This is a genomic window from Streptomyces sp. TOM-9 (assembly GCF_056858595.1).
In genome coordinates this window covers 5,230,750-5,284,698 of the sequence record NZ_JBXEQB010000001.1, presented here as the reverse complement: position 1 = coordinate 5,284,698, position 53,949 = coordinate 5,230,750, and the positions used below count along the sequence as shown (strand labels likewise).

The window sequence follows — 53,949 nt, the reverse complement described above, 5'->3', positions numbered from 1 at the left end:
CGGGCTTGCTGTCCTTGATGACGTGTGCGGTGGCCGCCCGCTATGCCTGTGTGGCCGCAAGAAATCAGCGGGTGGCCCTCACCGGGATCCGGACGCCGACGGCGGATCCGGGACCCGGACTCCGCGCTCACGGTCCTGCCGCTTCGGTGATGCTGCGTGGTTGCTGCTCCTACGCTGCGCCCATGAGGACCGTGTTCATGTTCCCCGCCCGTGATCGCGCCGACACCGTGGCCTCCCTTGACCGGCATCTGGTGGGGGTCGACGGGTCGTGGACGTTCGCCGAACGCGTCTACCTCGTGATCGATGACGAGGAAACGGGCTGCTTGTTCCGAGACTGGGAGCCTGACGAGGTGGCCCTTCTTGAGGCAGCCCTGGGGTATCGCCCGACGTGGGCGGTGCGCGCTGACGTGTCGGGACGCATCGATGGAACTGCTGAGGTGCGCCACCTTGCCACCCTGTTGTTGCGGCAAGGTGGTGTCGCGTTCGATGACTACTCCGAGCACGCCTGGACATTGGGGGAGATCGAGTCCGGGACTGCGATTGAGGGTCTCCGCTTCTTCGACTTCCGCGCTTACCACGAACGCCACCGTCAACAGACGGAGTGAGTTCGGCGAAGCGGCTTCGGGCGGGAGCAGGAGCGTCGACCCTAGACTCCGGGCCGCGCGCCGCCGCGCCGCTCTGCGCGACGGGATCGGCGGCGCGCAGACGGTCCGCTGAAGTTCCTTGTCGCACGCAGCAACGAAGACGCCGTGCCGCCGGGCCCGGCGCACATCGGCCGTCCGGCTAGCGGCCGGTCTCTCCCGGCCCGCCCCCGGAATGAACCAGCGCCCCGCCGGGAACGGGCTCCCGCGGCGCCGCCATGGTCGTCGCCTGTTCGGGGACCCCGGCCGTACGGGTCGCACGCGCCTCCGCGGTGAACAACCACGCCAGCTTGGGCTGGATCAGCGGCCTGGTCAGCCAGCGCACGGGCTTGGACGCCAGCAGTGCCGCCGCCAGCACGGCCATCACGACGAGGGCCAGTTGCTCGTGCCAGGGGCCGACCCAGTCCGTCCCGATGCTGCGGCGCATGGCCCGGATCAAAAGGGGATGGAAGAGGTAGATGTACAGGCCGCCCGATCCGAGGTAGGAGACCACCGGGATCCTCCCCCGGCACGAGCCGGATGAGACTGAGCCCGATGACCATGGCGGCCAGCAGGACCGCGGCGCGGACCGCCCAGCCCCACATCAGGTCGACCGGCAGGTCGTTCTGCGCGTAGGGGACCGCCATCCCGAGCCAGCCCCTCGCGACCTTGTCCCGGAGCCCCCAGCCCGCCCCGAAGGTGAGGACCAGCACCGCGACCGCGGCCCACCGGCTCCAGCGCGCGTCCAGGACGTCCCGGAGGAAGCCCTGCCGGATCATCCACCCCAGGATGAAGAAGGGGAAGTAGGTCACCGTCCGGGAGGCGGAGTAGTCCTGACCGAAGTCCGCGACGTAGCCCACCAGCAGCGCCATCACACAGGCCAGGAGCAACGGGTGACGCAGGATCACCACGTAGGGCAGCACCAGCCGCCAGAAGATGAGCGACAGCAGGAACCACATCGCCCAGGCCGGCTGGAGCAGCCAGATGTGCACGTCGCCGTGCATGTACCACGTCTGAAGTGTGTGCAGCAGGCTGACGGCCACGTAGGGCACCACGATGGACTCCGTCAGCCGCCGCAGTTCACGCGGGGTCACCGGCCCACCGCTGGCGAAGTATCCGGCGACCATGACGAAGACGGGCACGCGCAGGGCCCAGGTGGCCAGCCACAGCCACCGCAGGCCGTCCGTGTGCACGGTCTCGCTCGCGTGCCCCGATGACCACCAGCGTGCCGGAGAAGTAGCGGATGTTGTCCCACCACGGCATTCGGCCCACCTGGGCGCCGGCCCGCTGTCTTCGACCGGTGTACCCACTCTGCACGTCGAGTCTCCATCACGCCGTGGAACAAAACCAGGCGAGGCTAGCCGGACACACGTTCGCCCCGGAGGCTCGTGAGGTGACGGCTCGGCCAACAGTTGCCGTACCTACGCCTACCTGGCGGCCACCATCGGCCACGCGTCGCGTTCCCGGCAGGTTTTGCCAGGGAAAGCCCCCGTCGCCGCACCTCCGGGTGTATACCGGAAGTAACCGAACATAAGCCCTAAAACGGTCGCGTCGCTGCGCCTCTGAGGAGCCCGACATGCCCTACGGAGCCAGCCCCGCCGTCCGCCCTTCCTCTCGCCCCGATGCCACTCCGGCCCGCAGCTGCGAGGTGTGCCTCGGCTGGGGAACCGTGGTCACCGACCAGGGGCGGTACGAACTCTGCCCGGCCTGCCAGTGCCGGGCTTTCCAAGTGGGGCGCGCGCAGTAATGATCTGCCCCACGATGACGAGGCCCCCACCGCGGCAACTGCGGTGGGGGCCTCGTCTCCGTCCGTCGGCTCCCGGCATCACGACGGACGTCCGCGCGCACGTGACTTCCGACACACGGCGTGAGCCCATCGGCGCCATCGACCGTCTGCCCAGGCGCCGCCCCGACCGCGAGTGACCGCCCCGGTCGATGCCACCCGTGGACGTCGAACGCCCCGGACCGATCATGGTCCGGGGCGTCGTCGCTGGTCCCAACTGGAGCCGCCTGTCGGGTTCGAACCGACGACCTTCGCTTTACAAGAGCGGTGCTCTACCAGCTGAGCTAAGGCGGCACGGCACCGTCCCCGCTCCGGGGTGCCCGGGAGACGGGTGGGGCCACGAGAAGTGTACCCAGGCGGGGAGGGGGGAGGGTCCGGGAATTGGCCGCCGGGAGGGTACTGACAAAGCGGGGCGGGCCAGGTAGCGTCACGGAAGGTCCACATCCTGTGGACTAGACCTCATTCCTTTACTCGGATCGTCCGGCACGTTCCTGCCGGTGAAGGGACCACTGCACCATGGCTACTGTCACTTTTGACAAGGCGACCCGGATCTACCCCGGGACCGAGCGCCCCGCCGTCGACGCGCTGCAGATCGACATCGCGGACGGCGAGTTCCTCGTCCTCGTCGGCCCCTCGGGCTGCGGAAAGTCGACCTCGCTCCGCATGCTGGCCGGCCTGGAGGACGTCAACGCCGGCGCCATCCGGATCGGTGACCGGGACGTCACCCACCTGCCGCCCAAGGACCGGGACATCGCCATGGTGTTCCAGAACTACGCGCTCTACCCGCACATGACCGTCGCGGACAACATGGGCTTCGCCCTGAAGATCGCGGGCGTCAACAAGGCCGACATCCGCAAGCGGGTCGAGGAAGCCGCCAAGATCCTGGACCTCACCGAGTACCTGGGCCGCAAGCCCAAGGCGCTCTCCGGTGGTCAGCGCCAGCGTGTGGCGATGGGCCGCGCGATCGTCCGTGAGCCGCAGGTCTTCCTCATGGACGAGCCGCTGTCCAACCTGGACGCCAAGCTCCGTGTCCAGACCCGTACGCAGATCGCCTCGCTGCAGCGCCGCCTCGGCACCACCACGGTCTACGTCACCCACGACCAGACCGAGGCCATGACCATGGGCGACCGCGTGGCGGTCCTCAAGGACGGTCTGCTGCAGCAGGTCGACACCCCGCGCCACATGTACGACCGGCCGGCCAACCTCTTCGTCGCGGGCTTCATCGGCTCCCCGGCGATGAACCTGGTCGAGGTGCCGATCACCGACGGCGGCGTGAAGTTCGGCAACTCCGTGGTGCCCGTCGAGCGCGACGCGGTGCAGGCCGCGGCGGACAAGGGCGACCGCACGGTCACCGTCGGCGTCCGCCCGGAGCACTTCGACATCGTCGACGGCGACGGTTCGGGCCTGTCGAAGGACGAGCCGGCCGGTCTGGCCGTCACGGTGAACGTCGTCGAGGAGCTGGGCGCGGACGGTTTCGTCTACGGCTCGGCCGAGGTCGGCGGCGAGCACAAGGACCTGGTCATCCGCGTCGGCGGCCGCCAGGTGCCGGAGAAGGGCTCCGTGCTGCGCGTCGTGCCGCGCGCCGGCGAGAGCCACGTCTTCTCCACCTCCACCGGTGAGCGACTGAGCGACTGAGCCACTGAGCGACCGAGCGGGCGGGCGACCGGGCATCCGGTCCCCGACCGCCCGCGGACACACCCGGCCCGGCCCCCGCGCAAGGGGGGCCGGGCCGCGGCCGTTCCAGGGGCCGAATCACCCCCCATTTCCGGTCATACAATGGCGTTTCGACCATGTTCGTCAATGCGCCCGTAGTCGATCAAGGGGCATTCATCACTCATCAGAGTGGCTAAATGTCGCCAAATCATCACTCCTCGCTACCATCACTGCCGTGAACCAGGTAGCCCGCCGCATCGGCAAGTCACTCGCCCTCGTCCTCCCGGTCGTCCTCGTGCTCTCCGGCACCCTCGCCGTCACCCGCGTCCCGTGGGCGACTTCGGCGTCCGACGCCCAAGTCCTCACCGCCTCGCACCAGAAGGAGGCGGCGTCCCAGCGGTCGGCCCCGCAGGAGGTGCTCCGCCGCAAGCTGCTGGGCGAGCTGCAGGAGAAGAACCCCGGCATCGCCCTGACGCACCTGCAGCGCGAGATGAACGAGCGGCCTTCGCTGGCGCAGTACTGCGGTTCGATCGCCCGGTCCCTGGGCCGCGCCGCGGTCGCCAAGTACGGCTCGGTGCACCGCGCCCAGGCCTGGTCGCGGCCGGTCTGCGACACCGCCTTCGCGACGGGCGTGGCCTCGCTCGGATGACCCGGCGCGCGGGTCGCGTAGGGTGCGCCCATGACCGGCACGCCCGCGACCTCCCCGGCGGTGACCCAGGCCGTCCTCCTCGCCGGAGGACAGGGCTCCCGCTTGAGGCCCTACACCGACACCCGCCCCAAGCCGATGATCGAGATCCCCGGAACCGGGATCCCGATCATCGGCCATCAACTTGCCTGGCTGGCCGCCGAGGGCGTCACCGACGCCGTGATCTCGTGCGGCCATCTCGCTGAGGTCCTCCAGGAGTGGCTCGCCGGCGCGGCGGCCGACCTGCCGCTGCGGGTGACCACGGTCGTCGAGCGCGAACCGCTCGGCCGCGGCGGCGGCCTGAAGCACGCCGCGGCCTCCCTGCCCCGGCCCCAGGAGCCCTGGTACGCCACCAACGGCGACATCTGGACGCGCTTCTCGCTGCGGGAGATGGCCGCCTTCCACGTCGAGCGGGCCGCGGTCGCCACGCTGGCGCTGGCCCGTCCGCGCATCCCGTGGGGCGCCGTGGAGACCGACGAGTTCGGCCACGTCCTGGACTTCATCGAGGCCCCGCCCTCGCCGTTCCTCATCAACGCGGGCGTCTACGTCTTCTCCCCCGAGTTCACCGGGCTGCTCCCGGAACGCGGTGACCACGAGCGCACCACCTTCCCCCAACTCGCCCGGGAACGGCGGCTCGCGGGCTTCCCGCTGCCCCAGGGCGCGTACTGGCGGGCCATCGACACCGCCAAGGACCTGGCCGAGGCCGCGAAGGAACTCGCCTCGCAGCCCTGAGCGCACCGACCGCGGCACAGCCCGCGCCACGGGCGGCGCCGCAGGCAGCGCCGCAGGCAGCGGCAGGGAACGACGAAGAGGCGGCCGGAGGGTGGAACCTCCGGCCGCCTCTTCCCGTGTGCCGTACGGGCGTTACGCGACCTTGCCCGAGCCGTGCCGGGCCGGGGCCCCGAGCAGCCAGCCCGAGGTCTCGCCGCTGCCCAGCAGCCCGCCGAGCGCGCCGCCGCTGTCGGAGGAACCGCCGCCGGTGCCGCCGGTGCCGTTGCCGCCGCCCTGCGTGGGCGGGTTGCTGGGCACCGTGGGGCGGGACGGGACGGACGGCGCGGTCTGCGCGGGCCCGCCGCCGGTGCCGCCGCCACTGCCGGTGTTGGCCGAGGACGACCCGGGACGCGACTGCGTGGCGTTCGGGGCCGAGGACGCCGCCCCCCGCGCCGACGGCGAGGCGGACGGGGAGGACGAGGGACCGCCGGAGCGGCCCGCCGAGGGGGCCGTGGAGGGCCGGGACGACTTCTCCCCGGGTACCTCGGGCAGCGGGGAGCCCTCGAGGTTGTTGGTCGGGACGTCGGTCGGGGCGGGGAGCTGCGAGCGCGGGCTGGTGGACCGTACGGCGGTGCCGAGGGTGGCACCGACCACGAGCGAGATCCCGACCAGCACCGTGGCCAGCACCGCGCCGCGCCGCAGCACCCGGCTCCGCAACTCCCCCAGCGGGGCGCGCGGGCCGAGCTTGCGCCAGGCCTCGCTCGCCAGCCGGCCGTCGGCGGAGTAGACCGGCGCCCCAGCGATGACCAGCGGGCTCCAGGCGGCGAGCAGGATGATGTCGGGCGTGTCGTACGCCGGGACGGTCCGCCAGCTCACCGTCACCAGCAGCGCCGCCGACAGCAGGGCGCCGATCGACGCCGCGAACCGCTGCCAGAGCCCGAAGACCGTGAGCACACCGGCGATCACCTGCAGGAAGGCCACCGTGAGTCCGGCGCCGATGGGGTGCGCGAGGGCGAGGTCGCGCAGCGGCTCGGCCAGCCCCCACGGGTGGAGCGAGCCGAGCCAGGTCACCATCGAGCCGCGCTTGCCGCCGTCGAAGTACACGGGGTCGCAGAGCTTGCCCATGCCGGCGTAGATGGAGATGAAGCCCAGGAAGATGCGCAGCGGCAGCAGCACGATGCCGAGGTTCATCCGGCGGCCGGGGTAGTAGGCGTGCCGGATGGGTTCGGCGCGTTCGCGGTTGCGGGCGCGGCCGTACTCCTCGTCGGGATCCGCGTACGGATCGAAGTCGGGGTCCTCGTCGACGGGGCCGGCGGGCGGCGCGGCGTACGCGAACTCGCTGGTGTCCTCGGGGTCGAGGTAGTCGTCGTAGGCGCCGCGCGCGGGGCGGATGCCGCCGAGCATCTCGCCGGGCGCCGGCGGCCGGCGCGGCGGGCCGACGACGGGCTGCGGCGGCTCCTCGATCCGCGGCAGCACCTGCGTCGCGGCGCCGAGGTCGGGGCCGTCCACCTGACCGTGGCGCACCGCGGCGAGCAGGTGGCCGGCAGCGGCGTCGCCGGGTTCGCTGCGCCCGGACCACACCAGGGGCGCACCGCGCCGCTGTGCGGCCGCGGAGGGGCGGACGGAGGTCGGAATGACGGGGACGCGCTGGGTCCTCGTCAGGGCACGGCCCGACGCCGTGCCGAGCTGCACGCGGAAGCTCGCGTGATTGACGATGACCTGGGCCGGGTCGGAGGAGACCTTATGCATGTTGAGCACAGGCTCGTCGGTGACCGCCGACGACCGTCCCCCCGGAGGAGTGCGGGGTGTTCTGGTGTCCACACTCATCTAACCGAGTGACACCCGATAAGGACACTGTGTGACGGGCCCCGTTGTGTCCGAGGCCCGTCAATCAGGGGTTGTCGCCGGGGCGCGCACGGGGGCGCGTCCGGGTTCAGGCCCGGCGGCGCGCCGCCTCGTAGAGCACGATGCCCGCGGCGACGCCCGCGTTCAGCGACTCGGCGCCACCCGGCATCGGGATGCGCACCCGCAGGTCGCAGGTCTCCCCGACGAGCCGCGACAGGCCCTTGCCCTCCGAACCCGCGACGACGACGACCGGCCCGGCCAGCGCCTCGAGGTCCTGCAACTCGGTCTCGCCGTCGGCGGTCAGGCCGACGACCGTGAGACCCGCCTTCTGGTAGGCCTCGAGCGTGCGGGTGAGGTTGGTGGCGCGGGCGACCGAGACGCGCGCGGCGGTGCCGGCCGAGGTCTTCCAGGCGCCCGCGGTCATCCCGGCGGCGCGGCGCTCGGGCACGACGACCCCGTGGCCGCCGAAGGCGGCGACGGAGCGGACGACGGCGCCGAGGTTGCGCGGGTCGGTGACCCCGTCCAGCGCGACGATCAGCGGGTCCTCGCCCGCGTCGAAAGCCTCGGCGGCGAGGTCCTCGGGGTGGGCGTACTCGTACGGCGGGATCTGCAGGACCAGGCCCTGGTGGTTGAGCCCGTTGGTGATGCGGTCGAGCTCCGGGCGCGGCGCCTCCATCAGCGGGATGCCCCGGTCGGTGGCGAGCTTGATCGCCTCGCGCACGCGCTCGTCGTTGTCGATGAACTGCTGGACGTAGACCGCCGAGGCCGGGATGTCGGCGCGCAGCGCCTCCACCACCGGGTTGCGCCCGGCCACCAGCTCCGAGGTGGACTTGGAGCCCCGGCCGGACGGGCGGCGCGACTGCGTGGACGCGGCGCGCTTCACCTTGGCGTTCGCGGCACGCTGCTTGGCGTGCCCCTTGCGCGCCTCCGCGGGCGGGGTGGGGCCCTTGCCCTCCAGACCCCTGCGCCGCTGCCCGCCGCTACCGACCGTGGCGCCCTTCTTGTTGGACGTGCGGCGGTTCCTGCGCTGGCTGTTGCCGGCCATGGGTCACCTGTTTCCTGCTGCTGTTGCTGCTACTGCGTGAACGTACGTACGTGTCAATGATGACGCGGACGCCCGGCTACCGGGAGCCGAGCGTCCAGCGCGGCCCGGAGGGGGTGTCCTCGATCTCCAGCCCGGACTGCTGGAGCCGGTCGCGGATGGCGTCGGCGGTCGCGTAGTCCTTGCGCCCGCGGGCCGACTCCCGCTGCTCCAGCACCAGCCGGACGAGGGAGTCCACGACCCCGTGCAGGTCCTCCCCGCGGCCGTCGCCGGACCAGTGCGCGTCCAGCGGGTCCAGGCCCAGGACGCCGAGCATCGCGCGCACCTCGGCGAGGCGGGCGACGGCGCTCTCCTTGTCGTCCGCGGTGAGCGCCGAGTTGCCCTGCCGGACGGTGGTGTGGACGATCGCCAGCGCCTGCGGGACGCCCATGTCGTCGTCCATCGCCTCGGCGAAGGCCGGCGGCACCTCGGCGGCCGGCTCGACCGGGCCCGCCATCTCGACGACCCGCTGCACGAAGCCCTCGATCCGCGCGAACGCCGACTCGGCCTCGCGCAGCGACTCCTCGCTGTACTCGATCATCGAGCGGTAGTGCGGGGTGCCGAGGTAGTAGCGCAGCACGATGGGCCGCCAGCGCTTGGTCATCTCGCTCACGAGCACCGAGTTGCCGAGCGACTTGCTCATCTTCTCGCCGCTCATCGTGACCCAGGCGTTGTGCACCCAGTACTGCGCGAAGTCGTCGCCGTAGGCCTTGGCCTGGGCGATCTCGTTCTCGTGGTGCGGGAAGATCAGGTCGATGCCGCCGCCGTGGATGTCGAAGGCGGTGCCCAGGTACTTGTGGGCCATCGCGGAGCACTCCAGGTGCCAGCCGGGACGGCCACGGCCCCACGGGGTCTCCCAGGACGGCTCGCCGGGCTTGACGGCCTTCCACATCGCGAAGTCGCGGGCGTCCCGCTTGCCGGTCTCGCCCTCGCTCTCCGGCTGGCGCAGGTTGTCGAGCTCCTGGTTGGACAGCTCCAGGTAGTCCGGGAAGGAGCGGACGTCGAAGTAGACGTTGCCCTCGGACTCGTAGGCGTGGCCGCGCTCGATGAGACCGCGCATCATCTCGATCATCTCGGGCACGTGGCCGGTCGCGCGCGGCTCGTACGTGGGCGGCAGGCAGCCGAGCGCGTCGTAACCGTCGTTGAAGGCCCGCTCGTTCTCGTAACCGATCGCCCACCAGGGGCGGCCCTGCTCGCCGGACTTGGCGATGATCTTGTCGTCGATGTCGGTGACGTTGCGGACGAACGTGACGTCGTAGCCGCGGTAGGCGAACCAGCGGCGCATGATGTCGAAGTTCAGTCCGGACCGGATGTGCCCGATGTGCGGGGCTGCCTGCACGGTCGCGCCGCACAGGTAGATCGAGACGCAGCCCGGCCGGAGCGGGGTGAAGTCACGGACCTGGCGCGCGTCGGTGTCGTACAGGCGAATAGTCACGCATCAAGGGTAGTGGTCCCGGGTGCGTGCGCCGTCCGATCCACGGGAGCTTCATGGTGTTGTGACGCTCGCGGCGGCCGTCGCACCGGCCGCAGGAGCGTTCGGCTGGCGGGCGCTTCACCCGTACGGCGGACGGCACGGCCCTGCGGGCGCCGGGTCAACTCCCTCGTACCGCCGGTTACTTCGCGCGGCGGACCACCAGCGCGGTCGCCACGGCCGCCAGCCCCTCACCGCGCCCGGTGAAGCCCAGACCGTCGGTCGTCGCGCCGGAGACCGCCACGGGGGCGCCCACCGCCGCGGACAGGATCTTCTGGGCCTCGTCGCGGCGCTTGCCGATCTTGGGGCGGGGACCGATGACCTGGACGGCCACGTTGCCGATGTCGTAGCCCGCCTCGCGGACGATCCGGGCGGCCTCCGTGAGCAAGGTCACACCGGGTGCGCCCGACCACTCAGGGCGCCCGGTGCCGAAGTGCGCGCCCAGGTCGCCCATGCCGGCGGCGGAGAACAGCGCGTTGCAGGCGGCGTGCGCGACGACGTCGGCGTCGGAGTGCCCGGCCAGGCCGTCCCCCTCGCCCTCCCACAGCAGACCGGCGACCCACAGTTCGCGGCCCGCCTCGAAGGCGTGGATGTCGGTGCCGATGCCCACCTGGGGCAGCACGGGGACGTGGGGGGCCGGGGCGGTGCCCGTCGGCTCAGTAGTCATCGGTGGCCCTCCTGCGGGCGAGGACGGCCTCGGCGAGGACCAGGTCCAGCGGGCGGGTGACCTTGAAGGCCTCCTCGTGCCCCGGCACGACCAGCACCGGGACGCCGAGCCGCTCGACCATGCTCGCGTCGTCCGTGACCGGCCCGGTGACCGTGGTGTGCGCCTTGAGCAGCGTCGCCCGGTCGAAGCCCTGGGGGGTCTGGACGGCGCGCAGCAGCGAGCGGTCCGGGGTGCCGACGACGGCGTCGGTCGCCGGGTCGATCTCCTTGACCGTGTCGGCCAGCGGCAGCCCCGGCACGACGGCCGAGGCACCGTCCCGCACGGCGGCGGCGACGGCGTCGACCATGTCGACCGGCACCAGCGGGCGGGCGGCGTCGTGGACGAGCACCACCTCGACCTCGTCCGGCAGCGCGGCCAGGCCCAGCCGTACCGAGTCCTGCCGGCTCTCGCCGCCGGCGACGACCCTTATGTCCTTGGCCTCGGGCAGGCCGTTGCTGTCGAGCAGCGCCCTGACCTCGGCGACCCCGTCCGGGGGCGCCACGACGACGACCAGTGACACCGCGCGGGCGCGGGTCATGGCACGCACGGCGTGCACGAGGATGGGGACGCCGCCCAGGGTGCGCAGCGCCTTGGGCGCACCGGGGCCGAGCCGGACTCCACGTCCGGCGGCGGGAATGACTGCCGCGGTAGTCAGGTTTGTGTCCTTGGCCGAAATGGGTATCGCCTCAACGTGCCGGGCGCGAAGCCCCTGTCGGACCCTTCCGTGACACCGACAGGGCCAGCTGCCCGGGCCCGGCACCCAGTATGCAGGGGGAAGCGACGCGCGAACGAAGACGAGGGGGATCCTCGGCGTCGTCGAAGTGCCAGGCCACCGTGAGGGCACCCCGGCATGCCGCAGTGCCCGGCGTAGGGAACGCACCGGGCACCACGGCGGAAATCCGCGTCAGGACGCGAGGACCTCGTCGAGGAGGGTCTCGGCCTTGTCCTCGTTGGTGTTCTCCGCGAGCGCGAGCTCACTGACCAGGATCTGGCGGGCCTTGGCGAGCATGCGCTTCTCGCCGGCCGACAGCCCGCGCTCCCGCTCGCGACGCCACAGGTCACGCACGACTTCCGCGACCTTGATGACATCGCCGGAGGCGAGTTTCTCCAGATTCGCCTTGTACCGGCGGGACCAGTTGGTGGGCTCCTCGGTGTACGGTGCGCGCAGCACCTCGAAGACCCGGTCCAGCCCTTCCTGACCGACCACGTCGCGCACGCCGACGAACTCCGCATTGTCCGCGGGCACGCGTACCGTCAAGTCGCCCTGGGCGACCTTGAGCACCAAGTAGGTCTTGTCCACGCCTTTGATCTGGCGAGTTTCGATGGCCTCGATCAGCGCGGCCCCGTGATGGGGATAGACCACGGTGTCGCCAACCTTGAACGTCATGTGACAGGTACCCCTTCCGTGGCTATCCAGGGTAACACGGGAACGGCTGGTTCTGAATGGCGTTTTCGCAGGTCAGGGCATATCTCGGGGCTTGACAAGTGCGCCCGGAACGTGCTGCGGGAGGGGAGCGGAAGGCGGAATTCGCAGGTCGGAGTGGGTGTCGAGGGGCCCAGAAACGCTGCCGTTACACCCTTCCGGGGGCCAGGACAAGGGGAGGAACATCCCGATTTGTCGCTCTCTTGCGGGGGGTCTCTCGCTACTCCGTTCGGCCGCCCCGGGCTTCGTGTGATCCATTTTCGCACCACGCCGGATTTCCGTCCGGCGGATGAACGGTAAATGGATCTTGCCGGTGTGGCGGGAATCGTTCGGCGGAATCCCGTAATGGATTCCGCCGCGCCCGCGCCGTTCCGCCCGGGCCCCCGTGGAAGGCCCCCGACGGCCCCCTGGAACGTCTCCCGGACACCCGGGTGGGTGAAGCCCCGGCCCGCCGGGGGGTGGCCCGGTGCGGGCGCACGAGACAGGCTCGGTAACCTAATCCAGCACCAGGTAACCCGTAAGTCCCGTACGTCCGTACCTCCGTACCCCGCCCAAGGAGATGCCGCCGCCGTGAGCAGCAGCCTTCGACGCGGCGCTCTCGCCGCCGCCCTTGCACTCTCGCTCTTCCCGCTCGCCGCCTGCGCTGCCGGGAACAGCGCGGAGACGCTGCGCGTCAGGCCGGACAACGCCGCGACCAGCGTCGGCGACATCGAGGTCCAGAACGTCGTCGTGCTCACCCAGGCCACCTCCGACGGTTCCTCCTCGGTGACGGCCAAGATCTTCAACAACGGCGACGAGTCGCAGACCCTGGACTCCGTGAAGGTCGGCTCCCTGGACGCCGATCTGTCCGGCCCCATCACCCTGCCCGGCCACAGCGCCGTGCTGCTCGGCGGTGACGGCAACCCGTCCGCCCTGTTCAAGGGCGGCTCCGCGAGCAAGACCGACGGCGACTTCAAGGACGTCGTCTTCGACTTCAGCAAGACCGGCGAGGTCTCCCTGCAGAGCCTCGCGCTGCCCGCCGCCGGCTACTACGCCTCCTTCGGGCCGAGCGGGAAGCCCTCGCCCACGGAGTCCGCGAGCCCGGGCGAGTCGCCCGCCGAGGGCGCCACGGCCTCGCCGACCGAGACCGAGACGATCACCGAGTCGCCCGCCGGCTGAGCACGCCCCGGCACGCGAAGGGGCCCCGGGAGCACATCGCCCCCGGGGCCCCTTCCTGCCCGGTCACCGGTTTACGGCTCGAACTTGTAGCCCAGGCCGCGGACCGTCACCAGGTAGCGCGGCGCGCCCGGGTCCGGTTCGAACCCGATCCCGCGTGCGCTCCTCGCACCGCCCGGCCCCAGGGGGCCTGACGGGCTTCGCAGCGCTGTGCCGGACCCCGTCCGGCGTCCCGGGCCGCGGCCGGTTTACGGCTCGAACTTGTAGCCCAGGCCGCGGACCGTCACCAGGTAGCGCGGCGCACCCCGGTCCGGCTCGAACCCGATCCCGCGTGCGCTCCTCGCACCGCCCGGCCCCAGGGGGCCTGACGGGCTTCGCAGCGCTGTGCCGGACCCCGTCCGGCGTCCCGGGCCGCGGCCGGTTTACGGCTCGAACTTGTAGCCCAGGCCGCGGACCGTCACCAGGTAGCGCGGCGCGCCCGGGTCCGGTTCGATCTTGGCGCGGAGGCGCTTGACGTGGACGTCGAGGGTCTTGGTGTCGCCGACGTAGTCGGCGCCCCAGACCCGGTCGATGAGCTGCATGCGGGTGAGGACGCGGCCCGCGTTGCGCAGCAGCATCTCCAGGAGGTCGAACTCCTTGAGCGGCAGGTCGACCTTGCCGCCGCCCACTGTCACGACGTGCCGGTCGACGTCCATGCGGACCGGGCCGGCCTCCAGCGCGGACGGCGAGATCTCCTCGGGCTCGCCGCGACGGCGCAGCACCGCCCGGATCCGGGCGACCAGCTCGCGGGAGGAGAAGGGCTTGGTGACGTAGTCGTCCGCTCCTATTTCGAGACCGACAACCTTGTCGATCTCGCTGTCCTTCGCGGTGACCATGATCACCGGGACGTTGGACTTCAGCCGCAGCTGGCGGCAGACCTCCGTGCCGGGCAGGCCCGGCAGCATCAGGTCGAGCAGGACCAGGTCGGCGCCGTTGCGCTCGAACTCGTCCAGCCCGTCGGGCCCGGTCGCGGCGATGGCGACCTCGAAGCCTTCCTTGCGGAGCATGTACGACAGGGCATCACTGAAGGACTCTTCGTCCTCGACGACGAGTACTCGGGTCACGGGAGGACCTCCGGGGCGGGGATGTGATCGGGGAACGTCTCGTAGAGGGCGGAAGAGGACCCGGAGCCGGGCCCGCCGTCCTCCACCGCCACGGCGGTGGAGCGGTCCCGGCCGTCCCGGGACGCCGCGGCTTCGGGCAGCCGCAGGGTGAAGGTGGAGCCCTGGCCTTCGGCACTCCACACCGTGACCTCCCCGCCGTGGGAGGCGGCCACGTGCTTGACGATGGACAGACCGAGTCCGGTGCCGCCCGTGGCGCGCGAGCGCGCCGGGTCGACCCGGTAGAACCGCTCGAAGACGCGGTCCCGGTCCTTTTCGGAGATGCCGATCCCCTGGTCGGTCACGGAGATCTCGATCAGGTCGCCACTGGGTGCGGCAACCCTGCGGCCCGCGATGCCCACACGGGTGCGGACCGGGCTGTAGTTGACCGCGTTCTCGACGAGGTTGCCGAGCGCGGCCGCGAGTTGGCCACGGTTGCCCCAGATGTACAGCTCGGGGGCGCCGCCGGTGGCCATGGTGATCTGCTTGGCGTTCGCCGGGTGGCGGCAGCGGTCGACCGCCTCGGCGACGAGGTCGTCGACGGCGACCGGCTCGGCGTCGTCGAGGGGGTTGTCGTCCTGGACCCGGGAGAGGTCGATGATCTCCTGGACCAGGCTGGTCAGCCGGGCGGCCTCGATCTGCATCCGGCCCGCGAAGCGCTCGACGGCCTCGGGGTCGTCGCTGGCGTCCATCACCGCTTCGGAGAGCAGGGACAGCGCGCCGACCGGGGTCTTGAGCTCATGGCTCACGTTGGCGACGAAGTCGCGCCGGACCGCCTCGATGCGCCGGGCGTCGGTCAGGTCCTCGACCAGGAGCAGCACCAGGCGCGAGCCCAGTGGTGCCACCCGGGCGGAGACCGCGAGGCCCTCGCCCCGGCCGGCGCCCCGGCGCGGCAGGTCCAGTTCCACCTGCCGTATCTCGCCGTCCCGCCGGGTCTCCCGGGCCATCTGCAGCATCTGGTCGACGGCGAGCCTTCCGCCACGAACCAGCCCGAGGGCGTACGCCGCCGAGCTTGCCTTGACCACCGTGTCGCCCTCGTCGAGGACGACGGCCGACGAGCGCAGCACGGACAGCACCGTGTCCACGCCCGGCGGTAGTACGGCTGCGGCGTCGGGCCGCAGGGATGTGCGCGTCGGGCGGGCCTGTTCCCGCTCGCTCCAGCGGAACGCGAGCACAGCGATCACACCGGTGCAGAGCCCGGCGATCGCACTGGCTGCGGCGACTGCCGCGTTCACGTCCATACCCCCAGGTTAGGGGGACGGAATGAGTGACCCACAGCGGTCGGAGCGTCTTCTCGAACGCGCGTTGCCAAGAGTTCACCGTGGTGTCAGCACCGGTTCATTCCCGATGCTCGAGCGGTACGCGTGTGCGCGCGAGGTTGGGGAGCGTGTCAGCGTGGGAGGACAATCCTCTTTTCGAACGGCTCAAGCGGCAACGGAAGGATCGCGATGCGCGACGCATATCACGAGGAACTCGACTCGATCGGTGACGGCCTGGTCGACATGGCCCGGCTGGTCGGCTCCGCGATCGGGCGGGCCACCACGGCGCTGCTCGACGCGGACCTCAAGCTCGCGGAGAGCGTGATCGCCGCCGACGAGAAGGTGGACGACCTGCAGCGCGAGCTGGAGAACCGGGCCATCACCCTGCTCGCCCGCCAGCAGCCCGTCGCGACCGACCTGCGGATCGTCGTCACCAGCCTGCGCATGAGCGCGGACCTGGAGCGCTCCGGCGACCTCGCCCGCCATGTGGCGAAGCTCGCACGGCTGCGGTTCCCCAACACCGCCGTCCCGAGCGACCTGCACGCCACGATCCTGGAGATGGGCCAGCTGGCGCAGCGCCTGATGGCCAAGGCCGCCGAGGTGATCATCAGCAAGGACGTCGACGACGCCCTGCAGCTGGAGGCGGACGACGACCGCATGGACGAGCTGCACCGCACGCTCTTCCAGCACCTGCTCGACGACCGCTGGAAGCACGGCATCGAGACGGCCGTGGACGTCACTCTCGTCGGCCGCTACTACGAGCGCTTCGCCGACCACGCGGTATCGGTCGCCAAGCGCGTCGTCTACCTCGTCACGGGCGAGCACGCGGACGAGCTGTCCCCGCCTCCCACCCCGATGCCGGCGGACTAGCGGCCGCAACGGCCGTACGGCGCGGGACGACGCGGCGCGCGGGGCGGGTGCGCCCCCGGGGCGGAACGCTTCCGCGCGCCGTTGATGCGCCGGTGGGCTATGCCGTTCACTGGTGGCAGGCATGCAGGCAGCCGTCACCAACGGCATAGGAGGGTAACCATGCCCGAGTCCCCCACGTCGCCCACCGCCCGCGACCAGCCGTCCCCCGAGGGGACCCCGCAGTCCCCCGGCATCCGTGAGCTGCCGCTGCTCGGAGCATGCGGCTGCGGTTCGGGCTGCGGATGCGGCTGCCAGTCCGGAGCGCCCTGCCGCTGCGGCGGCAGCTGCTGACTCCACCGAGCCACGCCACCCGCGTTCCTCACGCTCGGGGGCCCGTCCGGTCGCTCCGGACGGGCCCCCGACGCCGTGTCCCCCGGGTCACCCGCCGTCGTACGCGCGCCGCAGCGCGGCGAGGTCCATCTTCTTCATGGACAGCATCGCCTCCGTGGCCCGCCTGGCCTTCTCCGGGTCGGCGTCCCCGACCATCTCCAGCAGCACCTCGGGGAACACCTGCCAGGACACCCCGTACCGGTCCTTCAGCCACCCGCAGGGGCCCTCCTCACCGCCGTCGGTGAGCTTCTCCCAGTAGTAGTCGACCTCGGCCTGGTCGGCGCAGCGGATCTGGAACGAGACCGCCTCGTTGAAGGTGAAGTGCGGACCGCCGTTCAGCGCCACGAACTTCTGCCCGTTGGCCGTGAACTCCACCGCCAGCACGGACCCCGCGGGGCCGGGCCCGGCCTCGGTGTAGCGGCCGATCGTGCCGATCGCGGAGTTCTTGAAGATCGAGACGTAGTGGTTCGCCGCCTCCTCGGCCTTCCCGTCGAACCACAGGCACGTGGTGAATCCGTCGGTGGTCATCGCTGCCTCCTCCTGACGCATGGGCGCGTACGTCGTAAGGACGGTCCCGGCGCCGGAAACTCATCGGCGTACGGCCATGTGCCGGCTCGCCGTCCCGGGGCCCCCGACGGGCGTGGCGGAGGCGTCCCCTAGCCTGTGCCGATCACCACGGTGTGCGGTGATCAGTTGGGAGGAGATCGTCATGGTTGCTGCCCCGGCACTGGCGGAGCTGCGCGAGGTCTGCCAGCCGCAGGCGAAGCTGCGGAGCCGCAACGGCGAGCACTGGGCGGGCCGCCTGTACATGCGGCGCGTTTCGCTCCGCATGACCCGGCAACTGGTGCGGACCCGGATCTCCCCCGACATGCTGACGTGGACGATGGTCGTGTGCGGTGTCGGCGCGGGCGCCGCCCTTCTCATCCCGGGGCTCACCGGGGCCGTGCTGGCCGCCGTGCTCTTCCAGCTCTTCCTGCTCTTCGACTGCGTGGACGGCGAGGTCGCCCGCTGGAAGGGGCAGAACAGCGCGACCGGCATCTACGTCGACCGTCTCGGCGCCTACCTGGCCGACGCGGCACTGCTGACCGGGGCCGGCTTCCGGGTGGCCCACGACGGGTCCGCGTACTGGGCCTCGGTCGGCCTCGCGACGGCCCTGGGCGTCGTGCTGCTGAAGGCGTCCACCGACCTCGTCGACGTCGCCCGCGCCCGCCGGGGCCTGGCCGTCGCCGACGACGAGGCGGCCCGGCCCCGTTCCGAGGGCGTCGCCACCGTCCGCCGGCTCGCCTCCGCCCTCAAGATCCACCGCCTCACCAACGGCATCGAGGCCTCCCTCGTCCTCCTCGCCGCGGCCGTCGCGGACACCCTGACCGGCAGTCCCGCCCCCACCGCTTGGACGCTCGCCGCGCTGGCGGTGATCACATGGCTGATGGTGGTGGCCCACCTGGCATCGATCCTGTCGTCCTCGCGGCTGCGCTGACGCCGGGTTCGGTCGGCCGGGCCCTGGTCATCAGCAGGTGGCCCCTGCGGAAGCGCTCGTCCGGTCCGGGCTCCCGGAGCATGCGGCCGGTTTCGGTGAAGCCGGCGGCCGCCGCCAGGGCGGCGAGGTCGTCGATCGGCCACCGGTAGGCCGTCGTCACCTTGTGGTCGAACGCCTCGAGAGGGCCGCCGCCGGATTCGAAGAAACCCAGCAGGAGATGGCCGCCCGGGGCCAGGGCCCGGGCGAACTCGTCAAAGTACGGGGGCAGTTCGCCCGGCGGCGTGTGAATGACGGAGTACCAGGACACGATGCCGTCCAGCTCGCCGTCGGCGACGTCGTCCAGGGCGTCCATCGAGCCGACGTCGAAGCGCAGTTCCGGATGGGTCTCGCGGGCGAGGCCGATCATCACCGGCGACAGGTCGACGCCGAAGGCCTCCAGCCCCAGGTCCCGCAGGTGCGCGGTGAGGTACCCCGGGCCGCAGCCGAGGTCGGCGACGGTCCTCCCGCCGGCCGCCCGCACGCAGTCGGCGAAGGCCGCGATCAGCGCGCGGTCCAGCGGGAGCGAGCCGAGCGAGTCGCGGAACAGTTCCGCGTAGAGGACGGCGACGGCGTCGTACGCGCCGGCCGTCGTGACGGCGTGGGGGGAGGGGTCCCCAGGATCGGCGAACCAGGCTCCGATCGACTCCCACTGGAAGGCGTCCCGCCAGGCGGCCCCGCCCGCCGTCCAGCCCTGAAGGGCGGCGACGACCTTCTCCGCGGACACCGTTCGCGTCCGGTAGTGCTCGGCGGGGGCGCGGTCCCGGTACTCGAGCTGGTACGTGCCGTCGGGGCGGTGCCACACCTGGGCGTAACACTGCTCGTCCGCGGCGCACTCCATGACCAGGTGCCCGTCACGCGGGAGGTTCAGCACCGCCTTCTCCAGCTCGGCGCCGCGGGGGCTGCCGTCATCGGGGCGGTGACCGGGGTGCGCGAGGGGGTCGGTGTCCACGGGATCCTCTCCTTCCGGTTGGACGGGTGGCAGTCCACAGGCGTCGATCAGTTCGAAGAACAGGTCCTCCACGAACGGGTCCGCCCGTTTGGCGAGCACCTCGCGCAGCGAGTCACGGTCCGCGGTGAACCCGGCCTCGGCGGCCCAGCCGGCGATCTCCTCCGCGATCCCCGGCACCTCCGCGAGCATCCAGCGGACGTTCCGCTCCTTCCCGCTCTCCCCCGGGGGCGCGTCGTCCACGGCCGGCGGCGACCCGGCGATCTCGTAGTCGGCGGCCATCTCCGGGTCGAGGAAGGTGGACCAGACCGCCCCGGAGGGCGTGCGGCCGCGTACAAAGCAGACGTCGCTGTCGAAGACGCTCGCGATCAGGACGGGCGAACCGGTCGCGGCCACCAGCCTCTCCAGCCATCGGTCGTCGTCGTTGTCCGGAAGCGACCGGCCGAACTGCAGCGTCTGCCAGCCCCCGGGGCGCGGCAGGCACACGTCCAGGTCGTCGGCGAACTCCTCGAACCCGCGCATCCGCTCCAACGGCGCGTCACTGCGCGCCAGTACGAAATCGCCGGTGTACCCCATGGCTCCCTCCCCGAAGGCTGCCGCCGATGCTAGCGACGGCCACCGACACCGCTCGGTGCGAACGCCCTACCCTGCTGCGGGGACAGCGACTTTCGGGGGGGACCGTGACCGCACTGCCGGCGAGCGTGGACCGCGACATCCTCGATCACCGGATCATGTTCGCGGTGCGGACCATCCGGGAGACCCTGGGCTGCTCGATCCACGAGGCCATCGACCTGGTCGCCGTCCGGCACGAGGAACTGCGCCGGGAGCGCCCAGACGACTTCGGCTTCGGGCCCGAGGAGTTCGGCCGGGGCTTCCACTCCTGATACTCCTGAGCGGCGGTGCGCGTACCGAGGCCGGCTATTCGTCCAGCAGCGCCCGCAGCCGTGCCTTCCGCCGGTCGGCGGCCGCAGCGGAAGGGGGCGGGGCCGCACGCTTCCCCCCGTCCGAGGGCCCGGCCTGCCGGCCGCGCCGGGCCGCGTTCAGCAGGGCCCGGGCTTCCGCCAGACCGGAGACCACGGCGACCGGTTGCCATGCATAGCCGTCCCATTGCGAGATGAGACGTGGGGCGTCCGGATCCACGTGAGCGCCCCGCGGCGGCCCCGAAGCAAGGGTGCCGGCACGGAGCCGGCCCTTCCTGCGTGCCTGCCGTTCCTCACGGCGCTCCACCCACTGCTCCAGGGGCTCGTCCTCCATGCGCACAGCATGTCCCGGCAGGCCCCGGGACACCACAGCCGCGCGGAAACGAACCCCGGGCGTTCGGCCTCCCCTAACCGCGCGGAGCGGGAACCTGCTTCCAGCCCTCGACGGACCGGGTCACGAAGAACACCCGGTAGACGTCGCGCGTCCACACGCTCGCGCCGTCCCCGTACTCGTGAAGCTCCCCGAAGGCCTCTTCCTCGGAGTCGTAGCTGTACTTCCGCCCCTTCGCGTCCCGGATCATCCACTCTCTGCCGGGCAACCCGGCAAGCCCCATCGCCATGGTGACGTCCCTCCCTCGATGCGACCAAGATCGTAACCACCTCTCGTCGGCCCCGGATAAGCAACAAGCCCCCTCCCCGCGGAGAAACCGCAGGCAGGGGGCTTGATCGCGTCGGGTTACTTCTTCTTGCCCTGGGTCTTGCCGGGGATCTTGGCGACCTGCGTTTTCGCTGTTCAGGAGGGGTGGGGTCGTGCGCTTGGTGGTCGTCGTTGGTCGACGTTGGCCACTGTCGAGCGACCTCGGACGGCCCAGATACGGCCCAGCGACGAGGGAGCCGCCCCTTGCCACGCCGGGCTATCGTGCCGCCGTGACAAGCACGATGGAGCGCCCCCTTCTCTTCCTTGACGTCGACGGCCCACTCATCCCGTTCGGATCGTCATCCGGTCACCCACAGACAGCTGCCGCCGACTCCTCTACGTCTCCCAATCAGGGGAACCCATTGCTGGAGCGGCTCTCGCCTGGGCTCGGATCGCGTCTCACGGCCCTGGGCTGCTGTCTCGTATGGGCAACGACCTGGATGGATGAGGCGAACGAGGTCGTCTCCCCACGCATCGGACTACCGAGGCTGCCCGTGGTGGAGTGGCCCCCCAGCGCCGACGAAGGCCCGCGCGGCCTCCACTGGAAGACCCGCCCCCTCGTCGAGTGGGCCGACGGCCGGCCGTTCATCTGGGTCGACGACGAGATCAGCGCCATGGACCGCCTGTGGGTCGACGCCAGCCACCCTGGCCCGTCACTGCTTCATCGCGTCAACCCGGCCAAGGGACTCGTGGACGCTGACTTCTCCACGCTCGCCGCTTGGCTCCGTTCCGTCACCCCGGGATGAGCACCGCATTAGGAGCGAGGTGGGGCGATCCCTGACCTGTGGATTCCCCGCCTCGGCTGGAGTGGCTGACGGGTCCCGCTGTGCACTGCGGTTCCCCCTGGCTCCCCGCTGGATCTGGCACGTTTGTGGCACGAGCGTCAGTCGCCTGCGAACCACAGGTAACTGCCTGGCGTGGCTGCGCATTGCTCCAGCATCGTCGCGAGATCGTCCAGCGCTGCGAGCTGACGCTCATCACCGCATCGTTGCCGCAGATCGTGGAACTCGCGGAGGGCGGCGGCAGACTCCTGCTCGTTCATCAACGTATCCCCGTACGGATCGACGGCAGTGAGCCTCCCGGTTACTCCCAGGAGCTGGAGCGAGCCGAGTGCATCGGCCAACGCGTCACCATGTCCGTGAGAGCTCCGCAGGAGTGTTGCGCGGGACTTGCGCCAGTTACGCGGCGGCCGCGATGCGTGCAGCTCCAGATCGATTCCCATACGCCATGATGCGCAAAGTTCTTCTGGTTCTGGTTCCGATGCAGACCAGGGGCCTTCGGGTAACCGGAAACCTCTGGACTTCCTCTACTTCCGTCCGGGGGATGGCACCTGCGACGGTGTTCGGAGCACCACCCCTGAGCAGGGGAGGAGGCGTCGGCGCCTGTCGTCATCTGTTGTCGTTGGCTACCGTCGGACGGCCCAGAGACGGCCCGGCCGTCCCTCCTGCGCGCTCTGGCTTCCTTGCTGCTCGTACAGCCAGCCAGCAGCACACGCCTGCTGCGATTAGTGGAAGGACGCTGAACAGCAGACGCGTGGCCCATGCCAGGGCGCCGTCCTCGATCGGAAGCCATGAACCCCACGGCGCTTTGACGACGTCCGCCGTTTGGCCTGGCCTGTTGTCGAAACGCACGGTCACCTGGGTCACGTCCGCGGGCGTCTTCTGTGCCAGATCTCCAGTGCACTCGACATAGGGGCCGCCCCGGCCCCCGTCCTTCTCTTGGCAGGCCGCGATCCGAATCTTCTCCGTTTCCCCGACCAAGCCCAGCTCCAGGCTGCCAAGCAACACCGCATACCCCGTGGTGCCCAAGAAAAGGAGCGCAATCACACCCCACGACATAGAAGCAACAGACCGCCCCAACACGCCCCCCGCCCTTCTGCCTCACACCGTCGGTGCCAATCAAGGCTGAGGCTATCTGTGAACGCAGGCGCAGATACCCGCGCGACCGTCATGGACCGGTTTTGGGTGGAGCCCCAGTTTGGAAGAGTGAGGCTGCGGAATCTGCCTCACCTGGGCGAGCGCTGACCTGCAGCAAAGCGACGCCGTCACCGCTGTTCCCCGTGGGTCCCCGTTCGGCACCGCCTCACCTGGCACGGCTGTGGCACGCCCGATCCCTCGATGCGAACTATGGGCGCGACGGTCCTGAGGTCTACCCGGAACGCCGCCAGTCGTCTGGGGTGGTGACGGTTGGTCGTGGGTGCGGAGGTTGCTGTACTTCGCTGCTGTACAGCGCCGATTTGCGGTGACGCGTGCATCCTGGACGCTGAGCTGCGAGGGCATTGAGCTGAGCTTCCCGCCGGATCTGGCGGCAGTCAGTCGGAATCAGAGAGCCAGGATCGGGCGTCCTCAAGTGCAGCTTCCGTGAGGGCGGGAGACAGTTCTGTGGACGCCCAGACCTCTAGTTGGTCATCGGGTGCTTCGAATGGGCGCGACACAGCAATCTCTAGATCGCCACCCAGCTCCGTGTACTCCATGGTCCAGCAGTCATCGATGATGTTGGTGAATCGAGTCACGGCAAAGCGTTTTCCGGCCAGCGTCACGTCACCCATGGTCGTTCATCTCCTCGCCGCAACGGTCAGTTCTTCTGGAAGGTCACCTCGGACGGCCCGGAGACGGCCCACGTTCAATCGGACTCGTGTACCTCTTGATCGTCGTCATCCTCGACTGAAGCTGTGACGAGGCGCCGACGGGCTTGCTCAAGGCGACCAACGTAGTCCGGCATGAAGATCTCTGGCAGCGTGGTTTCTAGGGTGCCCGAGATCGCGTACACAGCAGACCAGACCGCCTTGTCTGGCACGATCGCGCTTAGCTGGTCGGACTTCATCATCACTTCGTACAGCCAGTCCGACAGCACGAACGCTTGATCGCGGGTGAGCTTTATGATCACCGGTTCCTCGTCCACCCGGGCACCGTACCTCGCGGTCGGTGTGGAGAGGCTTTGGGCTGGAGCTGCCATGGGGCGAGAGATCGGGGCCCGTAAGCTTGCGGCGACTCGGGCGGTCTGTGGACCTGCCCGCTAAGGCCCGATGTGGGCCCCGATCTTCGAGGCTCGCCCCATGGTGGCTGCCTAAAGCATCGGAACGCCGGCCGCCCTAGCCACCGCGGTTCTCACCTCATGCCCTCGGCCTATCCAGCGGGCGCGCGGTGGCGGACGGCGCGCCGAGCGGGGCGAAGACTGGAGCGTGGGCGCGGCCGGACGTCGGCCGCGCGCCCGGCGGAGCGTGAGCGACGCCGGGTGCCTTGATGAGGTAGGGAAATCCGTAACAGCGCAGCTCAGTCGGTTGTCGGATGGTCTTCGTCGGTGACTCGGAACTCGTAGCTCAGTGAGTAGCGGTCGCCGGGGATGATGATGTCGGCGATCTCGACTGGGCGTTCGTCGGTGCTGAATGTGCGCTGGATGCAGAAGACGTGGACGCCGGGCTCGATGTTCAGGGCCTCGACTTCGGCGGCGCGGGGCGGCCTGACCGTGACGTCCTCGGACACGCGGGTGACGTGGACGCCGATCGTGTCCAAGCGGGTGATGACGCCGGTGTTCGCGAAGCGTCCTTCTTCGGGGTACTCGACCTCGGTTCCGCCGGTGACGTCGAGTGGCTCGTAGGAGATGGACGACTGGATGGGCTGGCCGTCCGCGAGGAACAGGTAGTCGGTCCTCATCACGGGAGCTCCCGGCTCGACGGCCAGGCGCTCGGCGACCTTCGGTGTGGCAGCGACCTGGACGCTGGTCGCCTGCACGTTGGGGTCCCGGCCGGCGGCCAAAGCGTCGGTGGCGAACTCGCCCAACTGCTTGTGGCGGCGGTAGCGGCGGGGCTTGCGAATGAGCCTGCGTTCCTCGCGGACGAACGTGCCGGAACCGCGGACCTTGGTGATCAGCCCGGCCTTCGCCAGTTCCTCAAGAGCCTTGCGGGCGGTCTCTCTGGCCACGCCGTAGTACTCCATGAGCGTGTTCTCGCCCGGGACGCGTTCCCCGGCGACCATCTCCCCCGACTCGATGGCGTGTTGGAGAACGGCCCCGATCTGCACGTACAGGGGCCGCTCGTCGTCGGGCGGTAGGGCGGGGAGCTGGTGCATGCGTCCATAGTCCTGGATGTTCTCCGGAGAACCAAGCTCGAACGCCGTTGACTTCTCCGGAGAACTTCCTCATGCTGGTTCCAAGTTCTCCGGAGAACTCCCTTCGGAGGCATGGGAAAGGCGCGGTGTCCGCCTGCCAGCAAGTCACCGCGCCTCCGGGTTCCCCGAAGGGAAGTTCCATCATGCCTGTGATGCCTGCCCGTGCGGAGGTCAGTGCCTTAACTCCGCGCCCGGCTCCGGTGGTGACGGTCCGTTCGTCGCGTTCCTGCGTGGTCTGTGGCGACCGCCGGTGCCGGGACGCCGCTGCGTGTGCCGCGACTTCGAGGCCCGGTCCTGGATGGACTGCCCGGAGTGCGAAGGCACCGGCTACGACTCGACCGGGTTCCAGATCTGGTGCCACATGTGCGAGGGCGGCCGTCTGGTCGAGGCCGGTATCGGTGACACGGCCGGTGTGCGACCCGGCACCGAGTGGACCACGGTTCCGATGGCGGTGGTCGCGTGACCTTGACGCCTGTTGCCCCGGCGGTCGTGGTTGATGCTGCGGCCGCCTGCGGCACCGACCCCCGCACGCTCCTCGACGCCCTGCGGCTGGCCAATGATTCGGGCTTCGATCGGTGGCGGGAGCAGGTCCAGCGAACTGGGGGCTGCGCCGATCCGATCCACCTGCAAGGGCTCACGGTCACCCGGGACGCGGCCACCGGTCAGGTCCTCTACTCGTACTCCACCGAGGGTGAGCCGGGGGGCCTGTTACGGGTGGCCTGCGGCAACCGCCGTGCGTCGCGCTGCCCGTCCTGCGCCTGGACCTACGCCGGGGACACCTTCCACCTCATCCGCGCGGGCCTGACCGGGGATGCGCGCAAGGACGTTCCGGTCTCGGTCCGCACGCACCCGAAGGTGTTCGCCACGCTGACCGCGCCGTCGTTCGGGCCGGTCCACAACCGCCCCGACACCGGCCGCTGCCGCTGCGGCACCGCCCACACCGAACACGACCCCGATATCGGCACCCCGCTCGATCCCGACCGGTACGACTACTCGGGCACGGTGCTGTGGAACAACCACGCAGGCGACCTGTGGCGGCGCTTCACCATCTACCTGCGGCGGGAGATCGCCGCCCGCGCCGGACTCTCCCAGTCGGCCATGCGGGAGGTGTGCCGGGTCTCCTTCGGGAAGGTCGCCGAGTACCAAAAGCGCGGCGCCGTCCACTTCCACGCCATCGTCCGCCTCGACGGCCCCGGCGGCCCGGAGGACGTCCCGCCGTCCTGGGCGAGCGTGGCGCTGCTGGATGCCGCAATCCATGCCGCTGCTGCTCGGGTCTCGGTTCCGGTCCCGGCCGCCGGCACCCTGCCCGCGCGGGAGCTGCGCTGGGGCCAGCAGGTCGATGTCCGCCCGATCGGCATCGATGACGGCCAGGAGCTGACCGAACAGGCCGTCGCCGCCTACGTGGCCAAGTACGCCACCAAAGCAGCCGAGACCACCGGCACCGTCGACCGCCGGGTCGGCAACCGCGAAGCCCTCGACCTGTTCGACCTCCCCGCCCACACCCGGCGCCTGATCGAAGCCTGCTTCGACCTCGACCCCCACTACCCCGACCGCAAGCTCCGCGCCTGGGCCCACATGCTCGGCTTCCGCGGCCACTTCTCCACCAAATCCCGCCGCTACTCCACCACCCTGACCGCGCTGCGCCAGGTCCGCGCCGACTACCGCGCCCGCCAGGAACGCCGTGAGCGCGGGCTCCCCGATCCCGACGACACCTTGGAGGGCTCCACGCTCGTGCTCGCCCACTGGACCTACGCCGGACACGGACACACCCCCGGCGAATCGTGGCTCGCCGCCACCATCGCCCGCGAGATCCGCACCAACCGCGAAACCGCCCGCGATGCACTCGCCGACCTGCCCGACGCGGAAGAGGGGTGGTGACCGTGGCCCGACCGCTCCCCGCACGGTTCCTCACCCCCGTCGACCTGGCTGACCTCCTGGGCGTGCCGCTGGAGACCGTCTACCAGTGGCGACGCAAGCGCATCGGTCCCCGCGGCTTCCGGGTTGGCCGGCACCTGCGCTACGACCCCGAAGACGTCCGCGCCTGGGTCGCCAGCCTCCTGGAAGACGAGGCCGCCTGATGGCCGGACACATCCAAGACCGCTGGTACCGGACCGAGACCGGCCCGGACGGCAAGACCCGCAAGGTCAAGACCGACCGCCACGGCTCCGGCCTGCGCTACCGCGCCCGCTACGTCGGCCCGGACGGCACCGAGAAGTCCAAGAGCTTCCCCGACCGACAGAAGCGGCTCGCTGATCAGTGGCTCGCACACATCGAAGCCGACATGGCACGCGGGCAGTACATCGACCCCAGAGCAGCCCGGATCACTTTCCAGCAGTACGCCGAGCCCTGGGTGAGCACGCAGGGGGCCGACCCGAACACTCAAGCCTCGATGGAGTCGCAGCTCCGGTTACATGCCTTCCCGTATCTCGGCGCGCGCCCGCTCGGTTCCTTCCAGCCCGCGCACATCCGGGACTGGGTTCGGCAGCTCCAGGAGAACGGCGTCCGCGGCTCGTACGCGCGGACGATCTACTCCAACGTGCGCGCTGCCTTGAGTGCGGCCGTGGATGACGGGCACCTCCCCCGCAATCCTTGCGCCGCTCGCTCGGTCCGCCCGCCGACCGTCGATGCCAAGCGCGTAGTGCCCTGGACGCCGGAACGGGTCTTCTCCGTACGTGCGGCCATGCCCGATCGGTACCAAGCGATGATCGACCTCGGGGGCGGCTGCGGGCTTCGGCAAGGTGAGATCTTGGGGGTCGCCGCGGACGCGGTTGACTTCGAGTCCGACACCCTCCACGTGGTCCAGCAGCTCAAGTTGAGCCGGAGCAAGGCCGTGTTCGCGCCACCCAAGGGAGGCAAGCTCCGGGACGTGCCGCTCCCCGGCCCGGTCGCCGACACGCTGCGAGCGCACATGACACGGTTCCCGCCGATCGAGATCACGTTGCCGTGGAAGGTGGCGGACGGGCCTCCGGTGACCAAGCGCCTGATCTTCACCGGGCCCCGCGGCGGTCACGTCTGGCGCACCTCGCTCAACGACGAAGCATGGAAACCAGCGCTCGCCGCTGCCGGAGTGATCCCGGTGCCTGAGCGGGGCAAGCCCTACGCCGAGTCGCGCGAGAACGGCATGCACGCGCTCCGGCACTTCTACGCCTCGGTGCTTCTGGACGCAGGAGAGAACGTCAAGGCGCTGGCCGAGTACCTCGGGCACGCGGACCCAGGCCTAACCCTCCGCGTGTACGCGCATCTGATGCCATCAAGCCAGGAACGCACTCGCAGGGCAGTCGCGGCAACCTTCAACCGGGGATGACAGCCACAATCGTTGCCTTGGTGCCGTCCCCCGCGCGCTGAGGACCGCCGCTGGCTAACCCGGTCGCACGCCTTATACCCAACCCGCAATTTACCTTTAGCGCGTAAACCGGAGTTTACCCCTGACCCGTAAACCCGAAGTTGACATTTATCGCGTAAACCTGCGGTTGCCTTTTAGGTCGTAAACCGGCGGTTTACATTTAGCCCGCAAACTTGCGGTCCAGCCCTACCGGTGCTCCTGCCGAACAGCGAGCCTTCCCCTTGAACTGCAGCCTCAGCGTTACCGGTTGACGTTTACCGGTTCCCTTCCCTCGGGCGGCCGGCTCGACGAAGGAGCCACCAACTGGGAGTCGCGCGAAGACGTCCCTGCATTCATCCAAGAATTTCACGCGAGGCGCCACCTCCGTGTAATGTCCTCAGGCAGAGCAGATGAAGGCCGCCCGGGCTAGGGGCGGCCTTCGGCCTCCATCTGCGCGCACAGAAACCATCAAGTGGAATACACACCTACGGAGAAGTCCATGGTCCCACGTCTCGGCCTGGCTATCTACATCGCCCCCCGCGAGCTGCCGTTCGGCGTCATCGGCGCTGGCGGTGGCGCGCTGGGCATATGGGTTGGAGCCCCGACGCTCCCTGTCATCCTGGCTGCTCTCCTAGTCTCCACCCGGGTGAGTTTCCGGCGCTGGCACAGCTAGCGCTAGACGGCCCAGAGACGGCCCCAGAACGACAACAAGCCCCCTCCCCGCGGAGAAACCGCAGGCAGGGGGCTTGATCGGTAAGGGCTACTTCTTCTTGCCCTGGTTCTTCACGGCCTCGATCGCCGCCGCGGCCGCCTCGGGGTCGAGGTAGCGGCCGCCCGGGGTGACGGGGCGGAAGTCGGCGTCGAGCTCGTAGGCGAGCGGGATGCCGGTGGGGATGTTCAGGCCCGCGATGTCGGCGTCGGAGATGCCGTCGAGGTGCTTGACGAGGGCGCGCAGGCTGTTGCCGTGGGCGGCGACCAGGACGGTGCGGCCGGTGAGGAGGTCGGGGACGATGCCGTCGTACCAGTACGGCAGCATGCGGTCGACGACGTCCTTCAGGCACTCGGTGCGCGGGCGCAGCTCCGGCGGGATGGAGGCGTAGCGCGGGTCGTCGCTCTGGGAGAACTCGCTGCCGTCCTCGATCGGCGGCGGCGGGGTCTCGTAGGAACGGCGCCAGAGCATGAACTGCTCCTCGCCGAACTCGGCGAGGGTCTGCGCCTTGTCCTTGCCCTGGAGGGCGCCGTAGTGGCGCTCGTTGAGGCGCCAGCTGCGGTGGACGGGGATCCAGTGCCGGTCGGCGGCCTCGAGGGCCAGCTGCGCGGTGCGGATCGCGCGCTTCTGGAGGGAGGTGTGGACGACGTCGGGGAGGAGTCCGGCGTCCTTCAGCAGCTCGCCGCCCCGGACCGCCTCCTTCTCGCCCTTTTCGTTCAGGTTGACGTCAACCCAGCCAGTGAAGAGGTTCTTAGCGTTCCACTCGCTCTCGCCGTGGCGGAGGAGGATCAGCTTGTACGGAGCTTCAGCCATGGCAAGGAGTCTAAGAGAAAACCCCTTGGTGCCCTCCGGAGGGCCGATGTAAGCTGCGCTGGCCGTCCTGGCCCATTACGCCTACGACGCCCCGACGCCGCGAGGAGCAGCCTGCCGTGCCCGATGTCAGACGTGCCGTACGGGAGACCGTCTCGGGACTCCCCCGGACCTTCTGGTGGCTGTGGACCAGCACACTGGTCAACCGGCTCGGCGGCTTCGTCGTCACCTTCCTCGCGCTCTACCTCACCCTCGACCGGGGCTACTCCGCCACCTACGCCGGTCTCGTCGCGTCCCTGTACGGCCTCGGCGGCGCCGTCGGCGCGGTCGTCGGCGGGGTGCTGACCGACCGGCTGGGGCGGCGCTCGACGATGCTGCTGGCGCAGGTCGCGGCCGCGGCCGGCACGGCGACGCTGGCCTTCGTGGACGGGCAGGCGGAGATCGCCGGGGTGGCCACCGTGATCGGCGTGGCGAGCAGCGCCTCGCGGCCCGCGGTGCAGGCGATGATGGCGGACGTGGTGCCCGCCACGGACCGGGTGCGGGCGTTCTCGCTCAACTACTGGGCGATCAACATCGGCTTCGCCGTCTCCTCGGCGGCGGCCGGCCTCATCGCCTCGCAGGGCTACCTCTGGCTCTTCCTCGGCGACGCGTTCATGACGGTGCTCTGCGCGCTGGTGATCTACGCCAAGGTGCCGGAGTCCATGCCGGGCCGGGAGCCCGCGACCCCGGGGCGGTCCTCCGGGGCGGCCGGAGCGGGCGGGGGCGGGGAGTCGCGGGTCGGCCTCGGGGTGGTCCTGCGCGACCAGCGCTTCATGTGGTTCGTCGCGCTGACGTTCCTGCTGGGCACGGTCACCCAGCAGGGTTCGACGACCCTCTCGGTCGACATGGGCCGCCAGGGCTTCTCCGCGAGCCAGTACGGCCTGATCATCGGGCTCAACGGCCTGCTGATCGTGCTCCTGCAGATCCCGCTCACCCGGCTCGTCGAGCGGCGGAGCGTGGCTGCGCTGCTCACCGCCGGCACGCTGCTGATGGGCTGGGGCTTCGGGCTCACCGCCTTCGCCGGTTCGGTCCCCTTCTACGCGCTGACGGTGGCGGTGTGGACGGTCGGCGAGATCCTGCACGCGCCGGCCTCGATGTCGCTGGTCGCCGACCTGGCGCCGGCCCACGCCCGGGGGCGCTACCAGGGCATGTACTCGCTCGCCTGGCCCGCGGCGTCCTTCGCCGGGCCCCTGCTGGGCGGCGTGGCGCTGGACCGGTGGGGCGGCGGCGTGGTGTGGGGCGCCTGCGCCGTGGTCGGCACGGTCGCCGGCGCCGGCTACTGGCTGCTGCTGCGGGAGCGCGGGGCGCAGGCCGAGCCGGTGGAGGCGGTGCCGCCGGCCCCGGTGCGGATACCGGAGCCGGAGCCGACGGCGGACTGCTAGCGCAGGAGGCGCAGGGCGCGCTGCACCTCGCGCAGCGCGCCCCGTACAGCGGTCCCGCCGGCGCGTCGCCGACGCAGGAGCCGTCGTCGAAGACCCTGGTGACGCTCAGGCGGCGGGGACGCTACTCGGCACGCTTGCCGGCCTTGCCGATCAGATGTGCGAACGCGTCGAGGTTGCGCGTGGACTCGCCGCGCGCGGTCCGCCATGCGTGCTCCTTGCGGATCGCGTCGGCGAAGCCCAGTTCCAGCAGCGTGTTGAAGCTGCCGTCCGCGTTCTCGAGGACGGCGCCCAGCAGCCGGTCGACCTCCTCGGGCGTCACCGCGACCAGCGGCAGCCGGCCGGAGAGGTAGACGTCGCCGAGCGCGTCGATGGCGTAGGCCACGCCGTACAGCCGGGTGTTGCGCTCCAGGAGCCAGCGGTAGAACGCCTCGTGGTTCTCGTCGGGGCGGCGAACGACGAAGGCGTTGACCGTCAGGGTGTGCCGTCCCACGGCCAGGGCGACGGTGGTGGACAGCTTGCGCGTGCCGGGGAGCTTGACGACGTACTCGCCCCCGGCGCCGGTCTCCCAGCCGAGTTCCGCGTCCTCCAGTGCCCGCTCGACCGCCCCGCGCGCCGCCGTCTGCTCCCGCTCACCCATGCGGCGATCGTAGGCGACGCCGCCGCTCGGCCATCGCACCCGCGTACACCTCGGCGGTCCTGGTGGCCGCCGCGTCCCAGCCGAAGCACCCCGCGTGCCGGGCGGCGGCCCCGCCCATGGCGGGCACCAGCTCCGGGTGCTCGACAAAGCGGCGCAGGGCGCGTGCGTAGTCGGCCGGGTCGTGGCCCGCGACGAGGAAGCCGGTCTCGCCGTCCTTCACGGCCACCGGCAGCCCGCCGACCGAGGCCGCCACCACCGGCGTGCCGCAGGCCTGCGCCTCGATGGCGACCAGCCCGAACGACTCGCTGTACGAGGGCATGACCAGCACCGACGCGGCCCGGTACCAGTCCGCGAGCCGGTCCTGGGCGACCGGCGGCTGGAAGCGCACGAGGTCGGAGATGCCGAGCCGGGCGGCGAGCTTCTGCAGGCGCTCGGGCTTGGCCAGGCCGCTGCCGCTCGGCCCGCCGACGACGGGGACGACGAGGCGGTCGCGCAGCGACGGGTCCTCCGCCAGCAGGATCGCCGCGGCGCGCAGCAGGATGTCCGGCGCCTTGAGGGGCTGTATCCGGCCGGCGAAGAGCGGGATCACCGCGTCCTGCGGCAGGCCGAGGCGCGCGCGGGCCCCGGCGCGGCCGCCGTGGGCGTCCGGCCGGAAGCGGTCCAGGTTCACCCCGGGGTGGACGACGGCGACCTTGCCGGGGTCGGCCTCGTAGTGCCGGATCAGTTCGTCCGACTCCTCGGCGGTGTTGGCGATCAGCCGGTCGGCGGCGTTGACGATCTGCGTCTCGCCGATGACCCGGGCCGCGGGCTCGGGGGTGTCGCCCTCGGCGAGCGCCGCGTTCTTGACCTTGGCCATGGTGTGCATGGCGTGGACGAGCGGGACGCCCCAGCGCTCGGCGGCGAGCCAGCCGACGTGGCCGGAGAGCCAGTAGTGCGAGTGCACCAGGTCGTAGTGGCCCTGCCGGTGGCTGGCCTCGGCGTGCATCACGCCGTGAGTGAAGGCGCACAGCTGCGCGGGAAGGTCCTCCTTGGCCAGGCCTTCGTACGGGCCGGCGTCCACGTGCCGCACCAGGACCCCGGGGGCCAGCTCGACCGTGGGCGGCAGGGCCGCCGTGGTGGCGCGGGTGAAGATCTCGACCTCCACGCCGGGGCCCTCCGCGAGCCGCTTGGCCAGCTCGACGATGTAGACGTTCATACCGCCCGCGTCCCCGGTGCCGGGCTGGTGGAGGGGCGAGGTGTGCACGCTGAGCATGGCCACGCGCCGCGGACGGCGTCCACCGACGCCATGGCGGCGCAACCGGCGATGGGCACCACCGGCCAGGACCTTCGCCACGTACTGGCTCACGTCGCCTCCTCCACTTCTCCGGCGGGCGGCCGAGCGGAGGCCACCCCTGAACGGTGACAACCAGCGGAAGGCCTAGATCCATTTCCGCTTTGCCAAAGCGTGACCGTCGACACGGCCCGGATCCGGCGCCCGCGGGCTCGCATAGGCTCGGCGCATGCGCGCGACACGGCCGGTCGGAGAGGTGACCCGGGGGACGACCAACCCCAACCGGCTGCGCCGCATGGACCGCTGGATCGCGGCGCAGCACGGACCCGCGTTGCGCCGCAGCGACGATCCGCTCGCCGTGGACCTGGGCTACGGCGCCGCTCCCTGGACGGCCCTGGAGCTGCTGGGAAGGCTGCGCACCGCGCGCCCCGACGCCGAGGTCGTCGGCATCGAGATCGACCCGGCCCGGGTGGCCGCCGCCCGGCCGTACGCCCGTGAGGGGCTCTCCTTCGCGCACGGCGGATTCGAGGTGCCCCTCCCGGACGGCCGCAGACCGGCCCTGATCCGGGCGGCGAACGTGCTGCGCCAGTACGACGAGGAGCGCGTCGCCGAGGTGTGGACCCGCCTGCGGTCCCGGCTCGCGCCGGACGGGCTGCTGGTGGAGGGCACCTGCGACGAGATCGGCCGCCGCCACGTGTGGGTGGCGCTCGGCCCCGAGGGCCCGCGCACGGTGACCTTCGCCACCCGGCTCGGCTCGCTGGAGCGTCCCTCCGAACTGGCGGAGCGGCTGCCCAAGGCGCTGATCCACCGCAATGTGCCGGGCGAGCCCGTGCACGCGTTCCTCACCGACTTCGACCGCGCGTGGGCCGCCGCCGCGCCCTTCGCCTCCCTGGGCGCACGGCAGCGCTGGATCCGCACGGTGCGCAGCCTGGCGGGCCCGGGCGGCTGGCCCGTCACCGACACCCCGTCCCGCTGGCGCCAGGGCGAGGTGACCGTCCGCTGGGAGGCCCTGGCCCCGGCAGCGGACTGATCCCCGCGACCGCGGTCGCCACGCCGCCCGGACGATGCGCGGGACCCGTCTCGGATCCGTACCCGACGACGCAGGCCCCCCGCCGCACCGGGCCGATCCCGCCCGCCGACGGCAGCCGCCGGCAGTCGTCGGCAGTCGTCCACGGCCACCGAACACCTCGCGGGCCGGGCCGACATGGCGCCGGAGGGCGATGCACCGGCCCACGGCTCTGGCCGATTGGCGTCTTCCGTGGCACCATCCACAGCCATGTGACGAACCGTCAGATACGTTGCGGAGGTGCCCGCATGAGGCGTACGGCCTGCCTGGCCTGTGCCGCGCTGCTGCTCCTCGCCGCCCCCGTGCCGGTCGCGCACGCCGATCCGCCCCGCCCGGCCCGTACGCTCCAGGACGTACGGGCCGAGGTCGGCACCCTCTACCGGCAGGCCGAACGCGCCACGGACACCTACAACGCCGCACATGAACGGGTCCTCGCCCAGCAGAAGGAGATCGTCGCGCTCGCCCGCGTCATCGACCGGGAGCAGATCCGGCTGCGCACGCTGACCGCCGAGGCGGGCGCGCTCGCCCGCGCCCAGTACCGCGGCGGCGGCATCGGCCCCGGGCTCGACCTGCTGCTCAGCGACGACCCGGACGCCTTCCTGGACGGGCTCACCCTCGCCGACCGGGGCGCCCAGGCCGCCGGCACCACGATCGAGCAGCTGCGCACCACCACGGCGGAGCTGGGCGCCTACGGCCGCTCCGCCACCGTCGCCTGGGAGCGCCTCGTGGCCGACCAGAAGGAGGCGGCCGACGCCGAGCGGGAGGTCACCGCACGTCTGACCCGGGCGAAACGCCTGCTCGCCGGCCTGGAGGCCCGGGAGCGGGCACAGCTGGAACGGCTGGAGGACGAGGCCGCCTACCGCTCCCAGGTCGCCTGGCTGCGCACCGACGCCGCCACCCACCTGCGCCGCAACGCCGCCGGCGCCACACGGCAGGGCGCCGCGGCGGTCGCCTTCGCCGCGGCGCAGATCGGCAAGCCCTACGAATGGGGGGCGGACGGCCCGGCCGCGTACGACTGCTCCGCGCTGACCCGGGCCGCCTGGCGCGCCGCGGGGGTCGGCATCCCGCGCACCTCGCAGGAGCAGTGGCGGCTCCTGCCGCACGTCCCCGTGGCGGCGATGCGCCCGGGCGACCTGGTCGTCTACTTCGACGACGCCGGCCACGTCGGCATCTACGTGGGCGACGGCGCCATCGTCCACGCGCCGCGCCCCGGGCGGCGGATCACGATGGCGGGGGCCGGGTCGATGCCCGTCCTCGGCGTCGTGCGCCCCGGATGACCGCACGCGGCCGTGCCGGGCGGCCGCGTGGGCTGCCGCCGCGCTGTGACCTGCGTCCTGTGACCCCGGCCGCGTGACCCGTACCACCCCGTCTCCGAGCAAACGTGACGTTGGTCATGCCCGCTTCGTCCCTCCGCGGCCGAAATCCGCAGCTCAGAACCGCATATGACACGGGCGGTTTACCAACAGGGCCTCCCCCGCCGCCGGGCGCTACCGCTATGGTCGCCCTTCAGTGTTCTCGGAGCTGAGCAACCGATCCGACCGATCCGACCGCTCCGGGACGTTGCCCTCGGGGGGAGGGAAGGAATTGTCCGATGTCGCCGATGTCCGCGACCGAGCGGCGCACCGACCAGTACGCCGCCGTGCCGGGGCCGCGCCAGGAAACCACCCTGGCCGACGGCCGGACCTCCCCTGCCCTGACCCTGCTCGTCATCGGTGAGGACCCGGTCGGCGCCTTCACCGTCCCGGACCTGCTGGACGTCTCCGGCACACGGGTCCGCATCCGCCGCGCCCGCAACCTGACCGAGGCCGAGCGGCTGCTCAGGGACGACGTCAACTGCATCCTGCTGGAGCTGTCCGCCCCCGCCGCCGAGGGCGTCTCCGACGGGCTGGACAGCCTGCGGCAGCTGCTGCGCCTCGCCCCGCGCACCGCCGTGCTGGTGCTGACCGCCGGCACGGACACCGACGCCGAGCGCGCCGCCGAGGCCGTCCGCGTCGGCGCCCAGGACCATCTGACCCCGGCCGACCTGGACCCGTCCCACCTGACCCGGGCCATCCGCTACGCCGTGGAGCGCAAGCGCGCCGACGTCGCACAGCGCCAGCTGACCGAGACCCGGCTGCTCGCCCAGGAGAACTCGCGGCTGGAACGCGGGCTGCTCCCCACGCCGCTGCTCCACGACGCCGACCTGCGCTTCGCCGCCCGCTACCGGCCCGGCCGCAGCCGGGCCCTGCTCGGCGGCGACTTCTACGACACCGTCCGCACCCCGGACGGCACCGTGCACGCGATGATCGGCGACGTCTGCGGCCACGGCCCGGACGAGGCCGCCCTCGGCGTCGAGCTGCGCATCGCCTGGCGCGCGCTGACCCTGGCCGGACTGTGCGGGGCCGCCCTGCTGGGCACCCTGCAGGAGGTCCTGGAGCACGAGCGGTCCGACGACGAGATCTTCGCGACCCTCTGCCAGGTCGACATCAGCCCGGACGGCCGCGCCGCCGACCTCTGGCTGGCCGGTCACCCGGCGCCGCTGGTGTCGCTGTCCGGGATGGCACCGCAGCTGCTGCCGTACGAGCACGGCGGCCCGGCGCTCGGGCTGCTGCCCCAGAGGGACTGCTGGGAGGGCGCGCGCTTCGAGCTGGGCGAGGCGTGGAGCCTGATGCTCTACACCGACGGGCTCATCGAGGGCCGGATCGGCCTGGGCGCGCAGCGGCTGGGCCAGGACGGCATGGTCGAGCTGGTCGGGCGGCAGCTGTCCGCCGGACTCGCCGGCGAGGAGCTGCTGGACGCGGCCATGACGGAGGTACGGGAGCTCAACGGCGGGGAGCTGACGGACGACGTCGCCCTCATGCTCCTGGAGTCGGGCGCCTGATCCGTGGGCCCGGCCGGTCCGCCGGCCGGGGGGAACTCCGCCTCAGCGGTTGAAGGGGCCGTACGGGCCGTCGCTGCTGCTGCCGCCGCCGCGCCGCCGCGGACCGGACACCTGCTTGAGGGCGGGACGCACGTCCACCGTGTAGACGATCACCGCGATCAGGCCGATGACCGGCAGGAACGACATGATCGGCAGGATCGCGATCAGCGCCGCCGCCACGGCGAGGATGATCAGCCAGAAGGCCTTGGTCTTCTTGTCCGCCGCCCGGTAGGCGTCCTCACGCCGGATGGCCGCGTCGACCAGCGCGAACAGCGCGAAGACCAGCAGGGCGATGGAGATCCAGCCCAGCAAGTTGTAGAAGCCCTGCACCAGCATTGCCGTCCACCTCCGTCATCGGCTCCCACCGTACCGGCACAACGAGCCGGGCACGCCACGCGTGCCCGGCCCGTGATGTTCCGGCCTCTCAGGAAGCGGGCTTGCCCGGCGTCGCGGGCTTCTTGGCCGCGGGGGCCTTCTTGACCGGGGCCTTCTTCGCCTGGCCGTCCTGCACCGGGGCGGGGGCGGGGGCCGGAGAAGGAGCCGGGGCGGGCTTGATGTCCGCGACCGGCGCCTGACGCGCGGCCGGGACGGGCTCGGGCTCGATCGCGACCGCGATGTCCTCGACCTGGTCGGCGGCCTCGCCGCGCCAGGTCGCGACCGCGTCCTTGCCGCGCTCGGCCAGGCCGTCGTAGGCCTCCTTGGCGCGGACCGCGTACTCGGCGGCACGGCCCACCTGCTGCAGCGCGAAGTCCTGCGCGGAGTCACGCAGCTTGCGCAGGTCGCCGTCGATGGTGCCCAGGAGCTCGTTGACCTTGGCCTGCGCCTTGGTCTGGGCGTCCTTGGCCTGCGCGGTCACCTTCTCCTGCACGGCCTTGGGGTCGGTGCCGCGGATCTTCTCGATCCGCTCGGGGGCCTCGGCGCGGATCTTCTCGATCAGCGGCGGGACCTCCTTGAGCTTCTCGGCCGCGAGGTCCGCGGTCCCGGCCAGCGCGTACAGCGGGGTCGGGTCCTTGAGGGTCTTGACGATGTCTTCGGTGATCGCCATGAGGGTTTCTCCCGTTTGAGGATGGTGGCGTGTACGTCTGTTCAGTCGCCCGTTCCGCGCGACCGGGCGCAGCCGGTCACCCGGCGGCCGCGGCGTCGTCGCCGCTGCCCGGTCCGGCCGGTCCGGACGCGTTCGGCTTCAGCACGGCGACAGCCTTCTTCGCCGCCTTCTTCGCCACGTGCTCGCGCGGCGCGGCGGGCTGCTCGTCAAGAGCTTCCTCCACTGCGGCGTTCTCCTTGCGGAACGACTCGTAGATCTGCAGGAGGACTTGCTTCTGCTTCTCGTTGATCGCCGTGTCGGCCAGGATGGCGGTCCGCACCTCCATCCCCTCGCCCTGGTCCCGCTCGTCGAGGATCCCCGCCTGCACGTACAGGGTCTCGGCGGAGATGCGCAGCGCCCTGGCGAGCTGCTGCAGGATCTCTGCACTGGGCTTGCGCAGCCCGCGCTCGATCTGGCTGAGGTAGGGGTTGGACACCCCCGCGGCGTCGGCGAGCTGACGCAGGGACAGCTGCGCGTTGCGGCGCTGCTCCCGCAGGTACTCGCCGAGGGTGCCGACGTTCAGTGAAGCCATGCCTCCGAGGATGGCGCGCGGTGCTAACTTTTGCAAGCAAGGTGCTTGCAAAAGTCTCGTTAAGGGGATGTGACATCCCCCGCACGGCCCAGCCGGCCGCCCCAGCGGCGAACCCACGGCGCCGCCCCGGCACGCTGTCGGCCCCGGCGCGCACAATGCCGCCGTGGACCTGCGCGCCGAACTGCTCCCGCCGCCCGTCAGCCCGGAACGACTGGCGGAGGTCGCCCGTGAGATCGAACGCATCACGGACCTGGCCGGGTCCGGCGAACCGGCGGACGAGGCCGTGGCCGTGGCCGTGGCCGTGGCCGTGGCCGTGGCCGTGGCCGCGTTCAACGAGCGCACGGGCCACGAGTACCTGCTGTCCGACTTCGTCTGCTACGACGCGTCGCGCGGCCTGGAGGAGTTCGCCCGGGAGGCCGCCCGGCCCGCCCGGCCGCGGGTGGCGGACATCACGCGTGAGGAACTCGTCGAGATCGTCCGCCGTGTCGATGCCGATCCGGCCGGCGAGGACACCGACTACTACCTGCGGCTCTTCGACTGCAACACCCCGCACCCCCGGGCCTGCGACCTGCTCTTCCACCCCCCGGCCGGCCTCGAGGACGCCCCGCCCGAACGGATCGTCGACGCCGCGCTCGCCTACCGGCCGATCGTCCTGTGAACCGGGGCCGGGTGGCCGGTTGACCTTGACCCTGGGGCAGGCCACAGCATCGAAGCGGCCGGGCGGCGTGCCCGGCCCGAGGGAGGGAGCCCGCCATGGACTCGCTGACGATCGGGGCGTTCGCGAAGGCGTCCCGGCTGTCGCCGAAGGCGCTGCGACTGTACGACGAGCTGGGGCTGCTCACGCCCGCGCGGGTCGATCCGCTGACCGGCTACCGCCACTACGCGCCCGCCCAGCTGGAGCGCGCCCGGCTCGTGGCCTGGCTGCGGCGCCTGGGGATGCCGCTGGCCCGCATACGTGAGGTGTGCGCGCTGGACGCGCCCACTGCCGCGCGGGAGATCCGGGCGTACTGGGCGCAGGCCGAGGCCGCGCACGGCGCGCGGCGGGACCTGGCCGCCTTCCTCGTCGATCACCTGTCCCGGAAGGACTCCGTTGTGAACGACGCGAACGGCACCAACGACGCGAACCGCTCCCTGGAACTGCGCTACGCCGCCCTGTCCGACGCCGGCCTGGTCCGGCCCGGCAACCAGGACACCGCCTACGCCGGCGCCCGGCTGCTGGCGGTGGCCGACGGTTTCGGAGGAGAGGGGGCGCCGGCGGGCGCCGCCGCCGTCGACGCGCTGAGGGAGCTCGACGCCGCTGCCGCCCCCGGCGGTCTGCTGGACCTGCTGCAGGACGCCCTGGACCGGGCCGACGAGACCGTACGCGGCTTCGCGGACTCGGGCACCACGCTCACCGCGCTGCTGTGGTCCGGGGAGCGGCTGGCCCTCGTCCACATCGGGGACTCGCGGGCGTACCTGCTGCGCGACGGCGAGCTGTTCCGGATCACGCACGACCACACGATGGTGCAGTCGATGGTGGACGAGGGCCGGCTGACCGAGGCCGAAGCCGCCTCGCACCCCCAGCGGTCGCTGCTCGTACGGGCGTTGGGTTCCGGCACCCGTCCCGCCGGGCGCCTGCCCGACCTGCGGCTGCACGACCCGCGTCCCGGCGACCGCTACCTGCTGTGCACGGACGGCCTGTCCACCGTCGTCCCGGACGACGAGCTGCGCCGGGTGCTCGCCTCCGGCGCCGGGCCCGGGGAGACGGTGCGCACGCTGGTCGGGCTGGCCAACGCCGCCGGCGGTCCGGACAACGTCAGTTGCGCGGTCGCCGATGTACAGGAGAGGTCCGCGGCGGCATAGTCCTCGCCCATGAGCGAGGAATGGTTTCTGCAGACACGCCACGGGGTGCGGTTCGAGTGGGGACCGGAAGGCGCCCGGCGGATCGGGGCGCACGTGGCGTGCCTGGTCGTCGTCGACGTCCTGTCCTTCACCACCGCGGTGACGGTGGCCGTCGAGGCGGGCACCGCGGTGCACCCGTACGCCTGGCGCGACGCGACGGCGGCCGCGTACGCGCGGCGGGTCGGGGCGCGGCTGGCCGTGGGGCGGCGGGAGGTCAGCGAACGCTCGCCGTGGTCGCTGTCCCCCGCCGCCCTGCGCCGTGCGCCGTACACCCCGCGGCTGGTGCTGCCCTCGCCCAACGGATCGACGATCGCCGCGGCGGCCGGGGAGGCGGCGACCGTCGTCGCCGCCTGCCTGCGCAACGCGACCGCCGTCGGCGCGTGGCTCGCCCGGCACGGCTACGGCGTCCGGGACCGCCCCGTCGCGGTGATCGCCGCGGGCGAGCGCTGGCCCGACGGGACCCTGCGGCCCGCGCTGGAGGACCTGCTCGGCGCCGGTGCGGTCGTCACCGCGCTGCGGGGACACGCCCCCGCCGTGACGCTCTCCCCCGAGGCGCGCGCCGCGGCGGCCGCCTTCACCGGGGCGCCCGACCCCGCCGGCACCGTCGCGGCCTGCGCCTCCGGGCGCGAGCTCAGCAGCGGCGGTTTCCCCGAGGACGTCGCGATCGCCACCGAGTTCGACGCCGCCTCCGTCGTCCCGGTCCTCTCCGAAGGAGCCTTCTCCTCGCGGCCCATCGCGGACCGGAACTGACCGCATCGGTGCGTAACGTCGAAGACATCGAAGGACGCCGGGAACACCGGCGCCCACGACCGAGGCCCACGGCCAAAGGGAGCGCGCGATGCCGACGGTGGTACGGAACGAGACGGGTGAGCGGGACGCGCTGCTGGCGTACCTGGAGGCGCAGCGCGGCGGGATGCGCCGCGCGGTGCTCGGGCTCACCGACGAGCAGGCCTCCTCGCGGCCGAGCGTCAGCGAGATGAACCTCGCCGGGCTGGTCAAGCACGTCGCCAGGACCGAGGAGTCCTGGGTGCAGGGCCTGCTGCTGGGCCACGAGGACAAGAAGGGCACCCAGGCGGACTACCTCGACGGCTTCCGGCTGCTGGAGGGCGAGACCCTCGCCGGCTGGCTGGAGGAGTACGCGCGGATCGGCCGGGAGACCGAGGAGGCCGTCCTGGCGCTGCCCGACCTGGACGTCGTGGTGCCGCTGCCGGACGCGCCCTGGAACCCGCCGGGCATGAAGGTCAGCGCCCGCTGGATCCTGCTCCACCTGATCGAGGAGACCGCCCGGCACGCCGGGCACGCGGACGTCATCCGCGAGTCCCTGGACGGCCGGACGGCCTTCGAGCTGGTCGCCGAGGCGGCTCAGCAGGGCAAGCCCATGGGCTGACCGGTCACACCCCGGTGGCCACCGGTTCCTGCAGCTCCGTCACCCAGGTGTCGGGATGCCCCTCGCACTCCAGGTACAGCTCCCGGGGGTAGCCGAGGGACCGGTGGCCCTGGGCGTCGATCCCCCGCGCCAGGGCCTGGGCGCTGCGCAGGACGTCGTCCATGGAGCCGCGGTGCACGATCGTCGCCGCGCTCTCCAGCTCCGGCAGGTCGACGACCGCGAAGTCGTACCCGCCGTCGGGATCGGCCGCGACCTGCAGCCCGGCGTGGACGAGGATCGCGCCCTCCCCCTCCGGGGCGTCCTCGTAGTACGCGATCCCCGGCCCGACCGGCCGCACGCCCGCCGCGTCCAGCCGCCGGCACAACTCGTCGTACAGCGGCTGGATGACGGGCCCGATCTGCGCCGGCTCGAACCCTGCCGCGGTCGCCGTCAGCTCCGCGAGCCGCACCGCGGGCACCCTCTTGATCACCACGTCGTCGGTGGACATCCGTCCCTCGCTCTCGATCGTCCGGAGCCTCGCCTCGACGCCCGCCAGCCGCGCCGCGTCCGCGGCCATCGCCGCCGCGAGCTCGGCGCGGCGCAGCCGCAGCATGCCGCGCAGCTGCTCCGTGCTCACCTCCTCGTCGAGGATCGACCGCACCTGTTCGAGCGTGAAGCCGAGGTCCTTGAGGGCGATGATGCGGTTGAGCCGGGCGAGCTGCCCGGCGGCGTAGCTGCGGTAGCCGGTGGCGGGGTCGACACGGTCGGGGCGCAGCAGCCCGACGGCGTCGTAGTGACGCAGCATGCGGACCGACACGCGGCCGTGCCTGGCGAAGTCTCCGATTCCGAACATGACGTCTCCGAGTCCAGCGCCTCACACGGTGTGAGGGTCAAGCGGGACGGCGGATGCCCCGGCGCACGGTCGGCGCCGGGGCATCCGGGGGGCGAACGGGGTCAGCCGCGCAGCTCGGCGGCGACCAGCTCCGCGATCTGGACGGCGTTGAGCGCGGCGCCCTTGCGCAGGTTGTCGTTGGAGAGGAAGAGCGCGAGCCCGTGCTCGACGGTCTCGTCCACCCGGATCCGGCCGACGTAGGAGGGGTCCTTGCCCGCGGCCTGCTGCGGGGTGGGGATCTCCGACAGCTCCACGCCCGGGGCCGCGCCCAGCAGCTCGTACGCGCGCGCCACGCTGACCGGACGCTCGAAACGTGCGTTGACCTGCAGCGAGTGCCCGGAGAACACGGGCACGCGGACGCAGGTGCCGGACACCTTCAGCTCCGGGATGCCGAGGATCTTGCGGGACTCGTTGCGGAGCTTCTGCTCCTCGTCGGTCTCGAAGCGGCCGTCGTCGACGATCTTGCCGGCCAGCGGGACGACGTTGAACGCGATGGGCCGCTGGTAGACCGCGGGCTCGGGGAACTCCACGGCCTCACCGTCGAAGGTCAGCTCGGTCGCCCGGTCGGCGACCTTGCGCACCTGGCCGTCGAGCTCGGCGACACCGGCCAGACCGGAGCCGGAGACCGCCTGGTAGGTGGTGGCGACCAGCGCGGTCAGCCCCGCCTCCTCGTGCAGCGGGCGCAGCACGGGCATGGCGGCCATGGTGGTGCAGTTCGGGTTGGCGATGATGCCCTTGGGCCGGTCGGCGATCGCCTGCGGGTTGACCTCGGCGACGACCAGCGGGACCTCGGGGTCCATCCGCCAGGCGGAGGAGTTGTCGATCACGACCGCGCCCGCGGCGGCGACCTTCGGGGCCAGCGCCTTGGAGGTGGCGCCGCCCGCGGAGAACAGCACGATGTCGAGACCCGAGTAGTCCGCGGTGGCCGCGTCCTCGACCGTGACCTCGCCGTCCTTCCACGGCACGGCACGTCCCGCCGAACGGGCCGACGCGAACAGCCGCAGCCGCTCCACCGGGAAGTCGCGCTCGGCCAGCACCTTGCGCATGACACCGCCGACCTGGCCGGTGGCTCCGACGATTCCGATCCTCATCCGGTCTCTCCGATCAGTGCGTACGTACGGTCCCGAGTATCCCCCGATGCGGCGAGTGCCCGGAGTGCCGTCTCGAGCGACGGTCGCCCGGCGGGCAGCAGCGGCAGCCGCACGTCGGGGGTCGGGATGCGTCCCTGGGCGTGCAGCACCGCCTTGATCACCGTGGGGTTCGGCTCGGCGAAGCAGGCGGCGGCGAGCCTCGCGAGCGCATGCCCGCGCTCCGCGTCGTGGAAACGGGCCTGCTCCACCCACCGCTCGGTGGCCAGGTGCGCGGACGCCGCGATCGCCCCCCGCGCGCCCAGGGCGAGCAGCGCCGGCGCGAACACGTCGTCCCCGGCGTACAGCGGCACCTCCCCCACCAGCAGCACGGTGTCCTGGTCGATGCCGCCGACGGCGTGCTTGAAGCCCGCGACCCCGTCGATCGCCGCGATCGCGCGAATCGTGTCCGCGCTGAGGGCGAGCCCGGTGCGGTAGGGGATGTTGTAGACGACCAGCGGCACCGCCGACGCCCGCGCCAGGGCCTCGAAGTGCGCGACGACCCCCTCCTGCGAGGGCCTCACGTACGACGGCACGGACACCAGCGCGGCGTCCGCGTCAAGCTCCGCGAGTTCCGCCGCGGCCCTGCGCGTGTCCGTCCCCCCGGCGCCCACGGTGTACCGCAGCCCCCGCTCGCGGCACACCCGCCCCACGGTCTCCCGGACGACCGCCTTCTCGGCCTCGTCCAGCATCGCCGCCTCGGCGGTCGTCCCCAGCGCCACCAGCCCGGCGACACCCCCGTCGGCCACCTCGTGCGCCAGCCGCCCCAGCGCGCCGGCGTCCACGCGGCCGGCCTCGTCGAAGGGCGTGATGAGCGGTACGTGAATACCCATGCCCTCGAGCGTGGGCCCACGGCACCCTCAAGGTCCAGTTAATAGTCCTTCATCGCACCGGTAAGCAGTACTGCACGGAGCCACATCCCCTACCCTCAGGCCCCATGAGAGACGACCGGTACGAGATCTCCGCCGACCCCGCCCGCATAGACGCCGCCCTGGTCCACCACTGGCTCTCCACCGACGCCTACTGGGCCCTCGGCCGCCCCCGCGCCGTCCAGGACGCCGCGATCGCCGCCTCCCTCAACTTCGGCGCGTACGACAAGGCGACCGGCACCCAGGTCGCCTGCGCCCGCGTCGTCACCGACCACGCCACCTTCGCCTGGCTCTGCGACGTCTACGTCACCCCCGCCGCCCGCGGCCACGGCCTCGCGACCGCCCTGGCGACCGCTGCCCGCGACCACCTGGAGGACCTGGGCGTGCGGCGCGTGCTCCTCGCGACGCACGACGCCCACGGGGTGTACGCGAAGGTGGGATTCGAGCCGCTGGAGGTGCCGGGGCACTGGATGTCCCTGGTGATGTGAGGCCCGCGCTCTGATCGGCGGTGACCGTCAGACGGGCTTGGCGAGCCTCGCCCACAGGGAGTCGAACACTCCTGAGAGAGCTCCACGCGTTCCCTCGGCTGTGGATAGAGCTTGGCCCCGACGCCCAGGACGTCATGGATCTTGATGGTCGCATCGTCGACGTTGATGACGTTGTCGGTGACAACGTACATGCCGTCGAGGGCCAAATCCCCGTTGATCAGGTAGAACTTGTGCAGAGGTGTGACCGGAATCAGTCGCACCTCGACCTTTACCTCGGGTACCGCGCCCTAACCGACCAGGTTCTCCAGGTTCTTCAAGGCCCAGATGTGGGCCGCGGACAGGCTGCTGAGTGGCTGCATGGGCCGCTCGTCGTCCAAGTCCTCGACGTTCTGCGGAAAAGCCAGTCGTACGTCGGTGCGCGGCAGCAGCAAGCGCAGTGGATCAAGGACGGCTTGATTTCCCCGCGGATGATTCGTTTGACTTGCTGCACGATGGCCGCACTGAGCGACTCCGCCGTCAGGCAGTAGGCGTCGATCATGACGTGCTCCGCCTCGAACGCCTCGGCAATGGCGTCGTCCAGCTCGACACTGCCGGCCTCGACGGTCGCCGTGGCAAATCCGTTGCCGTGGGCCGCAATGGCGATCTCCCGCCAGTCGCGGGCGAGGACACCCCTGCCCTGGACCGAATCCACGCAACCCTTGCCCTCCAGCGTCTTGATCGCCTTCTAGACAGTGGCACGGGAGACATTAAGGCGCTCCACCAGCTCAGCATGTGTGGGCAGTCGCTGCCCCACCGCGATGTCGCCGCTCTCGATTTCATGACGCAACGCATCGGCCACGCGCTCATACTCGCGTCTGACCCCGCCGACAGTGCGATCGCCCGACATATCCTCAAGCGTACAACCCGTCCACTTACCAGCTGAGTTGATCCGTTACCTACACGGGCAACACGGGCACTGCGACCGCTACCAGTGTTCCAAGGACGTCACGACATGCCCTGCTCCGGCCTGGCGAAGACTCAGCGCCTTACGTTCGTCACGGGCGAAGCCGAGGAACGCCACACCCGCGCTCGCAGCGGCCAGGAGGTCGCTGGGGGAATCTCCGATCATCAAGCAGCCCTCGGGCGGTTCTCCCGTGCAGGCCATCGCACGCATCAGGCAGTGGGGATCCGGCTTCAAGAGGCCGAGGTCGGTCGCCCGCCCGTAAACATGAGCGCCGAAGTACCGCGACAGCCCGCGTCGGTGCAGATAGGCGGTCGCCGCCGCAGCGGAATTATTGGTCGTGATGGCGACCTTCCGGCCGCTCTCGACAAGGGAACGCACCAGACGGACGGCATACGGTGTCGGCAGAGCGGTCGCCGCAGCCAGGACCTCCTCCTGGGCCAGGCGCTCCTCCAGTTCCGACGTGACACGACCAGACGCATCGTGTTCCGCGGCGATCTGCAGGACGCGCAGAGGGTCGCTGACGCCGCTCAGCTCCTCCGGCGGCAGACCCAGGTCCACTGCTCGGACCCGAAGAGCCTCAGCGATGCGGGCAGCTGGGTGGCGGGCAAAAAGGTCCGCGAGGGGACCATCGAAGTCGAAGAGCACGCAACTCGCGCGTCCCAGTAGGGCCGACCCCCGTCGTCGACGGCCTCCGGGGCCGTCGCGCTAGAAGGCATGGGCCTGGCTGCGGGCCCGCCTCTCCACGAAACCCCACCTCCGGCGCCGCTCGGGGTAACGCCGGGCATGCCACTCGTTCAGCGCAGTCTCGACCTCTTGCTCCCCAGGGACGGATGCGAGCCCGAAAGGCACCTGGGCCCGCTGCAGTGCCCTCACGACCAGGCTGACGGAGGGCCCGAGAAGGGGACTCCCCGGAGCGGTGCCGAGCCTGATGGCGGCCCGGACCACGTCGGCGTAGACAGACTGGGCGTACTCGAAGTCGACGTAAGCCTGCAGGTCCGTCGCCATTCCGGCGGTCATCGCCGAGTGGCCCCGCAGGTTGAGGGTCCTCTCCCACTCCCGTTTCATCCGCTCGCGTTCGCGGTCGGTGTACTCCATCCGGACCAGATGAGTCGCAAGATCATGGAGAGGGTCGCCAAACGTGGCGAGCTCCCAGTCGAGGATGAAGAGGCTGCCGTTCTTGAGCAGCACGATGTTGTCGCGGTGGAGATCCGTGTGCAGCAACGAGTAGGGCCGCGGGTAGAGCGCTCCGATCCGCTGCCGTACCCTTTGCCGGAAACGCTCCAGCGCCTCCACCGGCACACCGAGGGCATCGAAGAGGCTGCCATACACGGGACGGTGGTCCTGGTGCACACGCTCCGCGTACTCGACCAGGAGGTCCAGGAACCCCTCGCTGTCCTTGTCGCCCGGCCATCGCGCCGGCAGCTTTGGCAACTGCTCGCGCGTTACCGTCGCCGCGTAGGCGAAGACCTCCGCGATGTCCCGCAGTCGCTTCTCGCCGATTGGAGCGCCGGAGGGCGCCTCTTGGGACAGCGCCTTCCCGTCCACGAATCGGTGCAGGGATGCGCGCCCGAAGGTGACGAGGCACTGCGGGATACCGAAGTTCGGCCGGAGTTGCTGCCCTGCGACGGCCTCGTTCAGCGCCGCCAGGACCTCGGCCTCGTCCGGCCACGTGCGCATGACGACCTTGGGCGTCGCGAGCGGCACCCGCAGCTTGATCCGTGCGGCCTCGTCCAGCGTTACTTGGGCCAGCCAGGCGAGTCGCTTGTCCAGCGTCACCACTTCATTGGAATTGTGATGACCCGTCAGAATCACGGACTCCCCGTCACGCTTCCGGCGGTTGTAGTGCCAGCGCACAAGAGGCTCGTGCAGACGACTGCGCACGATATGGCGTGGGCACGCCACGTCGGCACAATGCGCGCATATGCTCGCGGGTTTTTCCATCCGCCCCAAACCTTCGAGTTCGCATCCCGGACCTCGTGACGCGAGAGCCTAGAACACTTGCAACCAGTGACGCACACCGAAGCCTCGAGTTCCGTCAATCGAATTTTTCACGCACCACTCCCCCACAGGAGCACTCCGGCAGCCGAGATCAGCCCGCGAGAAAGCTTCCGTTACCTCACGCATGTCACTGACCAGGAAATCCGCGCCGGCTTCCAGAAGCCACTCTCCGTGTCGCGGATCACGCTCGCCAGGGGCGACATATGCCAGAAGCCTGACACCCACACTGTCGGCAACCCTCAAATCCCGCACGGAATCGCCAATCATGCGGCAATTGCCCGATTCGCCTTCCGACCCAACATGCCGCATCGCCTCAAGGAGGCAATGGGCGCGTCTGGCTTCATGATCTGAGGAAGTTCCCGACCAGAGATTCTTTCACCGAATGATCACTTCAGCCCATGCTCCTTCAGGTAAACCCGAACCGACGCCGCAGAATTGTTCGTCGTGATCGCGATTGGCAGCGCCGTATCGACCAGGAACTCAACAAGTTCGGCCGTGCACTCCGTATGGCGTGCCACCCTTTGCGGCCTGCGGCTCGGCCCCAACAGCTCCTTGTCGAGGCTCGGCGTACGCCCTCGGGCATGTCGTCCCGCTCCGCGAGGACGACCTTGACGCCTCGCATGCGGCTCAGGAGCGGAGACTCTGCTCCAAAAGGAGTCGAACCACTGCAGGCACTCGGCCCGATGCTCGGGTGCCTGAAGACTCGTACCTCCAGACCCGGTACGTCGTACATCTGGGTGCTCTCGCCGTCCGGGAAGTCCACGGCACTCGCCTCGATCTTGCAGAAACCCAAGAGCCCCTGATGCCCATTGAGCAAGTAGTCCTTGGCCACCGGAATGATGGGGACGGTCCGCACGTCGACAACCAAGTCGACGTTCCGTATGCCCAGGTCCTCCAGCAGGTTACGCAGGGCGACGAGGGCCGGAGCTCGCCCCTGGAGACGCTCTCCGCCTGGGTCACGATGGTCGCGCTTAAGCGACTCCGAGGCAGGCAGTACGCATCGATCTTCACGCGCTCCGGCTCGAAAGCCTCCGCGATGGCGTCGTCCGGCTCCGTACTGCCGGCCTCAACGGTTGCCGCCGCAGTCCAGTTGATGTGGGCAGTGACGGCCGACTTACGCGAGTCGCGTGCGAAGACGTCCTTGCTCTGGGCCGACTCCACGTAGCCCTTGCCTTCGAGCGCCTTGATCGCCTTCTGGAAGGTGTCGCAGGAGATGTCGAATGCGTCCTTCAACTCCGCAGGCATGGGGAGTTGATCACCCGCTGCGATGGCACCGTGCTCGTTTTCGTGACGCAACACGTCGGCCACGCGGTCGTACTCACGCCTGGCTCCACGCGCGGTGCCGTCGGTACTCACACCACGACCCCATTGCCAGCCTCACAACTGTCCCGTCCTCGTGGAATTTCATCCCGGTTGAGACTGACTCCATTCGATCAGCACTCTGCCAACCAAGTTGGCTGACGGAGCATCCTGCAACCCAAGCACCCCTTGCGCACGCCTCATCGATGATTCGATCGACCTAGCCGCAACCCTTGCCGCAGCCAGAGATCGATTCGTGCGGACAGCCGTCGCGCCGCGAATGATGTCGGTATAGACAGACTGGATACACTTGTAGTCTCGATACTTGGGGAGGTCATCAGCCAATCCAACGGTCGCACCCGGTCGCACAACTTCCAGGGCACGCTGCCACCGCTTGACCATCTCAACCTCTTGCGATTCCGAGTACGCCATGAGATGCAGATGCGTAGCCAGGTCGTAGAGTGGATCTCCGATCTGCGCAAGCTCCCAGTCGATAGTCCAGAGAAGCCCGTCACCATCGACCACGAAATTATCACAATGGAGATCGCAATGGAGTAGCTGATACGGTCGCTCATCGAGCGGATCAAGGTTCTTCAAAAAAATATGAAGACCATCCTCCGGAACGCCAAAAGCATTAAAGATCTCCTCGAACGTACTGCGGAGCGGGTCATAGACTCCGCTGATGGTGTGCTCCACAAGCCTACGCAGGAAGGCAGTGGAATCTTTTCCGTAGGTTGGCTCCACATACGTTGGCATTTCGGCCCGCTCAAGCGCCTGTACGTCCACGGCGGCAAGCCGACCGAAAAGTTCCTCGATCTGCCGGACATAGGATTCCGGGATATCCCGATCCGGAGTCTCCCGCCTGATCGCCGCCAGCGTTCTACCTTCAATAAAGCTATGAACGGAGAAACTCTCCACGACCTGGGCCACCTGAGGAATCCTCGGAACCCACCGTTGCAAGAAGGTCAGGAGTTGATCCTCGGAGCGAAAGTATCTCAAGTCGTACCAGAAGACACCCGGCCGCGGTTCCCGGAGCTTCAAGAACGGAAACTGGCGGCCCAGCTGAGAGGTCGCGTCCAGGCGCACCGCGTACGCTTCGTGGTGGTAGCCCTGCAGGGGACCCTCAACCAAAGTCGCCCCCAGGCGGGAAGCGAATCCTTCCGCGGCGCTGTTCACGGTCTCCTCGACTGCAGTCGCAAGCATGGACGAGCACGTCACACCCCCGACAGTCGACGTGTAGCGACGAGACTAGACCTACGCAGCCTCCGCGGGCCGGACGGATGGCGCTGTGTGTCCCCGAATGGTTATACGGTGCCCAGCACTGAGCACAAGTCAGCCAGGGAATCCACCACGTGGTGCGCGCCCGCGTCCCGAAGTGACGCCTCCTTGCTCGGCTTGCGTGCGTAGCCCAAAAAGGTGACACCTGCTCGCCGAGCTGCTGCACAGTCGTCCGGCGAGTCCCCGATCATCAACGCGCGCTTCGCCGGCGTCTCCGTGGAGCGGAGGGCTCTGACGAGGCAATTTGCACTGGGCTTCATTGACTCCCGTTCGGAAGTCCGTCCGTGGATCCTAGACTCGAAGAACCGCATCAGCCCCCTGCGATGGAGGTAGGACGCAGCAGCAAGGGGGGAGTTGTTGGTCGTGACTGCGACACTACGCCCTCTGGATGCCAGCACCTGTACAAGTTCGTCCGCGTGGTCTGTTGGAGTTGCGACGCTGGCGGCATGAACCTCATGCTTGGTTAGCAGTTGCTCCACCTCGGTATAGTGTTCCGGTCCCGTGAACTCCCGCAACACCCTCAAAGGGTCTTGACAGTCCCGCGCCTCGGGGATGAGAGCTTCACGCTTCTCGAGCCACGCTTTCAGTTGCCGCGCAACGCCGGATGCTGGGTATTGGTCGAACAGCCTGGCCAGCGGTCCATCGAAGTCGAAGAGTACACAGTCGGCCGAACCCAACAGATCCTCCAGGATCGGCATGCTGGTTACCACTGACATCGGCGTGACCGAAAGAGTGTCAACTCTGTTATGGCGCTTATCCAGGGGGGCCTCAGCAAACTGTGCAGCCTCCTGATATGAGCAGTCCTCCCCGCAACTTGTGCCATCCGGGAAGATCACTGCACTTGCTCCGCCAGGCTCCAGTGGCGGTCGAACCACTGCCGGTGCTGTTCATATAGTTCCCGGACCGCGGGCCCACCCCGCCTGGACAGCAAGGCCATGCCGCCGACCGTGAAGCCCTTGGGATTCAATCTGCGCGACGGGGATTGCCCCAGACCGCCGACCTCCTCAGCCACGATGGGGTAATAACCATGGCAGGCCTCTTCATCGTTGAAGAGAAACAATTTGAACTGAGGCGAGAGATGAGGCGCCACTCTGAAGGATATTTCCACACGCGCCCCGGGAATCGACGACTCTATATTCGATTTCAATTCCGTCAGCACGCGAACTGACTCATCGATGATTCCACGCATCTGCGTACGGAAGTCGGGATCGTCTACCATTCGGTAGCCTTGGACTCCCCCTTCGCAGGGCACTAGGCGACACGGCAAACTCATGGGAGCCATCAGGTCCGGTGTCATGATGCGAATACGCACCCGATACCGGCCTCGAGCTTCGTCGGCAATTCTCTGCATGGGAGTTCGCGTTATTTGAAGCAGCGTCTCCGACGTGAAGCCGAAAAAATCAATTCTGACATCGCGGCGATCAAACGCACGCGAGGCACATTCTCGCAGTTCATCTATCGACCTCAGTACGCGATGACCGGAGGATGCGGCCGGCCTTTCACTCGTAATTGCATCAAAAAGGACATAGGCGATGAAAGCAGCAAACGATCCACCTATGAAGCTTTTCTTGGACAAGGCGTCCCCGATCGCGGGAACAATCTGGGCAATAACACCCAACAAGCACAATGCGATAAGCGAGATCTTGACGAACCGCGGCTTCGCTGCGGCCAGGAACTCTTTGACTTTCCGCAGGGAGGCACTCCCTGCGCCTGAAGGTGTGTCCGTGGACGCCATCAACCCAGGGCCCCCCGTTCGATTGGACGAGGCAACCATGATGCCCGGACGAAGACCCCACCAACAGAGGGCAGGCAGTGTCAGGTCTCCGAGCCCAAGGCCCCAATGACCTCGGAGAGTTCCGTCACCACAGGAACCCCCGCTTGCAGCAACTCCTCGTACTTCTCGGCGTTGGGGGCATAGCCCAGGAAGGCAACACCTGCTGAGTGCGCGGCCGTCACGTCGGACGCTGAGTCACCGACCAGCAGTGCAAGGGAGCTTGGCACCCCCAGCGCGTCCAGGGCACGCAAGAGTGAGTCCGGGTGCGGTTTCATCAGAGCCGGGTCGGCGACACGCCCAAAGATCTTGCCGTCGAACCAAGTCTCGAGTCCATGTTTAGCAAGGTAGAGCCGCACCGCGTCGGGAGAGTTGTTGCTGGCCACGGCAATCAGCTTGTCCAAGCGGACGAGTTCAGCGACAAGCTTGTCCGCACATGGCGTCGGCACTGCCGTACCTGCCGCAGCGAGTTCCTCCTCCGTCACACGTCTTTCAGCTTGGACTAGCACCTCGGGAATCCTCGTATTCGATCGTCCCCTAGCGCTCTCACGGAGCATCGCATGTGGGTCGGAGGATCCGTACAGCCCCTCCGGCAGTAGCCCAGACTCCTGAAGCAACTTGTGAATCTTCCGGGCCACCCCGTCGGCTGGGTGCCTCCCGAAGAGATCACAGACTGGGCCGTCGAAGTCGAACAAGACGCACTCGGCTCGGGACAACAGCGAGGCAAGGTCCCTACGGTCAGCGTTCACACGGCTCCCTGGGTTGATCGGCTCCAGCCGACTCGCTCCACGATAAGCCTTTACACGGCACGCACAACGACGCGATGTGCTTCGCGTCGGCTTGCCGCAGGAGGCGTCCACTCCGACGTGGCGCAACAGTACACAGAGAACGGAACCTTTGAGTGAGCAGATTCGGACGCACACTGAAAGCGCAACGTCTCGTCCGCCGCCCCACCACACGTCAACCACGAGTGGGCCCTGCTCGCGGTCGGCGCACAGGCACGGAGCCACGGCATCCGGAGTAGACGAGGCAGAGCAGAGTGTCGTTGGCCTCCAAGGGAATCTTCCCGGGGCCTCAGAGCGGATCCGCGATTTTTGTCCAAAGAGAGTCGAACCACTTCTGAGAGACTTCCATACGTTCCAGCGACTGGAGGTAAAGCTTGGCCCCGACACCCAGAACGTCATAGATGTTGATCATCTCGTGCTCGACGGTGATGGTGTTGTCGGTGACAACGTAGAGGCCGTCGAGACACACTTCCCTGTTGATCAAGTACAGCTTGTGCAGGGGGGTGACAGGCACCTGCCGCACTTCGACGTGCACGTCCTGGACGGC

The 53,949-nt window shown here is 70.1% G+C and carries 60 protein-coding genes, 1 tRNA gene and 1 pseudogene (1 of these 62 only partly in view); 24 read left to right on the top strand and 38 right to left on the bottom strand.

Features of this window, described 5'->3' with window-relative positions:
* Positions 1 to 182 precede the first annotated feature (182 nt).
* Positions 183 to 605 (top strand): hypothetical protein, encoded by a 423-nt coding sequence (locus tag AC1VWI_RS24660; protein WP_499513193.1) that lies wholly within the window; start codon positions 183 to 185, stop codon positions 603 to 605.
* A 178-nt stretch (positions 606 to 783) separates the two neighbouring features.
* Here AC1VWI_RS24660 and AC1VWI_RS24655 read toward each other — a convergent pair whose 3' ends face one another.
* From AC1VWI_RS24655 to AC1VWI_RS24645, 3 genes and pseudogenes are all read right to left on the bottom strand, one after another.
* On the bottom strand, positions 784 to 1,134 hold the full coding sequence (locus AC1VWI_RS24655) for a hypothetical protein (RefSeq protein ID WP_499517073.1): 351 nt from the start codon (positions 1,132 to 1,134) through the stop codon (positions 784 to 786).
* 79 nt (positions 1,135 to 1,213) lie between these two features.
* A pseudogene (locus AC1VWI_RS24650) lies at positions 1,214 to 1,747 on the bottom strand (acyltransferase family protein); the annotation flags it as partial.
* Between the two features lie 874 nt (positions 1,748 to 2,621).
* Positions 2,622 to 2,697 (bottom strand) — tRNA-Thr (locus AC1VWI_RS24645).
* 222 nt (positions 2,698 to 2,919) lie between these two features.
* On the opposite strand from AC1VWI_RS24645, the gene AC1VWI_RS24640 reads away from it, so the two are divergent.
* From AC1VWI_RS24640 to AC1VWI_RS24630, 3 genes are all read left to right on the top strand, one after another.
* A complete protein-coding gene (locus AC1VWI_RS24640; RefSeq protein WP_499513192.1) occupies positions 2,920 to 4,038 on the top strand; it encodes an ABC transporter ATP-binding protein in 1,119 nt (372 codons plus the stop codon).
* 253 nt (positions 4,039 to 4,291) lie between these two features.
* Entirely contained in the window at positions 4,292 to 4,705 is a 414-nt protein-coding gene (locus tag AC1VWI_RS24635; RefSeq protein WP_499513191.1) for a hypothetical protein, read from the top strand.
* Between the two features lie 30 nt (positions 4,706 to 4,735).
* On the top strand, positions 4,736 to 5,473 hold the full coding sequence (locus AC1VWI_RS24630; RefSeq protein WP_499513190.1) for a nucleotidyltransferase family protein: 738 nt from the start codon (positions 4,736 to 4,738) through the stop codon (positions 5,471 to 5,473).
* 132 nt (positions 5,474 to 5,605) lie between these two features.
* Here the strand turns inward: AC1VWI_RS24630 and AC1VWI_RS24625 are convergent, their stop codons facing one another.
* The 6 genes from AC1VWI_RS24625 to AC1VWI_RS24600 form a co-directional block, all read right to left on the bottom strand.
* Positions 5,606 to 7,279, bottom strand: a complete 1,674-nt coding sequence (locus AC1VWI_RS24625) for a DoxX family protein (protein ID WP_499513189.1) — start codon at positions 7,277 to 7,279, stop codon at positions 5,606 to 5,608.
* A 106-nt stretch (positions 7,280 to 7,385) separates the two neighbouring features.
* Entirely contained in the window at positions 7,386 to 8,342 is a 957-nt protein-coding gene (rlmB, locus tag AC1VWI_RS24620) for a 23S rRNA (guanosine(2251)-2'-O)-methyltransferase RlmB (protein ID WP_499513188.1), read from the bottom strand.
* 76 nt (positions 8,343 to 8,418) lie between these two features.
* Positions 8,419 to 9,813 (bottom strand): cysteine--tRNA ligase, encoded by a 1,395-nt coding sequence (gene cysS, locus AC1VWI_RS24615; RefSeq protein WP_499513187.1) that lies wholly within the window; start codon positions 9,811 to 9,813, stop codon positions 8,419 to 8,421.
* A gap of 178 nt (positions 9,814 to 9,991) precedes the next feature.
* On the bottom strand, positions 9,992 to 10,516 hold the full coding sequence (gene ispF / locus AC1VWI_RS24610; RefSeq protein WP_499513186.1) for a 2-C-methyl-D-erythritol 2,4-cyclodiphosphate synthase: 525 nt from the start codon (positions 10,514 to 10,516) through the stop codon (positions 9,992 to 9,994).
* Positions 10,506 to 11,231: a 2-C-methyl-D-erythritol 4-phosphate cytidylyltransferase gene (gene ispD / locus AC1VWI_RS24605; RefSeq protein WP_499516900.1), complete on the bottom strand. Its 726-nt coding sequence runs from the start codon at positions 11,229 to 11,231 to the stop codon at positions 10,506 to 10,508. Before ispD ends, ispF begins: the two co-directional genes overlap by 11 nt.
* 228 nt (positions 11,232 to 11,459) lie before the next feature.
* On the bottom strand, positions 11,460 to 11,942 hold the full coding sequence (locus AC1VWI_RS24600) for a CarD family transcriptional regulator (protein WP_018559600.1): 483 nt from the start codon (positions 11,940 to 11,942) through the stop codon (positions 11,460 to 11,462).
* A 606-nt stretch (positions 11,943 to 12,548) separates the two neighbouring features.
* Here AC1VWI_RS24600 and AC1VWI_RS24595 point away from each other — a divergent pair.
* Positions 12,549 to 13,136 carry a DUF461 domain-containing protein gene (locus AC1VWI_RS24595; protein WP_499513185.1) on the top strand — a complete coding sequence of 196 codons (588 nt, stop codon included), beginning with the start codon at positions 12,549 to 12,551 and terminating at the stop codon, positions 13,134 to 13,136.
* A gap of 419 nt (positions 13,137 to 13,555) precedes the next feature.
* On the opposite strand, the gene phoP is transcribed toward AC1VWI_RS24595, so the two are convergent.
* Positions 13,556 to 14,236 carry a two-component system response regulator PhoP gene (gene phoP / locus AC1VWI_RS24590; protein WP_475986601.1) on the bottom strand — a complete coding sequence of 227 codons (681 nt, stop codon included), beginning with the start codon at positions 14,234 to 14,236 and terminating at the stop codon, positions 13,556 to 13,558.
* Positions 14,233 to 15,513, bottom strand: a complete 1,281-nt coding sequence (gene phoR / locus AC1VWI_RS24585) for a two-component system sensor histidine kinase PhoR (RefSeq protein ID WP_499513184.1) — start codon at positions 15,511 to 15,513, stop codon at positions 14,233 to 14,235. The genes phoP and phoR overlap by 4 nt, the downstream gene beginning before the upstream one ends.
* Before the next feature lie 207 nt (positions 15,514 to 15,720).
* On the opposite strand from phoR, the gene phoU reads away from it, so the two are divergent.
* Positions 15,721 to 16,401: a phosphate signaling complex protein PhoU gene (gene phoU / locus AC1VWI_RS24580; protein ID WP_499513183.1), complete on the top strand. Its 681-nt coding sequence runs from the start codon at positions 15,721 to 15,723 to the stop codon at positions 16,399 to 16,401.
* Positions 16,402 to 16,560: 159 nt separating this feature from the next.
* A complete protein-coding gene (locus AC1VWI_RS24575; protein ID WP_158689751.1) occupies positions 16,561 to 16,731 on the top strand; it encodes a hypothetical protein in 171 nt (56 codons plus the stop codon).
* A gap of 87 nt (positions 16,732 to 16,818) precedes the next feature.
* Here AC1VWI_RS24575 and AC1VWI_RS24570 read toward each other — a convergent pair whose 3' ends face one another.
* Positions 16,819 to 17,298, bottom strand: a complete 480-nt coding sequence (locus tag AC1VWI_RS24570) for a VOC family protein (protein WP_499513182.1) — start codon at positions 17,296 to 17,298, stop codon at positions 16,819 to 16,821.
* A gap of 181 nt (positions 17,299 to 17,479) precedes the next feature.
* Between AC1VWI_RS24570 and AC1VWI_RS24565 the strand changes: the two genes are divergently transcribed.
* On the top strand, positions 17,480 to 18,247 hold the full coding sequence (locus AC1VWI_RS24565; RefSeq protein WP_499513181.1) for a CDP-alcohol phosphatidyltransferase family protein: 768 nt from the start codon (positions 17,480 to 17,482) through the stop codon (positions 18,245 to 18,247).
* Here the strand turns inward: AC1VWI_RS24565 and AC1VWI_RS24560 are convergent.
* A complete protein-coding gene (locus AC1VWI_RS24560) occupies positions 18,186 to 18,926 on the bottom strand; it encodes a class I SAM-dependent methyltransferase (RefSeq protein WP_499516899.1) in 741 nt (246 codons plus the stop codon). The genes AC1VWI_RS24565 and AC1VWI_RS24560 overlap by 62 nt on opposite strands.
* Before the next feature lie 986 nt (positions 18,927 to 19,912).
* Here AC1VWI_RS24560 and AC1VWI_RS24555 point away from each other — a divergent pair.
* Positions 19,913 to 20,116, top strand: coding sequence for a hypothetical protein (locus tag AC1VWI_RS24555; protein ID WP_499513180.1), 204 nt, complete (start codon positions 19,913 to 19,915; stop codon positions 20,114 to 20,116).
* Between the two features lie 34 nt (positions 20,117 to 20,150).
* On the opposite strand, the gene AC1VWI_RS24550 is transcribed toward AC1VWI_RS24555, so the two are convergent.
* Together AC1VWI_RS24550 and AC1VWI_RS24545 are read right to left on the bottom strand one after the other, a co-directional pair.
* Positions 20,151 to 20,486 (bottom strand): DUF6087 family protein, encoded by a 336-nt coding sequence (locus AC1VWI_RS24550; RefSeq protein ID WP_499513179.1) that lies wholly within the window; start codon positions 20,484 to 20,486, stop codon positions 20,151 to 20,153.
* Between the two features lie 73 nt (positions 20,487 to 20,559).
* Positions 20,560 to 20,772, bottom strand: coding sequence for a hypothetical protein (locus tag AC1VWI_RS24545; RefSeq protein WP_499513178.1), 213 nt, complete (start codon positions 20,770 to 20,772; stop codon positions 20,560 to 20,562).
* Positions 20,773 to 21,079: 307 nt separating this feature from the next.
* Here AC1VWI_RS24545 and AC1VWI_RS24540 point away from each other — a divergent pair, with 307 nt between their 5' ends.
* Positions 21,080 to 21,595, top strand: coding sequence for an HAD domain-containing protein (locus AC1VWI_RS24540; RefSeq protein ID WP_499513177.1), 516 nt, complete (start codon positions 21,080 to 21,082; stop codon positions 21,593 to 21,595).
* A 137-nt stretch (positions 21,596 to 21,732) separates the two neighbouring features.
* Here the strand turns inward: AC1VWI_RS24540 and AC1VWI_RS24535 are convergent, their stop codons facing one another.
* The 4 genes from AC1VWI_RS24535 to AC1VWI_RS24520 form a co-directional block, all read right to left on the bottom strand.
* On the bottom strand, positions 21,733 to 21,891 hold the full coding sequence (locus AC1VWI_RS24535; RefSeq protein ID WP_499513176.1) for a hypothetical protein: 159 nt from the start codon (positions 21,889 to 21,891) through the stop codon (positions 21,733 to 21,735).
* 1,269 nt (positions 21,892 to 23,160) lie between these two features.
* The gene (locus tag AC1VWI_RS24530) at positions 23,161 to 23,397 is read right to left on the bottom strand and encodes a hypothetical protein (RefSeq protein WP_499513175.1); all 237 of its coding nucleotides are present in this window, start codon (positions 23,395 to 23,397) and stop codon (positions 23,161 to 23,163) included.
* 74 nt (positions 23,398 to 23,471) lie between these two features.
* On the bottom strand, positions 23,472 to 23,750 hold the full coding sequence (locus tag AC1VWI_RS24525; protein ID WP_499513174.1) for a hypothetical protein: 279 nt from the start codon (positions 23,748 to 23,750) through the stop codon (positions 23,472 to 23,474).
* Positions 23,751 to 24,121: 371 nt separating this feature from the next.
* Entirely contained in the window at positions 24,122 to 24,916 is a 795-nt protein-coding gene (locus AC1VWI_RS24520; protein WP_499513173.1) for a GntR family transcriptional regulator, read from the bottom strand.
* 307 nt (positions 24,917 to 25,223) lie between these two features.
* On the opposite strand from AC1VWI_RS24520, the gene AC1VWI_RS24515 reads away from it, so the two are divergent.
* The 4 genes from AC1VWI_RS24515 to AC1VWI_RS24500 are packed head-to-tail and all read left to right on the top strand — an operon-like array spanning position 25,224 to position 28,259.
* Complete coding sequence (locus AC1VWI_RS24515; RefSeq protein ID WP_499513172.1) at positions 25,224 to 25,418, top strand: hypothetical protein; 195 nt, start codon at positions 25,224 to 25,226, stop codon at positions 25,416 to 25,418.
* 26 nt (positions 25,419 to 25,444) lie between these two features.
* Positions 25,445 to 26,833, top strand: a complete 1,389-nt coding sequence (gene repSA / locus AC1VWI_RS24510; RefSeq protein WP_499513171.1) for a replication initiator protein RepSA — start codon at positions 25,445 to 25,447, stop codon at positions 26,831 to 26,833.
* Between the two features lie 2 nt (positions 26,834 to 26,835).
* Complete coding sequence (locus AC1VWI_RS24505; RefSeq protein WP_499513170.1) at positions 26,836 to 27,033, top strand: helix-turn-helix domain-containing protein; 198 nt, start codon at positions 26,836 to 26,838, stop codon at positions 27,031 to 27,033.
* The gene (locus tag AC1VWI_RS24500; protein WP_499513169.1) at positions 27,033 to 28,259 is read left to right on the top strand and encodes a tyrosine-type recombinase/integrase; all 1,227 of its coding nucleotides are present in this window, start codon (positions 27,033 to 27,035) and stop codon (positions 28,257 to 28,259) included. Before AC1VWI_RS24505 ends, AC1VWI_RS24500 begins: the two co-directional genes overlap by 1 nt.
* Positions 28,260 to 29,037: 778 nt before the next feature.
* On the opposite strand, the gene AC1VWI_RS24495 is transcribed toward AC1VWI_RS24500, so the two are convergent.
* Positions 29,038 to 29,799, bottom strand: coding sequence for a phosphoglyceromutase (locus tag AC1VWI_RS24495; RefSeq protein ID WP_499513168.1), 762 nt, complete (start codon positions 29,797 to 29,799; stop codon positions 29,038 to 29,040).
* Between the two features lie 116 nt (positions 29,800 to 29,915).
* Between AC1VWI_RS24495 and AC1VWI_RS24490 the strand changes: the two genes are divergently transcribed.
* Entirely contained in the window at positions 29,916 to 31,217 is a 1,302-nt protein-coding gene (locus AC1VWI_RS24490) for an MDR family MFS transporter (RefSeq protein WP_499513167.1), read from the top strand.
* A 121-nt stretch (positions 31,218 to 31,338) separates the two neighbouring features.
* On the opposite strand, the gene AC1VWI_RS24485 is transcribed toward AC1VWI_RS24490, so the two are convergent.
* Both AC1VWI_RS24485 and mshA read right to left on the bottom strand, forming a co-directional pair.
* Positions 31,339 to 31,854, bottom strand: a complete 516-nt coding sequence (locus tag AC1VWI_RS24485) for a YbjN domain-containing protein (protein ID WP_499513166.1) — start codon at positions 31,852 to 31,854, stop codon at positions 31,339 to 31,341.
* Positions 31,847 to 33,199 carry a D-inositol-3-phosphate glycosyltransferase gene (mshA, locus tag AC1VWI_RS24480; RefSeq protein ID WP_499513165.1) on the bottom strand — a complete coding sequence of 451 codons (1,353 nt, stop codon included), beginning with the start codon at positions 33,197 to 33,199 and terminating at the stop codon, positions 31,847 to 31,849. The genes AC1VWI_RS24485 and mshA overlap by 8 nt, the downstream gene beginning before the upstream one ends.
* Positions 33,200 to 33,353: 154 nt before the next feature.
* Here mshA and AC1VWI_RS24475 point away from each other — a divergent pair, with 154 nt between their 5' ends.
* The 3 genes from AC1VWI_RS24475 (at position 33,354) to AC1VWI_RS24465 (ending at position 37,050) form a co-directional block, all read left to right on the top strand.
* Positions 33,354 to 34,154, top strand: coding sequence for a class I SAM-dependent methyltransferase (locus AC1VWI_RS24475; RefSeq protein ID WP_499513164.1), 801 nt, complete (start codon positions 33,354 to 33,356; stop codon positions 34,152 to 34,154).
* A 284-nt stretch (positions 34,155 to 34,438) separates the two neighbouring features.
* Positions 34,439 to 35,467 carry a C40 family peptidase gene (locus AC1VWI_RS24470; RefSeq protein ID WP_499513163.1) on the top strand — a complete coding sequence of 343 codons (1,029 nt, stop codon included), beginning with the start codon at positions 34,439 to 34,441 and terminating at the stop codon, positions 35,465 to 35,467.
* A gap of 314 nt (positions 35,468 to 35,781) precedes the next feature.
* On the top strand, positions 35,782 to 37,050 hold the full coding sequence (locus AC1VWI_RS24465; protein ID WP_499513162.1) for a PP2C family protein-serine/threonine phosphatase: 1,269 nt from the start codon (positions 35,782 to 35,784) through the stop codon (positions 37,048 to 37,050).
* A 42-nt stretch (positions 37,051 to 37,092) separates the two neighbouring features.
* Here the strand turns inward: AC1VWI_RS24465 and AC1VWI_RS24460 are convergent, their stop codons facing one another.
* The 3 genes from AC1VWI_RS24460 to AC1VWI_RS24450 all read right to left on the bottom strand — a co-directional run bounded on the left by AC1VWI_RS24460 (position 37,093) and on the right by AC1VWI_RS24450 (position 38,705).
* A complete protein-coding gene (locus tag AC1VWI_RS24460) occupies positions 37,093 to 37,425 on the bottom strand; it encodes a DUF2516 family protein (protein ID WP_499513161.1) in 333 nt (110 codons plus the stop codon).
* An 88-nt stretch (positions 37,426 to 37,513) separates the two neighbouring features.
* Complete coding sequence (locus tag AC1VWI_RS24455; protein WP_499513160.1) at positions 37,514 to 38,134, bottom strand: hypothetical protein; 621 nt, start codon at positions 38,132 to 38,134, stop codon at positions 37,514 to 37,516.
* A 76-nt stretch (positions 38,135 to 38,210) separates the two neighbouring features.
* Positions 38,211 to 38,705, bottom strand: coding sequence for a helix-turn-helix domain-containing protein (locus tag AC1VWI_RS24450; RefSeq protein ID WP_499513159.1), 495 nt, complete (start codon positions 38,703 to 38,705; stop codon positions 38,211 to 38,213).
* 163 nt (positions 38,706 to 38,868) lie between these two features.
* Here AC1VWI_RS24450 and AC1VWI_RS24445 point away from each other — a divergent pair, with 163 nt between their 5' ends.
* From AC1VWI_RS24445 to AC1VWI_RS24430, 4 genes are all read left to right on the top strand, one after another.
* Positions 38,869 to 39,363 carry a bacteriocin immunity protein gene (locus AC1VWI_RS24445; RefSeq protein ID WP_499513158.1) on the top strand — a complete coding sequence of 165 codons (495 nt, stop codon included), beginning with the start codon at positions 38,869 to 38,871 and terminating at the stop codon, positions 39,361 to 39,363.
* 95 nt (positions 39,364 to 39,458) lie between these two features.
* Complete coding sequence (locus AC1VWI_RS24440) at positions 39,459 to 40,547, top strand: MerR family transcriptional regulator (RefSeq protein ID WP_499513157.1); 1,089 nt, start codon at positions 39,459 to 39,461, stop codon at positions 40,545 to 40,547.
* Between the two features lie 9 nt (positions 40,548 to 40,556).
* Complete coding sequence (locus AC1VWI_RS24435) at positions 40,557 to 41,336, top strand: 2-phosphosulfolactate phosphatase (protein ID WP_499513156.1); 780 nt, start codon at positions 40,557 to 40,559, stop codon at positions 41,334 to 41,336.
* Positions 41,337 to 41,424: 88 nt separating this feature from the next.
* Positions 41,425 to 41,973, top strand: coding sequence for a DinB family protein (locus AC1VWI_RS24430; RefSeq protein ID WP_499513155.1), 549 nt, complete (start codon positions 41,425 to 41,427; stop codon positions 41,971 to 41,973).
* A 4-nt stretch (positions 41,974 to 41,977) separates the two neighbouring features.
* Here AC1VWI_RS24430 and AC1VWI_RS24425 read toward each other — a convergent pair whose 3' ends face one another.
* From AC1VWI_RS24425 to AC1VWI_RS24415, 3 genes are all read right to left on the bottom strand, one after another.
* The gene (locus AC1VWI_RS24425; protein ID WP_499513154.1) at positions 41,978 to 42,805 is read right to left on the bottom strand and encodes a MerR family transcriptional regulator; all 828 of its coding nucleotides are present in this window, start codon (positions 42,803 to 42,805) and stop codon (positions 41,978 to 41,980) included.
* Between the two features lie 101 nt (positions 42,806 to 42,906).
* Positions 42,907 to 43,935 (bottom strand): aspartate-semialdehyde dehydrogenase, encoded by a 1,029-nt coding sequence (locus AC1VWI_RS24420; protein ID WP_499513153.1) that lies wholly within the window; start codon positions 43,933 to 43,935, stop codon positions 42,907 to 42,909.
* Positions 43,932 to 44,804: a dihydrodipicolinate synthase family protein gene (locus tag AC1VWI_RS24415; protein WP_499513152.1), complete on the bottom strand. Its 873-nt coding sequence runs from the start codon at positions 44,802 to 44,804 to the stop codon at positions 43,932 to 43,934. Before AC1VWI_RS24415 ends, AC1VWI_RS24420 begins: the two co-directional genes overlap by 4 nt.
* Positions 44,805 to 44,908: 104 nt before the next feature.
* On the opposite strand from AC1VWI_RS24415, the gene AC1VWI_RS24410 reads away from it, so the two are divergent.
* Positions 44,909 to 45,328 (top strand): GNAT family N-acetyltransferase, encoded by a 420-nt coding sequence (locus AC1VWI_RS24410; protein WP_499513151.1) that lies wholly within the window; start codon positions 44,909 to 44,911, stop codon positions 45,326 to 45,328.
* A 313-nt stretch (positions 45,329 to 45,641) separates the two neighbouring features.
* On the opposite strand, the gene AC1VWI_RS24405 is transcribed toward AC1VWI_RS24410, so the two are convergent.
* From AC1VWI_RS24405 to AC1VWI_RS24390, 4 genes are all read right to left on the bottom strand, one after another.
* Complete coding sequence (locus tag AC1VWI_RS24405; protein ID WP_499513150.1) at positions 45,642 to 46,019, bottom strand: hypothetical protein; 378 nt, start codon at positions 46,017 to 46,019, stop codon at positions 45,642 to 45,644.
* Between the two features lie 33 nt (positions 46,020 to 46,052).
* Positions 46,053 to 46,214, bottom strand: a complete 162-nt coding sequence (locus AC1VWI_RS24400; RefSeq protein WP_499513149.1) for a GntR family transcriptional regulator — start codon at positions 46,212 to 46,214, stop codon at positions 46,053 to 46,055.
* A gap of 78 nt (positions 46,215 to 46,292) precedes the next feature.
* Complete coding sequence (locus AC1VWI_RS24395) at positions 46,293 to 46,916, bottom strand: HAD family hydrolase (RefSeq protein WP_499513148.1); 624 nt, start codon at positions 46,914 to 46,916, stop codon at positions 46,293 to 46,295.
* Between the two features lie 60 nt (positions 46,917 to 46,976).
* On the bottom strand, positions 46,977 to 48,047 hold the full coding sequence (locus AC1VWI_RS24390; protein WP_499513147.1) for a phosphotransferase: 1,071 nt from the start codon (positions 48,045 to 48,047) through the stop codon (positions 46,977 to 46,979).
* Between the two features lie 231 nt (positions 48,048 to 48,278).
* On the opposite strand from AC1VWI_RS24390, the gene AC1VWI_RS24385 reads away from it, so the two are divergent.
* Positions 48,279 to 48,620: a hypothetical protein gene (locus AC1VWI_RS24385; RefSeq protein ID WP_499513146.1), complete on the top strand. Its 342-nt coding sequence runs from the start codon at positions 48,279 to 48,281 to the stop codon at positions 48,618 to 48,620.
* Between the two features lie 276 nt (positions 48,621 to 48,896).
* On the opposite strand, the gene AC1VWI_RS24380 is transcribed toward AC1VWI_RS24385, so the two are convergent.
* The 6 genes from AC1VWI_RS24380 to AC1VWI_RS24355 all read right to left on the bottom strand — a co-directional run.
* Entirely contained in the window at positions 48,897 to 49,577 is a 681-nt protein-coding gene (locus AC1VWI_RS24380) for a GntR family transcriptional regulator (protein ID WP_499516898.1), read from the bottom strand.
* A gap of 96 nt (positions 49,578 to 49,673) precedes the next feature.
* Entirely contained in the window at positions 49,674 to 50,744 is a 1,071-nt protein-coding gene (locus AC1VWI_RS24375) for a phosphotransferase (RefSeq protein WP_499513145.1), read from the bottom strand.
* A gap of 128 nt (positions 50,745 to 50,872) precedes the next feature.
* Positions 50,873 to 51,682, bottom strand: coding sequence for an HAD family hydrolase (locus tag AC1VWI_RS24370; RefSeq protein ID WP_499513144.1), 810 nt, complete (start codon positions 51,680 to 51,682; stop codon positions 50,873 to 50,875).
* A complete protein-coding gene (locus AC1VWI_RS24365) occupies positions 51,679 to 52,581 on the bottom strand; it encodes a hypothetical protein (RefSeq protein WP_499513143.1) in 903 nt (300 codons plus the stop codon). Before AC1VWI_RS24365 ends, AC1VWI_RS24370 begins: the two co-directional genes overlap by 4 nt.
* 80 nt (positions 52,582 to 52,661) lie before the next feature.
* Positions 52,662 to 53,366, bottom strand: coding sequence for an HAD family hydrolase (locus tag AC1VWI_RS24360; RefSeq protein ID WP_499513142.1), 705 nt, complete (start codon positions 53,364 to 53,366; stop codon positions 52,662 to 52,664).
* Between the two features lie 325 nt (positions 53,367 to 53,691).
* On the bottom strand, positions 53,692 to 53,949 hold the 3' end of the coding sequence (locus tag AC1VWI_RS24355) for a GntR family transcriptional regulator (protein ID WP_499513141.1). The gene runs 603 nt beyond the window's last position; only the last 258 of its 861 coding nucleotides appear in the window; its start codon lies off the right edge, out of view — the gene reads right to left on this strand; its stop codon occupies positions 53,692 to 53,694.

Coding starts and splice junctions, on each gene's coding strand:
- AC1VWI_RS24420 (WP_499513153.1), bottom strand. CDS start 43,935: ATGAGGATCGGAATCGTCGGAGCCACCGGCCAGGTCGGCGGTGTCATG.
- AC1VWI_RS24660 (WP_499513193.1), top strand. CDS start 183: ATGAGGACCGTGTTCATGTTCCCCGCCCGTGATCGCGCCGACACCGTG.
- phoR (WP_499513184.1), bottom strand. CDS start 15,513: ATGGACGTGAACGCGGCAGTCGCCGCAGCCAGTGCGATCGCCGGGCTC.
- AC1VWI_RS24485 (WP_499513166.1), bottom strand. CDS start 31,854: ATGGGTGAGCGGGAGCAGACGGCGGCGCGCGGGGCGGTCGAGCGGGCA.
- AC1VWI_RS24435 (WP_499513156.1), top strand. CDS start 40,557: ATGAGCGAGGAATGGTTTCTGCAGACACGCCACGGGGTGCGGTTCGAG.
- AC1VWI_RS24450 (WP_499513159.1), bottom strand. CDS start 38,705: ATGGCTTCACTGAACGTCGGCACCCTCGGCGAGTACCTGCGGGAGCAG.
- AC1VWI_RS24550 (WP_499513179.1), bottom strand. CDS start 20,486: ATGGAGGACGAGCCCCTGGAGCAGTGGGTGGAGCGCCGTGAGGAACGG.
- AC1VWI_RS24630 (WP_499513190.1), top strand. CDS start 4,736: ATGACCGGCACGCCCGCGACCTCCCCGGCGGTGACCCAGGCCGTCCTC.
- AC1VWI_RS24495 (WP_499513168.1), bottom strand. CDS start 29,799: ATGGCTGAAGCTCCGTACAAGCTGATCCTCCTCCGCCACGGCGAGAGC.
- AC1VWI_RS24410 (WP_499513151.1), top strand. CDS start 44,909: ATGAGAGACGACCGGTACGAGATCTCCGCCGACCCCGCCCGCATAGAC.
- ispF (WP_499513186.1), bottom strand. CDS start 10,516: ATGACTACTGAGCCGACGGGCACCGCCCCGGCCCCCCACGTCCCCGTG.
- AC1VWI_RS24455 (WP_499513160.1), bottom strand. CDS start 38,134: ATGGCGATCACCGAAGACATCGTCAAGACCCTCAAGGACCCGACCCCG.
- AC1VWI_RS24475 (WP_499513164.1), top strand. CDS start 33,354: ATGCGCGCGACACGGCCGGTCGGAGAGGTGACCCGGGGGACGACCAAC.
- AC1VWI_RS24625 (WP_499513189.1), bottom strand. CDS start 7,279: ATGAGTGTGGACACCAGAACACCCCGCACTCCTCCGGGGGGACGGTCG.
- AC1VWI_RS24535 (WP_499513176.1), bottom strand. CDS start 21,891: ATGAACGAGCAGGAGTCTGCCGCCGCCCTCCGCGAGTTCCACGATCTG.
- AC1VWI_RS24465 (WP_499513162.1), top strand. CDS start 35,782: ATGTCGCCGATGTCCGCGACCGAGCGGCGCACCGACCAGTACGCCGCC.
- AC1VWI_RS24570 (WP_499513182.1), bottom strand. CDS start 17,298: ATGACCACCGACGGATTCACCACGTGCCTGTGGTTCGACGGGAAGGCC.
- AC1VWI_RS24530 (WP_499513175.1), bottom strand. CDS start 23,397: ATGGGTGACGTGACGCTGGCCGGAAAACGCTTTGCCGTGACTCGATTC.
- AC1VWI_RS24500 (WP_499513169.1), top strand. CDS start 27,033: ATGGCCGGACACATCCAAGACCGCTGGTACCGGACCGAGACCGGCCCG.
- AC1VWI_RS24440 (WP_499513157.1), top strand. CDS start 39,459: ATGGACTCGCTGACGATCGGGGCGTTCGCGAAGGCGTCCCGGCTGTCG.
- phoU (WP_499513183.1), top strand. CDS start 15,721: ATGCGCGACGCATATCACGAGGAACTCGACTCGATCGGTGACGGCCTG.
- AC1VWI_RS24460 (WP_499513161.1), bottom strand. CDS start 37,425: ATGCTGGTGCAGGGCTTCTACAACTTGCTGGGCTGGATCTCCATCGCC.
- AC1VWI_RS24400 (WP_499513149.1), bottom strand. CDS start 46,214: ATGTCGGGCGATCGCACTGTCGGCGGGGTCAGACGCGAGTATGAGCGC.
- AC1VWI_RS24565 (WP_499513181.1), top strand. CDS start 17,480: ATGGTTGCTGCCCCGGCACTGGCGGAGCTGCGCGAGGTCTGCCAGCCG.
- AC1VWI_RS24415 (WP_499513152.1), bottom strand. CDS start 44,804: ATGGGTATTCACGTACCGCTCATCACGCCCTTCGACGAGGCCGGCCGC.
- AC1VWI_RS24425 (WP_499513154.1), bottom strand. CDS start 42,805: ATGTTCGGAATCGGAGACTTCGCCAGGCACGGCCGCGTGTCGGTCCGC.
- AC1VWI_RS24365 (WP_499513143.1), bottom strand. CDS start 52,581: ATGGCGTCCACGGACACACCTTCAGGCGCAGGGAGTGCCTCCCTGCGG.
- AC1VWI_RS24600 (WP_018559600.1), bottom strand. CDS start 11,942: ATGACGTTCAAGGTTGGCGACACCGTGGTCTATCCCCATCACGGGGCC.
- AC1VWI_RS24520 (WP_499513173.1), bottom strand. CDS start 24,916: ATGCACCAGCTCCCCGCCCTACCGCCCGACGACGAGCGGCCCCTGTAC.
- AC1VWI_RS24470 (WP_499513163.1), top strand. CDS start 34,439: ATGAGGCGTACGGCCTGCCTGGCCTGTGCCGCGCTGCTGCTCCTCGCC.
- rlmB (WP_499513188.1), bottom strand. CDS start 8,342: ATGGCCGGCAACAGCCAGCGCAGGAACCGCCGCACGTCCAACAAGAAG.
- AC1VWI_RS24640 (WP_499513192.1), top strand. CDS start 2,920: ATGGCTACTGTCACTTTTGACAAGGCGACCCGGATCTACCCCGGGACC.
- AC1VWI_RS24575 (WP_158689751.1), top strand. CDS start 16,561: ATGCCCGAGTCCCCCACGTCGCCCACCGCCCGCGACCAGCCGTCCCCC.
- AC1VWI_RS24545 (WP_499513178.1), bottom strand. CDS start 20,772: ATGGCGATGGGGCTTGCCGGGTTGCCCGGCAGAGAGTGGATGATCCGG.
- AC1VWI_RS24430 (WP_499513155.1), top strand. CDS start 41,425: ATGCCGACGGTGGTACGGAACGAGACGGGTGAGCGGGACGCGCTGCTG.